General features: G+C 69.5%; 63 protein-coding genes and 1 tRNA gene (2 of these 64 running past the window's edge). 34 read left to right on the top strand and 30 right to left on the bottom strand.

The window, feature by feature from the left end:
• Positions 1-639: the 5' portion of an MFS transporter gene (locus tag ABD235_RS31545; RefSeq protein ID WP_344180803.1), read on the bottom strand. Its footprint begins 573 nt before the window's first position; 639 of the gene's 1,212 nt are visible here — the first part of the coding sequence; the start codon lies at positions 637-639; the stop codon falls past the left edge of the window.
• Between the two features lie 176 nt (positions 640-815).
• Here ABD235_RS31545 and ABD235_RS31540 point away from each other — a divergent pair, with 176 nt between their 5' ends.
• Positions 816-1,655 carry an HAD family acid phosphatase gene (locus tag ABD235_RS31540; protein WP_344180801.1) on the top strand — a complete coding sequence of 280 codons (840 nt, stop codon included), beginning with the start codon at positions 816-818 and terminating at the stop codon, positions 1,653-1,655.
• On the opposite strand, the gene ABD235_RS31535 is transcribed toward ABD235_RS31540, so the two are convergent.
• On the bottom strand, positions 1,621-2,310 hold the full coding sequence (locus ABD235_RS31535) for a TetR/AcrR family transcriptional regulator (protein WP_344180800.1): 690 nt from the start codon (positions 2,308-2,310) through the stop codon (positions 1,621-1,623). The two genes, ABD235_RS31540 and ABD235_RS31535, sit on opposite strands and share 35 nt — an antisense overlap.
• A 94-nt stretch (positions 2,311-2,404) precedes the next feature.
• Here ABD235_RS31535 and ABD235_RS31530 point away from each other — a divergent pair, with 94 nt between their 5' ends.
• On the top strand, positions 2,405-3,331 hold the full coding sequence (locus tag ABD235_RS31530; RefSeq protein ID WP_344180798.1) for an SDR family oxidoreductase: 927 nt from the start codon (positions 2,405-2,407) through the stop codon (positions 3,329-3,331).
• Positions 3,332-3,347: 16 nt separating this feature from the next.
• Positions 3,348-4,112: a class I SAM-dependent methyltransferase gene (locus ABD235_RS31525; RefSeq protein WP_344180796.1), complete on the top strand. Its 765-nt coding sequence runs from the start codon at positions 3,348-3,350 to the stop codon at positions 4,110-4,112.
• Here ABD235_RS31525 and ABD235_RS31520 read toward each other — a convergent pair.
• The gene (locus ABD235_RS31520) at positions 4,102-4,632 is read right to left on the bottom strand and encodes a GNAT family N-acetyltransferase (RefSeq protein ID WP_344180794.1); all 531 of its coding nucleotides are present in this window, start codon (positions 4,630-4,632) and stop codon (positions 4,102-4,104) included. The genes ABD235_RS31525 and ABD235_RS31520 overlap by 11 nt on opposite strands.
• 72 nt (positions 4,633-4,704) lie before the next feature.
• On the opposite strand from ABD235_RS31520, the gene ABD235_RS31515 reads away from it, so the two are divergent.
• The 3 genes from ABD235_RS31515 to ABD235_RS31505 all read left to right on the top strand — a co-directional run bounded on the left by ABD235_RS31515 (position 4,705) and on the right by ABD235_RS31505 (position 6,755).
• Positions 4,705-4,998 carry a YciI family protein gene (locus ABD235_RS31515; RefSeq protein ID WP_344180792.1) on the top strand — a complete coding sequence of 98 codons (294 nt, stop codon included), beginning with the start codon at positions 4,705-4,707 and terminating at the stop codon, positions 4,996-4,998.
• A gap of 96 nt (positions 4,999-5,094) precedes the next feature.
• Positions 5,095-5,688, top strand: coding sequence for an AMIN-like domain-containing (lipo)protein (locus ABD235_RS31510; RefSeq protein WP_344180791.1), 594 nt, complete (start codon positions 5,095-5,097; stop codon positions 5,686-5,688).
• A gap of 104 nt (positions 5,689-5,792) precedes the next feature.
• Entirely contained in the window at positions 5,793-6,755 is a 963-nt protein-coding gene (locus ABD235_RS31505; RefSeq protein ID WP_344180790.1) for a GNAT family N-acetyltransferase, read from the top strand.
• On the opposite strand, the gene ABD235_RS31500 is transcribed toward ABD235_RS31505, so the two are convergent.
• Positions 6,748-7,278 carry a dihydrofolate reductase family protein gene (locus tag ABD235_RS31500; RefSeq protein WP_344180788.1) on the bottom strand — a complete coding sequence of 177 codons (531 nt, stop codon included), beginning with the start codon at positions 7,276-7,278 and terminating at the stop codon, positions 6,748-6,750. The genes ABD235_RS31505 and ABD235_RS31500 overlap by 8 nt on opposite strands.
• Before the next feature lie 65 nt (positions 7,279-7,343).
• Positions 7,344-8,771: a polysaccharide lyase 6 family protein gene (locus tag ABD235_RS31495; RefSeq protein WP_344180787.1), complete on the bottom strand. Its 1,428-nt coding sequence runs from the start codon at positions 8,769-8,771 to the stop codon at positions 7,344-7,346.
• A 289-nt stretch (positions 8,772-9,060) separates the two neighbouring features.
• Here ABD235_RS31495 and ABD235_RS31490 point away from each other — a divergent pair, with 289 nt between their 5' ends.
• Positions 9,061-9,849 (top strand): SAM-dependent methyltransferase, encoded by a 789-nt coding sequence (locus tag ABD235_RS31490; RefSeq protein WP_344180785.1) that lies wholly within the window; start codon positions 9,061-9,063, stop codon positions 9,847-9,849.
• Between the two features lie 262 nt (positions 9,850-10,111).
• A complete protein-coding gene (locus ABD235_RS31485; protein WP_344180784.1) occupies positions 10,112-13,765 on the top strand; it encodes a CARDB domain-containing protein in 3,654 nt (1,217 codons plus the stop codon).
• Between the two features lie 224 nt (positions 13,766-13,989).
• On the opposite strand, the gene ABD235_RS31480 is transcribed toward ABD235_RS31485, so the two are convergent.
• Positions 13,990-14,667 carry a GAF and ANTAR domain-containing protein gene (locus tag ABD235_RS31480; RefSeq protein WP_344180782.1) on the bottom strand — a complete coding sequence of 226 codons (678 nt, stop codon included), beginning with the start codon at positions 14,665-14,667 and terminating at the stop codon, positions 13,990-13,992.
• 38 nt (positions 14,668-14,705) lie between these two features.
• Positions 14,706-15,683 carry a GlxA family transcriptional regulator gene (locus tag ABD235_RS31475; RefSeq protein ID WP_344180780.1) on the bottom strand — a complete coding sequence of 326 codons (978 nt, stop codon included), beginning with the start codon at positions 15,681-15,683 and terminating at the stop codon, positions 14,706-14,708.
• 141 nt (positions 15,684-15,824) lie between these two features.
• Here ABD235_RS31475 and ABD235_RS31470 point away from each other — a divergent pair, with 141 nt between their 5' ends.
• The 3 genes from ABD235_RS31470 (at position 15,825) to ABD235_RS31460 (ending at position 16,893) form a co-directional block, all read left to right on the top strand.
• Entirely contained in the window at positions 15,825-16,271 is a 447-nt protein-coding gene (locus tag ABD235_RS31470; RefSeq protein ID WP_344180778.1) for a hypothetical protein, read from the top strand.
• Between the two features lie 2 nt (positions 16,272-16,273).
• On the top strand, positions 16,274-16,534 hold the full coding sequence (locus tag ABD235_RS31465; protein WP_344180777.1) for a DUF3817 domain-containing protein: 261 nt from the start codon (positions 16,274-16,276) through the stop codon (positions 16,532-16,534).
• Positions 16,535-16,614: 80 nt separating this feature from the next.
• Positions 16,615-16,893 (top strand): hypothetical protein, encoded by a 279-nt coding sequence (locus ABD235_RS31460; protein ID WP_344180775.1) that lies wholly within the window; start codon positions 16,615-16,617, stop codon positions 16,891-16,893.
• Between the two features lie 12 nt (positions 16,894-16,905).
• On the opposite strand, the gene ABD235_RS31455 is transcribed toward ABD235_RS31460, so the two are convergent.
• On the bottom strand, positions 16,906-17,643 hold the full coding sequence (locus tag ABD235_RS31455; RefSeq protein WP_344180773.1) for an LmeA family phospholipid-binding protein: 738 nt from the start codon (positions 17,641-17,643) through the stop codon (positions 16,906-16,908).
• A gap of 56 nt (positions 17,644-17,699) precedes the next feature.
• Here ABD235_RS31455 and ABD235_RS31450 point away from each other — a divergent pair, with 56 nt between their 5' ends.
• On the top strand, positions 17,700-18,089 hold the full coding sequence (locus tag ABD235_RS31450) for a VOC family protein (RefSeq protein ID WP_344180771.1): 390 nt from the start codon (positions 17,700-17,702) through the stop codon (positions 18,087-18,089).
• Here the strand turns inward: ABD235_RS31450 and ABD235_RS31445 are convergent, their stop codons facing one another.
• Together ABD235_RS31445 and ABD235_RS31440 are read right to left on the bottom strand one after the other, a co-directional pair.
• Positions 18,090-18,569, bottom strand: coding sequence for a DUF1707 SHOCT-like domain-containing protein (locus ABD235_RS31445; RefSeq protein WP_344180769.1), 480 nt, complete (start codon positions 18,567-18,569; stop codon positions 18,090-18,092). It lies immediately after the preceding gene.
• Positions 18,569-19,258, bottom strand: coding sequence for a PadR family transcriptional regulator (locus ABD235_RS31440; RefSeq protein WP_344180767.1), 690 nt, complete (start codon positions 19,256-19,258; stop codon positions 18,569-18,571). Before ABD235_RS31440 ends, ABD235_RS31445 begins: the two co-directional genes overlap by 1 nt.
• A 152-nt stretch (positions 19,259-19,410) precedes the next feature.
• Here ABD235_RS31440 and ABD235_RS31435 point away from each other — a divergent pair, with 152 nt between their 5' ends.
• The 3 genes from ABD235_RS31435 to ABD235_RS31425 all read left to right on the top strand — a co-directional run bounded on the left by ABD235_RS31435 (position 19,411) and on the right by ABD235_RS31425 (position 20,437).
• Entirely contained in the window at positions 19,411-19,629 is a 219-nt protein-coding gene (locus ABD235_RS31435) for a hypothetical protein (protein WP_344180765.1), read from the top strand.
• An 86-nt stretch (positions 19,630-19,715) separates the two neighbouring features.
• Positions 19,716-20,039 carry a hypothetical protein gene (locus ABD235_RS31430; protein WP_344180763.1) on the top strand — a complete coding sequence of 108 codons (324 nt, stop codon included), beginning with the start codon at positions 19,716-19,718 and terminating at the stop codon, positions 20,037-20,039.
• Between the two features lie 23 nt (positions 20,040-20,062).
• Positions 20,063-20,437, top strand: coding sequence for a YchJ family protein (locus ABD235_RS31425; protein ID WP_344180762.1), 375 nt, complete (start codon positions 20,063-20,065; stop codon positions 20,435-20,437).
• Here ABD235_RS31425 and ABD235_RS31420 read toward each other — a convergent pair.
• The 4 genes from ABD235_RS31420 to ABD235_RS31405 form a co-directional block, all read right to left on the bottom strand.
• Complete coding sequence (locus ABD235_RS31420) at positions 20,434-21,258, bottom strand: alpha/beta fold hydrolase (RefSeq protein WP_344180760.1); 825 nt, start codon at positions 21,256-21,258, stop codon at positions 20,434-20,436. The two genes, ABD235_RS31425 and ABD235_RS31420, sit on opposite strands and share 4 nt — an antisense overlap.
• A 92-nt stretch (positions 21,259-21,350) precedes the next feature.
• Complete coding sequence (locus ABD235_RS31415; protein WP_344180758.1) at positions 21,351-21,638, bottom strand: YiaA/YiaB family inner membrane protein; 288 nt, start codon at positions 21,636-21,638, stop codon at positions 21,351-21,353.
• Positions 21,639-21,733: 95 nt separating this feature from the next.
• Entirely contained in the window at positions 21,734-21,943 is a 210-nt protein-coding gene (locus ABD235_RS31410; protein ID WP_344180756.1) for a hypothetical protein, read from the bottom strand.
• 73 nt (positions 21,944-22,016) lie between these two features.
• Positions 22,017-23,519, bottom strand: a complete 1,503-nt coding sequence (locus ABD235_RS31405) for a serine/threonine-protein kinase (RefSeq protein ID WP_344180755.1) — start codon at positions 23,517-23,519, stop codon at positions 22,017-22,019.
• A 261-nt stretch (positions 23,520-23,780) separates the two neighbouring features.
• Between ABD235_RS31405 and ABD235_RS31400 the strand changes: the two genes are divergently transcribed.
• The 4 genes from ABD235_RS31400 to ABD235_RS31385 all read left to right on the top strand — a co-directional run bounded on the left by ABD235_RS31400 (position 23,781) and on the right by ABD235_RS31385 (position 26,355).
• Positions 23,781-24,050 carry a phytanoyl-CoA dioxygenase family protein gene (locus tag ABD235_RS31400; protein WP_344180753.1) on the top strand — a complete coding sequence of 90 codons (270 nt, stop codon included), beginning with the start codon at positions 23,781-23,783 and terminating at the stop codon, positions 24,048-24,050.
• Positions 24,047-24,988, top strand: coding sequence for a GNAT family N-acetyltransferase (locus ABD235_RS31395; RefSeq protein WP_344180751.1), 942 nt, complete (start codon positions 24,047-24,049; stop codon positions 24,986-24,988). The genes ABD235_RS31400 and ABD235_RS31395 overlap by 4 nt, the downstream gene beginning before the upstream one ends.
• Before the next feature lie 102 nt (positions 24,989-25,090).
• Positions 25,091-25,723 carry a phosphatase PAP2 family protein gene (locus ABD235_RS31390; RefSeq protein ID WP_344181352.1) on the top strand — a complete coding sequence of 211 codons (633 nt, stop codon included), beginning with the start codon at positions 25,091-25,093 and terminating at the stop codon, positions 25,721-25,723.
• Positions 25,660-26,355: a phosphatase PAP2 family protein gene (locus ABD235_RS31385; protein WP_344180749.1), complete on the top strand. Its 696-nt coding sequence runs from the start codon at positions 25,660-25,662 to the stop codon at positions 26,353-26,355. The genes ABD235_RS31390 and ABD235_RS31385 overlap by 64 nt, the downstream gene beginning before the upstream one ends.
• A gap of 295 nt (positions 26,356-26,650) precedes the next feature.
• Here ABD235_RS31385 and ABD235_RS31380 read toward each other — a convergent pair whose 3' ends face one another.
• Genes ABD235_RS31380 through ABD235_RS31370 form a run of 3 tightly spaced genes read right to left on the bottom strand, consistent with a single transcriptional unit; the run spans position 26,651 to position 28,583 of the window.
• On the bottom strand, positions 26,651-27,319 hold the full coding sequence (locus ABD235_RS31380) for a hypothetical protein (RefSeq protein WP_344180747.1): 669 nt from the start codon (positions 27,317-27,319) through the stop codon (positions 26,651-26,653).
• Complete coding sequence (locus tag ABD235_RS31375) at positions 27,312-27,830, bottom strand: hypothetical protein (RefSeq protein WP_344180745.1); 519 nt, start codon at positions 27,828-27,830, stop codon at positions 27,312-27,314. The genes ABD235_RS31380 and ABD235_RS31375 overlap by 8 nt, the downstream gene beginning before the upstream one ends.
• Before the next feature lie 48 nt (positions 27,831-27,878).
• A complete protein-coding gene (locus ABD235_RS31370; RefSeq protein WP_344180743.1) occupies positions 27,879-28,583 on the bottom strand; it encodes an NUDIX hydrolase in 705 nt (234 codons plus the stop codon).
• Between the two features lie 105 nt (positions 28,584-28,688).
• Between ABD235_RS31370 and nadC the strand changes: the two genes are divergently transcribed.
• The 4 genes from nadC to ABD235_RS31350 all read left to right on the top strand — a co-directional run bounded on the left by nadC (position 28,689) and on the right by ABD235_RS31350 (position 33,191).
• A complete protein-coding gene (gene nadC / locus ABD235_RS31365; RefSeq protein WP_344180741.1) occupies positions 28,689-29,561 on the top strand; it encodes a carboxylating nicotinate-nucleotide diphosphorylase in 873 nt (290 codons plus the stop codon).
• 78 nt (positions 29,562-29,639) lie between these two features.
• On the top strand, positions 29,640-30,614 hold the full coding sequence (gene nadA, locus ABD235_RS31360; RefSeq protein WP_344180739.1) for a quinolinate synthase NadA: 975 nt from the start codon (positions 29,640-29,642) through the stop codon (positions 30,612-30,614).
• A complete protein-coding gene (gene nadB, locus ABD235_RS31355; RefSeq protein ID WP_344180737.1) occupies positions 30,611-32,119 on the top strand; it encodes an L-aspartate oxidase in 1,509 nt (502 codons plus the stop codon). Before nadA ends, nadB begins: the two co-directional genes overlap by 4 nt.
• Entirely contained in the window at positions 32,100-33,191 is a 1,092-nt protein-coding gene (locus ABD235_RS31350) for a hypothetical protein (RefSeq protein WP_344180735.1), read from the top strand. The genes nadB and ABD235_RS31350 overlap by 20 nt, the downstream gene beginning before the upstream one ends.
• Positions 33,192-33,270: 79 nt before the next feature.
• Here ABD235_RS31350 and ABD235_RS31345 read toward each other — a convergent pair.
• Positions 33,271-33,343, bottom strand: a tRNA-Arg gene (locus tag ABD235_RS31345).
• Positions 33,344-33,373: 30 nt separating this feature from the next.
• Between ABD235_RS31345 and ABD235_RS39960 the strand changes: the two genes are divergently transcribed.
• On the top strand, positions 33,374-33,970 hold the full coding sequence (locus ABD235_RS39960) for a putative immunity protein (RefSeq protein ID WP_425553202.1): 597 nt from the start codon (positions 33,374-33,376) through the stop codon (positions 33,968-33,970).
• Positions 33,971-33,975: 5 nt separating this feature from the next.
• Here the strand turns inward: ABD235_RS39960 and ABD235_RS31340 are convergent, their stop codons facing one another.
• From ABD235_RS31340 to ABD235_RS31310, 7 genes are all read right to left on the bottom strand, one after another.
• Positions 33,976-34,368 carry a hypothetical protein gene (locus ABD235_RS31340; RefSeq protein ID WP_344180733.1) on the bottom strand — a complete coding sequence of 131 codons (393 nt, stop codon included), beginning with the start codon at positions 34,366-34,368 and terminating at the stop codon, positions 33,976-33,978.
• Positions 34,369-34,473: 105 nt separating this feature from the next.
• A complete protein-coding gene (locus ABD235_RS31335; protein WP_344180731.1) occupies positions 34,474-35,739 on the bottom strand; it encodes a S1 family peptidase in 1,266 nt (421 codons plus the stop codon).
• A gap of 135 nt (positions 35,740-35,874) precedes the next feature.
• Complete coding sequence (locus ABD235_RS31330; protein ID WP_344180729.1) at positions 35,875-36,480, bottom strand: META domain-containing protein; 606 nt, start codon at positions 36,478-36,480, stop codon at positions 35,875-35,877.
• Positions 36,477-36,743 (bottom strand): hypothetical protein, encoded by a 267-nt coding sequence (locus ABD235_RS31325; RefSeq protein WP_344180727.1) that lies wholly within the window; start codon positions 36,741-36,743, stop codon positions 36,477-36,479. The genes ABD235_RS31330 and ABD235_RS31325 overlap by 4 nt, the downstream gene beginning before the upstream one ends.
• Positions 36,740-37,234 (bottom strand): SigE family RNA polymerase sigma factor, encoded by a 495-nt coding sequence (locus ABD235_RS31320; protein WP_344180725.1) that lies wholly within the window; start codon positions 37,232-37,234, stop codon positions 36,740-36,742. The genes ABD235_RS31325 and ABD235_RS31320 overlap by 4 nt, the downstream gene beginning before the upstream one ends.
• A 105-nt stretch (positions 37,235-37,339) precedes the next feature.
• Positions 37,340-38,701: an alpha/beta hydrolase gene (locus tag ABD235_RS31315; protein ID WP_344180723.1), complete on the bottom strand. Its 1,362-nt coding sequence runs from the start codon at positions 38,699-38,701 to the stop codon at positions 37,340-37,342.
• A gap of 158 nt (positions 38,702-38,859) precedes the next feature.
• Complete coding sequence (locus ABD235_RS31310) at positions 38,860-39,336, bottom strand: hypothetical protein (protein WP_344180721.1); 477 nt, start codon at positions 39,334-39,336, stop codon at positions 38,860-38,862.
• A 340-nt stretch (positions 39,337-39,676) separates the two neighbouring features.
• Here ABD235_RS31310 and ABD235_RS31305 point away from each other — a divergent pair, with 340 nt between their 5' ends.
• From ABD235_RS31305 to ABD235_RS31295, 3 genes are all read left to right on the top strand, one after another.
• Positions 39,677-40,357 carry a hypothetical protein gene (locus ABD235_RS31305; protein ID WP_344180719.1) on the top strand — a complete coding sequence of 227 codons (681 nt, stop codon included), beginning with the start codon at positions 39,677-39,679 and terminating at the stop codon, positions 40,355-40,357.
• A gap of 195 nt (positions 40,358-40,552) precedes the next feature.
• Positions 40,553-41,203, top strand: coding sequence for an alpha/beta fold hydrolase (locus ABD235_RS31300; RefSeq protein ID WP_344180717.1), 651 nt, complete (start codon positions 40,553-40,555; stop codon positions 41,201-41,203).
• A gap of 67 nt (positions 41,204-41,270) precedes the next feature.
• Complete coding sequence (locus ABD235_RS31295; RefSeq protein WP_344180715.1) at positions 41,271-41,756, top strand: GNAT family N-acetyltransferase; 486 nt, start codon at positions 41,271-41,273, stop codon at positions 41,754-41,756.
• A gap of 327 nt (positions 41,757-42,083) precedes the next feature.
• On the opposite strand, the gene ABD235_RS31290 is transcribed toward ABD235_RS31295, so the two are convergent.
• The 3 genes from ABD235_RS31290 to ABD235_RS31280 form a co-directional block, all read right to left on the bottom strand.
• The gene (locus ABD235_RS31290; RefSeq protein ID WP_425553201.1) at positions 42,084-42,470 is read right to left on the bottom strand and encodes an MscL family protein; all 387 of its coding nucleotides are present in this window, start codon (positions 42,468-42,470) and stop codon (positions 42,084-42,086) included.
• A gap of 176 nt (positions 42,471-42,646) precedes the next feature.
• Positions 42,647-43,258, bottom strand: coding sequence for a Flp pilus assembly protein CpaB (cpaB, locus tag ABD235_RS31285; protein WP_344180712.1), 612 nt, complete (start codon positions 43,256-43,258; stop codon positions 42,647-42,649).
• 71 nt (positions 43,259-43,329) lie between these two features.
• Complete coding sequence (locus ABD235_RS31280) at positions 43,330-43,683, bottom strand: FmdB family zinc ribbon protein (protein WP_344181350.1); 354 nt, start codon at positions 43,681-43,683, stop codon at positions 43,330-43,332.
• 193 nt (positions 43,684-43,876) lie between these two features.
• Here ABD235_RS31280 and ABD235_RS31275 point away from each other — a divergent pair, with 193 nt between their 5' ends.
• Positions 43,877-46,159, top strand: coding sequence for a hypothetical protein (locus tag ABD235_RS31275; RefSeq protein ID WP_344180711.1), 2,283 nt, complete (start codon positions 43,877-43,879; stop codon positions 46,157-46,159).
• On the opposite strand, the gene ABD235_RS31270 is transcribed toward ABD235_RS31275, so the two are convergent.
• A complete protein-coding gene (locus ABD235_RS31270) occupies positions 46,119-46,580 on the bottom strand; it encodes a DUF1203 domain-containing protein (RefSeq protein ID WP_344180709.1) in 462 nt (153 codons plus the stop codon). The genes ABD235_RS31275 and ABD235_RS31270 overlap by 41 nt on opposite strands.
• A 99-nt stretch (positions 46,581-46,679) precedes the next feature.
• Here ABD235_RS31270 and ABD235_RS31265 point away from each other — a divergent pair, with 99 nt between their 5' ends.
• Positions 46,680-49,211 (top strand): penicillin acylase family protein, encoded by a 2,532-nt coding sequence (locus ABD235_RS31265; protein ID WP_344180707.1) that lies wholly within the window; start codon positions 46,680-46,682, stop codon positions 49,209-49,211.
• Positions 49,212-49,221: 10 nt separating this feature from the next.
• Here ABD235_RS31265 and ABD235_RS31260 read toward each other — a convergent pair whose 3' ends face one another.
• Entirely contained in the window at positions 49,222-49,773 is a 552-nt protein-coding gene (locus ABD235_RS31260) for a 5-formyltetrahydrofolate cyclo-ligase (RefSeq protein ID WP_344180705.1), read from the bottom strand.
• 66 nt (positions 49,774-49,839) lie between these two features.
• Between ABD235_RS31260 and ABD235_RS31255 the strand changes: the two genes are divergently transcribed.
• The 5 genes in view from ABD235_RS31255 to ABD235_RS31235 are tightly spaced (at most 4 nt apart) and all read left to right on the top strand, a layout consistent with a single transcriptional unit that may run on beyond the window.
• Positions 49,840-51,228 carry a UTP--glucose-1-phosphate uridylyltransferase gene (locus tag ABD235_RS31255; RefSeq protein WP_344180703.1) on the top strand — a complete coding sequence of 463 codons (1,389 nt, stop codon included), beginning with the start codon at positions 49,840-49,842 and terminating at the stop codon, positions 51,226-51,228.
• Between the two features lie 4 nt (positions 51,229-51,232).
• Positions 51,233-51,715, top strand: a complete 483-nt coding sequence (locus ABD235_RS31250) for a GNAT family N-acetyltransferase (protein WP_344180702.1) — start codon at positions 51,233-51,235, stop codon at positions 51,713-51,715.
• Entirely contained in the window at positions 51,712-52,938 is a 1,227-nt protein-coding gene (glp, locus tag ABD235_RS31245; protein ID WP_344180700.1) for a molybdotransferase-like divisome protein Glp, read from the top strand. Before ABD235_RS31250 ends, glp begins: the two co-directional genes overlap by 4 nt.
• Complete coding sequence (gene moaC / locus ABD235_RS31240) at positions 52,935-53,444, top strand: cyclic pyranopterin monophosphate synthase MoaC (RefSeq protein WP_344180698.1); 510 nt, start codon at positions 52,935-52,937, stop codon at positions 53,442-53,444. The genes glp and moaC overlap by 4 nt, the downstream gene beginning before the upstream one ends.
• On the top strand, positions 53,441-53,874 hold the 5' portion of the coding sequence (locus tag ABD235_RS31235; protein WP_344180696.1) for a MogA/MoaB family molybdenum cofactor biosynthesis protein. It continues 55 nt past the right edge of the window; only the first 434 of its 489 coding nucleotides appear in the window; the start codon lies at positions 53,441-53,443; its stop codon lies off the right edge, out of view. Before moaC ends, ABD235_RS31235 begins: the two co-directional genes overlap by 4 nt.

Here is a 53,874-nt window from a genome sequence, read left to right as displayed (position 1 = left end):
GCCCTCGACCAGCTCCGTGACGAAGGATGCGCCGCCAGCGGCCTTCGCCGTGTCCAGCTTCAGGCCCAGCAGACACAGACCGCTGACGGCGTACGTCGCCGCGTAGATCGCGAAGACGACCGCGGGCCCCGAAACGCTCACCAGCACACCGGCCAGGGCCGGGCCGAGCACGCCGGCCATCGACTCCGCGATCCGCAGCGTCCCGTTGGCCTTCTGCACGTCGTTGGCGACCTGCGGCACCATGCTCGCCACACCCGGCTGGAACATCGCGGTCGCCGCTCCGCTGAGGAACTGCAGCACCACGATCAGCACCAGCGACGGCGAACCGGCCAGGAACGCGACGGCGGTGATCGCCTGCAGCGCGAACCGCGCGAAGTCGGCCAGCACCATCATCCGCCGGGCGGTGAACCGGTCGGCCAGCACGCCGCCGAACAGCATGCACAACGCCACCGCCGCCAGCCAGGCGCCGAGCGCGTAGCCGACGCCGGTCGCGCCGTACCCCGCGTCCAGGACGCCGACCGACAACGCGACGGGGATCATCGCGTCCCCCAGCAAGGAGGTCGTCCGCGCCGCGAAGTACAACCGGAAGTTGGCCGGCCGCAGGGCCCGCGCCGGAGCCACCTCAGCAACGCACGTCATCAGCCATCCTTAAGAAGACTCCTGTCGGAAGCTGAAATCTAAACCAGTTCGCCGCCGGCCGTCCGGGTGTCTCACCTGCCGGATCGCGTGCGGGTTTACCCCACATCCTTCGCCGGACCCGCGCCGGCGGGGTTAGTTTGCATTGGCAGGCAATCCATTCCTGGAAGAGGGTCATCATGTTCAAGCGTTCCTGGCGCCGGCCGATGCTGGTCGGTGCCGCGGCTGTTGCGATCGCGTCCGTCGCGGGAGGGGTCGCCTACTCGGCCGGCGTCGCCGCGCAGCAGCCGGCGATCCAGACGTCGACACCGCGGACCGAGAAGCAGGTCACCAACATCGACGTCCTGCGGCAGCAGCTGCGCAACTACTACGGCGACCCGCTCGGTACCGGCACGTTCGCGGCGGACAGCAACTACGCCAAGGAGGCCCGCGGGGTCGCTGCCGACGGCAAGCGCTGGATTTCGACGCGGCACCACACCCGCGGGACGAAGGCGATCCTGCTCGACGTCGACGACACCGCGCTGGCCACCTGGAACTACGAGCTGGCCAGCAACTGGGCGTTCAACCCGACCACCAACGGGCAGTTCGTGACCGAGCAGAAGTTCCCCGCCGTACCGGGCATGGTGGATCTGGTGAAGACGGCCGAGCGTGAGGGCTACGCCGTGTTCTTCCTGACCGGTCGCGGTGCGGCGCAGGAGCAGGCGACGCTCGGCAACCTGACCGCGGACGGCGTCGGCGTCGACGCGGGCTACCCGAAGCCGACCACGCTGCGCGGCGGCGAGGACGGCCTGTTCACCAAGCCGGCCGTCGCCGACTACCCGGCGTACCTGAAGACGGCCTGCGCGGCCGACCCGAACGGCTCCTGCACGACGATCCACTACAAGTCGGCGACCCGCGCGCACATCGAGTCGCTCGGCTACGACATCGTCGCGAACTTCGGCGACCAGTTCAGCGACCTCAAGGGCGGGTACGCCGACCGCACGTTCAAGCTTCCGAACCCGAACTACTACTTGCCCTAGGCAACAGTCCGAACAGCAGGCCGTCCAGGGTGCTCCGCAGTGCGGGCTCGAACTCGACCCGCAGTGCGGAGAGCTCCGGCGCGGCCTCGTACGCCGCCAAGATGGCCGCCGACGGCCGGGAGTGCGTCCAGATCGCCCCGGCCAGCAGCACGGCGGCCGCGATGAAACGCGCTGCGCCCTCCGCGCCGAGCTCCGGTACGGCGACCGAGATCATCGCGACCATCCGCCGGTATCCCGCGATGGTCGACCGCTTGTAGTTCAGCGCGATCTCGGTCGAGACGTTGTGCTCCAGGACGGCGGCCTGTGCGCTGTTGAGCTCGCACAGCATCGGCCGCGCGGTCATCGTCGCCACCACCGCCTGGGCCAGTGCCTCTGCGCGGTCGGCCACCGGGAGGTCCGGGTCGACTGCGCCGAGCGCGGCTTCCAGATCGTTCAACCAGGCTGCCGTCTCGGTGTTCATCAGCTCGAGCAGCACGGCCTCGCGCGACTCGAAGTAGTTCAGCACGTTCGACTTCGCGAGGCCGACGCGGCGGGCCAGCTCGTTGAGCGTGAGCTGGGCGACCGGCTGCTCGGCCAGCATCGCGGTCGCGGTCGCCAGGATCGCCCGCCGGCGTTCGGCCCGCTGCTCGTCGCTGCGCGCTCGCTGGAAAGTCATGCTCACAGTCTACAGACCACCGGTCTGTTGTCATCAGACCGATGGTCTGTTAACGTCGAAGACAACAGACCGGCAGTCTCTTAAGGAGCGCACCATGTACGACGTCCCCGATCAGACCGGCAAGTACGCCGTCGTCACCGGCGCCAACAGCGGGACCGGCAAGGAGACCGCTCGGCGGCTGGCCGCGGCCGGTGCCCACGTGGTGATGGCCGTTCGCACGGTCGCCAAGGGCGAGGCGGCCCGGGCCGAGATCCTGGCCGAGCATCCCGGCGCGCTGCTCGACGTACGGCGGGTGGATCTGGCCGACCTCGCGTCGGTGCGGGAGTTCGCCGACGGGCTGATCGCGGACGGCGTACCGCTGGATCTGCTGGTCAACAACGCCGGCGTGATGGTGCCGCCGCAGCGGATGACGACGGCCGACGGGTTCGAGCTGCAGCTCGGCAGCAACTTCCTGGGTCCGTTCGCGCTGACCGTGCGGCTCCTGCCGCTGCTGCTGAAGGCTCCGGCGCCGCGGGTCGCGACGATGAGCAGCGGGGTGGCGACCCGCGGGAAGATCAACTTCGACGACCTGAACTGGGAGCGGCGGTACCGTCCGGCGGCGGCGTACGCGCAGTCGAAGCTGGCCGACCTGATGATGGGCCGGCACCTCGCGACGATCGCTGCCGAGCGTGGCTGGCCGTTGCTGAGCACGATCGCCCACCCCGGCTACACCCGTACCAACCTGCAGACCGCCGGCGCGAGTCTCGGCCGGGAGCGGCCCTCGTTGGTGAACCGGCTCCTTTTCAAGCTGCCGCTTCCTTCGCAGGGCGTTGAGCAGGGTGCGGAGCCGTTGCTGGTCGCGGCGGTGAGCCCGGACGCCAAGCCACGCGAGTACTACGGACCGTCGGACTGGTTCGGTCTGGTCGGTCCGGCCGAGCTCGCCAAGACACCGCGGAGTGCGCTGGACGACGAGGTCGCGGCCCGGCTGTGGAAGACCGCCGAGCAGCTGACCGGCGTAACGCTTCCCACTGTTGCTGCTTGAGCTCTAGCCTGCGGGGATGGAGCGATGGGCCAGTGGGGAGCAGTACGAGCCGTACGTCGGGCGCTGGAGCCGGCTGGTCGCGACGGAGTTCGTGGACTGGCTGGACCAGCCCGCCGAGCGTCGGTGGCTCGATGTCGGGTGCGGAACGGGAGCGTTGACCAGCACGATCGTGCGGGACGCTTCGCCGGCGTACGTGCTGGGGGTTGATCGTTCGGAAGGGTTTCTCGAGTACGCGCGGCGGACGGTGCCGGAGGCGTCGTTCGAGGTGCGGGACGCTTCCGACCTTCCCGATGGTTCGTTCGATGTCGTGGTGTCGGGGCTGGTGCTCAACTTCGTGGCGGACCGCGACGCGTTGCTGCGAAGGCTCGGGGAGCTCGGTGGCGTGGTCGCGGCGTACGTGTGGGACTACGCCGAGGGCATGCAGCTGATGAAGTACTTCTGGGAGGTCGCGGGGGAGGTCGATCCGTCGCGGCGCGATCTGGACGAGGGGACGCGGTTCCCGTTCTGCAACCCGGCCGGCCTGGAGGAGATGTTCGCGGCGGCCGGGCTCGCGGACGTCGCGAGCCGCGGGATCGTCGTACCGACGGTGTTCACGTCGTTCGAGGACTACTGGACGCCGTTCCTCGGCGGGCAGGGCGCGGCGCCGGCGTACCTGAGCACGGTCGACGACACCACCCGCGACCGGATCCGGGACGCCTTGCGGGAAAGGCTTCCGGCCGAGCCCGACGGCACGATCGCGTTGACCGCGCGGGCGTGGGCCGTGCGGGGGACTAGGGCTTAGGCCAGGCCGGGTGCAGGCGGCCGAAGAGCAGGTCGTCGGTCCACTCGCCCTTCCACCAGCTCGCGGCGCGGCGCAGTCCTTCGCGCTCGAAGCCGAGCCGCTCGAGCAGTCGCGCGGAGGGTTCGTTGCGCGCGTCGCACTCGGCCGAGACGCGGTGCAGGTTCCGTTCGAGGAACAGGTGGTCGAGCAACGCGCCGACCGCCTCGGCGGCGTACCCCTGACCTTGGTACGCCGGCGCGAGCGTGAACCCGACGTCGGCCTGCCGGAGGTTGTCGGCGAGGTTGAGGCCGATGTCGCCGATCAGTACGCCGTCCAGGTCGATCGCGTACTGGAACCAGCCGGCCCGCTCGGGATCGCCGTCGGCGAACGATCGGACGGCCTCGGTCGCCTGCTCCAGCGAGTACGGCGCGTCCCACGACTGGTACCGCGCGACCTCCGGCACGGACCGGTACGCCGACAACGCCGCGGCGTCATCGTCCGAGAACCTGCGGAGCGTCAGCCGTTCGGTCGACAAGATCATGGGGTGATGATGTCAAAATCCGCGGTCCGGCACCGTCTGGTGAGTGACACCACCTGACGATCGGAGCCGCTTGTGAAGTACCTGGTGATCCTGCATGCCGCCGACCAGCTCCAGCCGTTGGACCACGCACGCTTTCGCCGTACGGCGGAGGAGGCGGGCGAACTGGTCGACGGGCAACTCCTCGCCGACCCTTCGCTCGGCACGCGGCTCGGGACTTGTGGTGCTCCGATCCACGCCTACTACCTGCTCGACGTCGAGTCCTCGGCGCGCGCCGTCGAGCTCGCGCGACTGCTGCCCGAGGCGACGCAGGAGGGTGCCGGTGTCGACGTCCGGCCGGTGATGTTCGCGGCTGCCGCCGACTACTGACCGATCGCCTGCTGTGCACCTGAAGTCATCGCCGCGGACGGTCAACTTCGGCGCCGGGCACAGCATCTAACAGGTGTCTCTAAGGGGGGACACATCATGAGTGGTATCCGTATTCGAACCAACCGAACCAACCGTCCGTCGATCCGCACGCTCGTCGCGATCATGGCCGTCGCCGCAGTTCCGGTGGGCGCGGTCGCTGTACCGGCGGTCGCCGGAACGTCCACCAGCGCTGCCTGCTCCACCGCGTGGGGATCGTTGCCCGAGGCAAGCAGCTTCCGCGGCACCGGTACCCTGACCAACGTCCGGACCGGCCGGCACGACTGCTTCGACCGCGTCGTCTTCGACGTCAAGGGTGCGCCGTCGTGGTTCCGCGTGGAGTACGTGAAGTCGATCGGCACGGTGGGCCAGGGCCTGCCCGTGCCGCTGCGCGGGGGCGCCAAGCTGCAGATCGTGCTCTCGGTCCCGTCGTACGACGACGAAGGCCACAGCACGTACAACCCCGCGAACCCCAAGGAACTGTCCAACGTGACCGGCTACCGGACCTTCCGGCAGCTCGCCACCGCCGGCAGCTTCGAAGGCGAGACCACGATCGGCCTCGGCGTCCGCGCCCGCCTCCCGTTCCGCGTCTTCACCGTGGCCGGCCCCGGCACGACCAACCGCATCGTCGTCGACGTCGCCCACACCTGGTAGACCGCAACTTCGGTGCCCCCCGACGCATCTAGCAAGTGTCCTAAGGGGGGCATCGTGAATCTCGTTCACACCAACAGTCCAGCCGACCTCCACCTACCGACTTCATGACCACGCTCGTCGCACTGCCGGACGGTTGTACCGTTCGCTCGCCGGAACCTGGGGATGCCGAAGCGCTGTTCGCGATGCGGGCGGCGTTGACCACGGAGCTGATCGGCTGCCGTGACGAGACGATGGCCGACGTGGCCGAGGAGATCGTCGAACCGGGCTTCGACCGCCGTAGGGACGGGTTCCTCGTCGTCGGCGACGGGAACCGGCCGGTGGGCTACGGGATCACGTTCGGCAAGGGCGATCGCCAGGTCGTCGGCATCGAGGTGCGGTCCCGCGCACCTGAGGTCGCGACCTGGCTCCTCGAGCGGACGATGCACCGTGCCCGGGAGATGGGTCGGGAGTGCGGCCATGCCGAGATCACCGTCGACACCGACATCTACCGCGCCGACGAGGCGCAGCGCGCGCTGCTGGCCGAGTACGGCTTCAGGATCGGCACGACGTACCACCAGATGCGGATCGACCACAGCGGACCGGTCCCGATGCCGAAGACGCCGCCGGGCGTCGTGGTCCGGCGGGGTGCGTTGGACGACGCCGCCCGGTGGACCGCGCACGAGACCATCCTCGCGTGCTTCCGCGACCAGTTCGGCTTCGTCCCGCGGCCGCACGAGGAGTGGGTCGAGTACCGCAGTTCGTCGGCCACCTTCGACTGGTCACAGATGACGTTGCTCGAAGTCGACGGGCAGGCGGTGGCCCTGCGTGAGTGCACCGACGGGCACCTCGAGACCGACGACTGCGGATACGTCGCGACGCTGTGCGTGCTCGAGGCGTTCCGTGGCCGTGGGTTGGCGAAGTACCTGCTGCACGACGCGTTCGCGCTCGATGCGGCGGCGGGGCGGTCCGGCACGATTCTCAACGTCGACACCAACAACCCGACGCCCGCCCTCGCTCTCTACGAGTCGGTCGGCATGCGGCCGACGCTCGTCTCCGAGGGCTGGCGGCGCGTCGTACCGGTCACTTGAGCACCTTGAACCACAAGTTGTTCGCCTGCGGTACGGCGCTGTGGTGGATGCGTTCGAGCTGAACGGTCCGGCCGCGGAACAGGGGAGTGCCGTCGCCGAGCAGGACTGGCACCACGATGGTGAGGATCTCATCGAGGCGGCCGGCTTCGAGGGCCTGGCGGGCGATGTCCGCGCCCATGATGTTGACGTACTTGTCGCCGGCAGCGGCCTCGGCCTGGTCGAGACCCGTGAGCACGTCGGGGACGAAGAACAGGTTGTCGGCGGGGGTGCCCGGGTGGTGCGTGACGACGTACTGCGGGCCCTCCCAGCCGCCGCCGAACGCCTGGCCGGCGCCCTCGTCGTTCTTGTGCGGGTCGTCGCCGCCGTACGTCGTGGCGCCGACCAGGAGGGCGCCGATGTCGCCGAGCAGCTCACCGACCAGCGGGTTCGGGCCCAGGTGGTCGGTGAGCCAGGACATGTCGCCGCCGGGGCCGGCGATGAAGCCGTCGAGCGACATGGAGACGGAGTAGAGGGTCTTGGCCATGGGTGAGTTCCTTCCGGGGTTGCTGATCTGTTGTTGAGACGAGCGACCCCGGAGAAACTCATCGGTCAGGGTGCGGACGGGCCCACGTCGGCCGGCGTGAGCGGCCGGTTGCGCGGTACGGCGGTGCTGTACTCGTCGGCGCCGACGTCGGCCCGGGCCGCGCGCGGCTGACCGTCGAGGTCGCGGGTCACCGACGGGTAGGACCGGCTGGCCGCGTCGATCGCGGGGCTGCCCGCGGTCAGCCGCCGTACGCCGGACGTCGTGAGCTTGGGATCGACCCGACGGAATCCGCCCGCCGGGATGTTGCCGTTGCCGGCCGCGCCCCAGAGCAGGTTGCCCGACCACGTGATGCCCTGCTGGTACGGCATCGCGACGAGGTCCCCGGCGTCACCCACCAGAAGGTTGTCCGAGATCGTGCAACCCAACGGAGGCAGGGTCCGCTGGCTCTCGCCGCTGATCGCCGAGCCGGACGACAGCACGGTGTTCAGCGCGATCGTCACCCGGTCCGGTGCGTCGTTGCCGCGCCGGCTCTCCGGCGAGTCGGTCGCCAGGTGGTCGCGGACCGAACCGCTGCCCAGCACGATCCCCGCGCCGGCCACCCGCTCGACGTAGTTGTTCACGATCAGGTGGTCGTTGCCGTAGATCCGGATTCCGTTGCTTCCGGCAAGGATGAAGTTGCCCTCGACCCGCGATCGGTTGCCGTGCCGCAGCACGATCCCGCCCAGGCTGTCGCGGATCGTGTTGTCCCGGATCGTGTTCCCGCTGGACTTGACCGAGATCGCCTCCGGGTCGCCGTTCGCGCGCTCGAACAGGTTCTGCTCGACCAGCGCGCCGGCGTCGGCCAGCGACCGGCCGCTGAGCCCGAGCCGGATCGGTTCGCCGCCGTTGTCGCCGGTGAAGGTGTGGTCGGAGAAGTAGTTCCGCAGGATGTGCAGCCCGCGCGCCATCCCGTCGCCGCCCGGTCCCTCCACGCCGACGAACACCCCGAGGGTCGCCTTGCCGTGGAAGTGGTTCCGGTCCAGCTTGGTGTGGTCGGCCTTGACCAGCAGCCAGTTCAGCCCGTCCGAGTCGGTCAGCTGGACGTCGTTCCGGGTCAGTCGCAGGTGGTGGCAGCTGAGCGGCAGCTCGAGCGTCGAGCGCTGCTTGAAGACGAACCCGTTCACAGTCACGTACGACGAGTCGGCGAAGGTGAAGCCGCGCTGGCCGGTCAACACCGCTTTGCCGCGGTGTTCGGCCGCGATGGTGATCGGCGCGCCCGCCGTACCGCGCCGGCCGTTGACGGCGAGCGGACGGTCGGCCGGTACGTCGTACGTGCCGTCGGCGAGCGTGATGTACGCGCCCGGGCCGGCCGAGGCGATCTGGCTGCGAAGCTCGTCGAGCGTGCGGGCCCTGGTCGCGCGGGCCCTGGTCGTGGTCGAGCTGTGGGCCGGGCCGGCGGTCAGGCCCGCGACGGCCAGTGCGGCGGTCGAGGTCAGGAAGGTACGGCGGTGCATGGGCGGTCCTCCGGTACGTCGGGGCGGTTCCGGAACCGTGTTCCACGGACCCGGGGTGGCGCTCAGTCTGAGTCCCGCGCCGACGCCTGGCAAGCGCTTGCCGAGGAAGTGGTGGATGATTTCTGTGCACCGGAACGATCACATCCGGTCGTTCCGTCGGGCAGGAGGATGTTGGCCGCCATCGACCTGCGATAGCCTCGCCGACAATCCGGGTTTTCGGATTCCTTCGGTGCGGGTGGGGTGAGCGCGAGTGGTGGTGGACGGCAGCGGACGCTCCTTCCTGCCGGACGTGGGCACCAGCAGCCCGAACGCGGCCCGCCTCTACGACCTGCTGCTCGGCGGCAAGAACAGCTTCGAGGTCGACCGGCAGTTGCACGCCGAGCTGCTCAAGGTCGCGCCCGAGATCCCGAACCTGGTCCGCGAGAACCGCCGCTGGCTGGGCCGGATGATCGAGACGATGGTCCGCGACGCCGGCATCGACCAGTTCCTGGATCTCGGCTGCGGCCTGCCGACCACGGACAACACGCACGAGATCGTCCAGCGGCTCAACCCCCAGGCGACCGTGGTGTACGTCGACAACGACCCGACCGTCGTCACGCACGGGCTCGCCCTGCTCGCCGACGAGCGCACGGTCCACTTCGTCGACGCCGACCTGACCGACCCGGCCACTGTCCTGGCCGATCCGGTGGTCGCGAAGGTGCTCGACCTGAGCCGGCCGGTCGGCGTACTGCAGGGCCTGGTGCTGCACCACATCCCTGGGCAGGCCCGCGCGCGGAAAGCGGTCGACGGGTACCTATCGGCGATGGCGCCGGGGTCCCATCTCGCGATGACGCATCCGATCAATCCACGCGACGGCGGCCGGCTCGCGGAGTTCGCGACCGCGGTCGAGGACGCCCTGCGACCGGCGGTCTCGCCGATCGCCTTCCGGACGCCGGCCGAGGTGGCCGCGCTGGCCGAGGGGCTGGAGCTGCTGCCGCCCGGCCTGACCACGATCGCGGACTCGTGCCCCACGGGCGACCAGTCCGCCAAGCCCACCGGCGTCACCCGCCTGGTGATGGCAGTCCTCGCCCGCAAGTAACTGGTCCCCCCGGCAAGTAGTCACCCGGATCGGGCTTTCCCCAGCAAATAGTCGCCCCGCCGGGCGCAGGTCCAATCCCCCTCCGCCACCCCAGTCGCGGCTTTCCTTCCCTTGCACTCCCCACTTGCACCAGCGAGTGACGAACCGTTGACGAACAGGTGCACCACCTGCAAGCTTTGGCTACTACGGCGCAAGAAGTTAGCAACACAGCGCAAGTTACGTAGCTCAGACTGCAGTCCCCCGCCCAGACCTGAGGACGTCCATGAAACGGAGCCAGCCCCGCAGGCGGCTGATCAGCGGTCTGCTCTCCGCAGCCCTGATCCTCGCCGGTGCCACACCGGCCATCGCCTCCGCGACCGTCACCGCCCCGACCGCCCCGACCGCAGCCGCCGCCCCCGCGGCTGTGCTCCCGAAGACCCTGTCCGCGAGCAGCCAGCTGGGGGAGTACCCGGCGACCAACGCCGGCGACGGCAACCAGAACTCGTACTGGGAGAGCAACAACAGCCAGTTTCCGCAGTGGCTGCGGGCCGATCTCGGCGCCGCCAAGAGCGTCGACCGGGTCGTGCTCAAGCTGCCGGCGGCCTGGGGTGCGCGCACCCAGACACTGTCCGTCCAGGGCAGCACCGACGGCACGTCGTACAGCGACATCGTGACCAGCACCGGCTACAACTTCACACCGGCCAGTGCGAACACGGTGACGATCACCTTCCCGGCGCGAAGCGTGCGGTACGTCCGGCTGAACCTCACCGCGAACACGGGCTGGCCGGCCGGTCAGCTGTCCGAGTTCGAGGTGCACGGCCCGGACACCGGCGGCGACACCCAGGCCCCGACCGCGCCCGGCAACCTGACGCTGACCGAGCCCGGCACCGGCCAGATCCGGCTCGCCTGGTCGGCCGCGACGGACAACGTCGGCGTCACCGGGTACGTCGTGTACCGCAACAACACCGTGGTCACCACGGTGGCCGGCAACGTCCTCACCTACACCGACAACCAGCCGGCCTCCGCGACGGTCGAGTACTACGTCCACGCCCGCGACGCCGCCGGGAACGAGTCCGGTGACAGCAACCGGGTCCGCCGGGCGGGTCAGGGCGGCGGGACGAACCTCGCCACCGGCAAGCCGATCGAGGCGTCGTCCACGATCCACAGCTTCGTCGCCGCCAACGCCAACGACAACAACGTCACGACGTACTGGGAGTCCAACGGCTTCCCGGCCACGCTGACCGTCAAGCTCGGCTCGAACGCCGACGTCAGCTCGGTCGTCGTCAAGCTCAACCCGGACCAGGCGTGGGGCACCCGCACGCAGAACTTCGAGGTGCTCGGCCGCGAGCAGAACGCGACCGCCTTCACCTCGCTGGCCGGCCGCGCGGACCGCGTCTTCAACCCGTCCGCGCAGAACACCGTCGAGATCCCGGTCAGTGGCCGGATCGCCGACCTGCGGCTGCAGTTCTTCAGCAACACCGGAGCCCCCGGCGGCCAGGTCGCCGAGCTCCAGGTGATCGGTACGGCGGCGCCCAACCCGGACCTCGTCGTCAACGCGCTGTCCTGGACCCCGGCCGCACCGAGTGAGACCAGCCCGGTCACGCTGTCCGGCACCGTGCAGAACATCGGCTCGGCCGCGGCGCCCGCGACCACGGTCAACTTCACCCTCGGCGGCACCGTCGTCGGCAGCTCCCCGGTCGGTGCACTCGCCGCCGGCGCCTCGACCACCGTCACCTTCGCCGCGGGAACCCGCGCGCAGGGCTCGTACGCCGTCGGCGCGGTCGTCGACCCGACCAACACGGTCGTCGAGCAGAACAACGACAACAACGCCTTCACGGCGCCGACGCAACTGGTGATTGCGCAGGCGCCCGGCCCGGACCTCCAGGTCACCGGCGTGACGACCAACCCGGCCAACCCGGCGGTCGGTCAGGCGGTCGGCTTCACCGTTGCCGTCAACAACCGTGGCACTTCGGCGTCGGCCGCTTCGGTGACGCGTGTGGTCGTCGGCGGTACGACGCTGAACGGCGCCACCCCTGCCATCGCGGCCGGTGCCACCGGCAACGTTGCGATCAGCGGGACCTGGACGGCCACCAACGGTGGCGCGACGATCACGGCCACAGCCGACGCGACCGGAGTCGTTGCCGAGACCAACGAGACGAACAACGCGTTCACCCGGGCGATCGTGGTCGGCCGCGGCGCCGCCGTACCGTACACGTCGTACGAGGCGGAAGCCGCCAACTACACCGGTCAGCTGCTGGTCGCGGACCCGTTGCGCACCTTCGGCCACACCAACTTCGCCACCGAGTCATCGGGGAGAAGCTCGGTGCGGCTGAACAGCCAGGGCCAGTTCGTCGAGTTCACCTCGACCAACCCGTCGAACTCGATCGTGGTCCGCAACTCGATCCCCGACTCCGCCAACGGACAGGGGCTTGAGGCAACGATCAGCCTGTACGTGAACGGCACCTTCAGCCGCAAGCTGACGCTGTCGTCGCGGCACAGCTGGCTGTACGGGAACACCGACCAGCCGGAAGGGCTGACGAACACGCCGGGCGGTGACGCCCGCCGGCTGTTCGACGAGTCGAGCGCGCTGCTCGGTACGTCGTACCCGGCCGGAACGAAATTCAAGCTGCAGCGCGACGCCGGCGACACCGCGTCGTTCTACATCATCGACACGATCGACCTCGAGCAGGTCGCTCCCGCCGCGAGCCAGCCCGCCGGCTGTACGTCGATCACGCAGTACGGCGCCGTACCGAACGACGGGATCGACGACGCCGACGCGATCCAGCGCGCCGTCACCGACGACCAGAACGGCGTGATCTCCTGCGTCTGGATCCCGGCCGGCCAGTGGCGGCAGGAGAAGAAGATCCTCACCGACGACCCGTTGAACCGGGGTCAGTACAACCAGGTCGGGATCAGCAACGTCACCATTCGCGGTGCGGGGATGTGGTACTCGCAGCTGTACTCGACGATCGAGCCGCAGAACGCGGGCGGGATCAACCACCCGCACGAGGGCAACTTCGGGTTCGACATCGACAAGAACACCCAGATCTCGGACATCGCGATCTTCGGGTCGGGCCGGATCCGCGGTGGCGACGGCAACGCCGAGGGCGGCGTCGGCCTGAACGGCCGGTTCGGCGTCGGGACCAAGATCACCAATGTGTGGATCGAGCACGCCAACGTCGGGGTGTGGGTCGGCCGCGACTACGACAACATCCAGGAGCTGTGGGGCCCCGCCGACGGGCTGGAGTTCAGCGGCATGCGGATCCGGAACACCTACGCCGACGGGATCAACTTCAGCAACGGCACCCGGAACTCGAAGGTGTTCAACTCGTCGTTCCGCACCACCGGCGACGACGCGCTCGCGGTCTGGGCGAACAAGTACGTGAAGGACCAGTCGGTCGACATCGGTCACACCAACTCGTTCACCAACAACACCGTCCAGCTGCCCTGGCGCGCGAACGGCATCGCGATCTACGGCGGCTACGACAACAAGATCGAGAACAACGTGATCTATGACACGATGAACTACCCCGGCATCATGCTGGCCACCGACCACGACCCGCTGCCGTTCTCGGGTCAGACGCTGATCGCGAACAACGGCCTGTACCGCTGCGGCGGCGTGTTCTGGAACGAGGACCAGGAGTTCGGCGCGATCACGCTGTTCCCGCAGAACCTCCCGATCCCCGGCGTCACCATCCGCGACACCGAGATCCTGGATTCGACGTACGACGGCATCCAGTTCAAGACCGGCGGCGGCCTGATGCCGAACGTCGCCATCACGAACGTCCGCATCGACAAGTCGAACAACGGCTCCGGCATCCTCGCGATGGGCGGCGCCCGAGGAAACGCCACCCTCACCAGCACCACCATCACCAACTCCCGCGACGGCAACGTCCTGATCGAACCAGGCTCACAGTTCACCATCGCGGGCCAGTAGGCCCCACCTGAAAACCCTCGGGCCCGGCGCCACAGCGCCGGGCCCGAGGGACTTTTCGGAGCCGGACTCGCCGCTGTCGAGTTGCCCCGGTGTGGAGGTGGGGAGCCGGACGTGCACGCAGCCGGCGCGGCCTTGGGCGCCGACGGCGATCGGGCCCGGCAGGCGCGAAGCGCCTAGCCGTCGGGGGCGGCCGGCCTTACCTCTACCCCACCCACCTCTACCCGTCAGCTGCGCTGGTCGAGGTCGTTGACGATTTCTTCGGCGACGCGGCGGAGTTTGATGTTGTGGTCCTGGGACAGACGGGTCAGGAAGGCGAAGGCGCGTTCGTCGTTCAGCGTGTAACGCTCCATCACGATGCCGACGGCCTGACCGATCGTGCCGCGGGTGTGGATGGCCTGCTGGAGGTCGTTGATCTCCTGGGCGTAGGCGATCGCCGTCGCGGCCTGGTGGGTGAACAGGGCGCTGAGGGTCTCGAAGTCCTTGAAGGCGCCGACCGTCGTCGAGTAGAGGTTCAGCGCGCCCTGGGACTTCGGGGCGTCGAACAGGCGGATACCGGCCTGCGCGTTGATCCCCACCGACATCGCGACCCCGGCGTACCGGGGGAACCGCTCGTCGTTGGCCAGGTCCGACGAAACGACGTGGACAGTCTCGGTGGCAGCCTCGTAGCACGGGCCCTCGTGCATCTCGTACTGCGCGGCGTCGACCGTCAGCAGCACGTCGTCGGTGGGAGCCGCGGTCCCGAGCTTGCCGTCGCTGTGCAGGACCGTGATGCTCGCGAAGTCGACCATCGGCAGGACCTCCACCGCTGCCGTCGTGATCTGCCGCAGCGTGTGGTCGAGGTCACCTGGGGTGAGTGCCTTCGACAGCAACTGCGCGGTCTCGATCAAACGCGACTCTGTCATGCCATGCGCGGTACCCATATCAGGCCTGCGTGAACCCGTCAGCCGGCCCGCTCGACCTGGTGCGGAACGCGTTCGGAGCGGCGAAAGGCGGCCCGGTAGGCGTGCGGATTGGTGCCGACGACGCGCTTGAAGCGTTCGCGGAACGCGGTGGGGGAGCCGAAGCCGACCCGTCCGGCGATCCGGTCGACCGGCTGGCTGGTCGCCTCGAGCAGCGCCTGGGCGCGGCGGATCCTGGTGCGCAGCAACCATTGCAAGGGAGTCGTCCCGGTCTGCTCGCGGAAGCGGCGGTTGAGCGTACGGGTGCTCATGCCGGCCTGCGTGGCGATCGCGTCCAGGCTCAGGTCGCGGGCGCAGTGCTCCTCCATCCAGCGCAGCAGCGGCTCGAGCTCGGAGCCGCGCGGAGTCGGTGGCTGGTCGTGCACGATGAACTGCGCCTGACCGCCTTCCCGCTCCAGCGGCATCACCGCCGTCCGGGCGGCGTCGGCGGCGACGGCCGAGCCGTAGTCGCGGCGTACGACGTACAGGCAGAGATCCAGTCCCGCGGCCGCGCCGGCCGAGGTGAGGAACTGGCCGTTGTCGACGTACAGCACGTTCGGGTCGACCTCGATCGCCGGATGACGCTCGGCGAGCAGGTCGGCGGCGTACCAGTGCGTCGTCGCCCGGTGCCCGTCGAGCAGCCCGGTCGCGGCGAACACGAACGCGCCGACGCAGATCGACGCGATCCGTGTGCCCTGAGCGGCGGCCTCGCGGAGCGCGTCGACCACCGGCGCCGGAATCGGCCGGTCGAGATCGCGGCAGCCCGGCAGCACGATCGTGTCCGCCGCGGCGAGCGCCTCCAGCCCGTACGGCGGTTGCAGCGCGAACACGCCGGCCGAGACCGACAGCGCCGGACCGCAGACCTTCACCTCGTACGCCGCCCGGCCGTCGGGCAGCCGCGCCCAGCTGAACACCTCGATCGGCGTCGCCAGGTCGAACGGGATCACGTCGTCGAGAGCGAGCACGGCCACGGTGTGCATGGCTGGATCGTAGTTGCCCCGCCAGTTCCCGCCAACGCTTGCTGTCGACAAATCGCCTCTTGAAGCGGTTGGCCAGAATCCGTTGCTCTCTGGCTTTCCAGCCAGTTCCCGAGGCGTGGCGATGCCCACTACCGTCCACCCGTGACCAAGCTGCTGCTCTCGATCCACGTCATCGCGGCGATCATCGCCATCGGCCCCGTGGCAGTAGCCGCCAGCCGCTTCCCCGCGGCCACCCGCCGGCTGCTCGCGGACGGAGCCGAACGCGACGTCGCCGAGCTCCGGACGCTGCACAGGATCTGCAAGGCGTACGCCGTCGTCGGCATCGTCGTACCGGCGTTCGGTCTCGCGACCGCTCAGAGCCTCGGCGTGCTCGGGGACCCCTGGCTGATCATCTCGATCACGCTCACCGCCGTCGCGGCCGCCGTACTGGTCCTGCTCGTTCTCCCCGGTCAGGAACGCGTCCTGACCACCACGCCCGATACGAAGACTCCCGGTCGCCTGGCGATGCACGCCGGCTTGTTCAACCTGCTCTGGGCCACCGTCACCATCCTGATGATCACCCGCCCCGGCTCGACGACAGGAGCCTGACCATGAACCCCCTCAAAGCCGCCGCCACCGCCGAGGTCGTCTCTCTGGTGATCCTCTTCACCAACCTCTTCACCGTGCACTGGCCCGCCGTCTCGTCCCTGATCGGCCCGACCCACGGCTGCTGCTACCTGCTGGTCGTCATCCTCACCGCCCGCACGACGCAGGCGTCAACGAACACGAAGCTCTTGGCCCTCATCCCGGCAATCGGCGGCCTGCTCGCGCTCCGCCGCCTCGGCCCAGTTGCCGCAGGCAACGATCAGTAGCTGCCGGCCGGGGATGGCCTGGCGGCCCGCCGTACGACGGGCAAGCTCGTACTGCGCCCGTAGGGATCTAACCTGGCCGCATGGTGACGTGTGAGGGGTGTGCGGCGGAGATCGATCCTCGGGACCGGATCTACCAGCGCAACGTGCGGGAGGCTCGCGGTGCGATCTGTACGACGTGCTCGCTGCGGCTGTTTCCCGAGTGGCGGAAGGCCGGTGGGCAGACCGTCGGCAAGAGCTGCAGCGCGTGCGGGGCTCCGTCGGGTCTCGGCTGGCTGGCCCGCCGGCGGATCCGCCGGCTGGGCGGTCGCCAGCTGTGCGAGACCTGCGCCGACCGGGAGCAGCGCGCCCGGAGGCCGTGAGCGCCGTACGGGTCAGGAACCGGAGAGCTTCACGTCCGTGGCGGTTGCGGTGACCAGTAGCGACTGATCCTGCACGTCCACGCCGGTCACCCGCGCGCCGAACGGCAGGTCCGGGATCCGTACGCCGCGGGCGAGCAGGGCGGTGATGACCGTCCGGACCTGCGACGGCACGCCCTCCGGCAGGTTCTCGACGATCAACCCGATCCGCCCGTTGCGCACCTCCGGCCGCACGGTCGCCGTTGCGTCGAACCCGCGAACGGTCAGCTTGGCCTGCAGCTTCTCGCCGACCGCCGATAGGTTCAGCCCTTCGATCCCGCTCGCCGCCGACGTCAGCTTGGTCAGCGCGGCGGGCGACATCTTCAGGTGGACGTCGGCCCGGCTGACCGTCACGGTCGCGCTGGTGTCGCCGGTCAGCAGCTCGCGGGGGATCTGGATGTCCTTCATCACCATGGTGAGTTCCTCGGCGGACACCTTCGAGACGCTCGGCTGGTCCATCGTCACGGTGATCTCGGAGAACTCGCCCTTCACCAGTTGCGGCAGGAACCCGAACCCGCCGATCTCCGCCTTCGTGCTCGCCGCGGTCACGTCGTACTGTGCCGCCTCGTTGACCGCCTCGGTCGCCAGCCGCTTCTCGGCCACCGACTCCGCGACCCGGTCGCCGACCACCAGGATGATCAGCACGATCACCAGAAAGATGAGGAACCCACGTCCCCGGCGGCGCGGCTTCGGTCCGTCTGCACGAGTACTCACGGGCGGGAGCCTAGCGACCTTCGGTCCCACCGTCCGCATCGTCTAGCGTGAGCCGGGTGGACCGCATCGGCTACGTCATCCTCTACGTGTCCGACCTGGACGCCTCGATCGCCTTCTACCGCGATGTTCTGGGCCTTCCGCACCGGTTCACCGACGCCGGGTACGCAGAGTTCGGCACCGAGGCGCCGCGCTTCGCGCTGTACGAACGGCGCCGCGCCGAGTGGCTCACCGGCGGCCCGGTCGCGCCCGGGCCGGCCGCCGAGATCGTGCTGCTCGTCAACGACGTCGACGCGGAGGCCGCGCGGTTGACGGCGTACGGCGTACGGGTTCTCACCGGTCCGGCCGATCGGCCGTGGGGTCACCGCACGGTCCACCTCGCCGACCCCGACGGGTTCGTCGTCGAACTGGCGCAGGAGATCCCGCGGACGCGAACCCGCGGGACCTGATCAGCGCCGCTGCGTGTGACGGTGCCGGCGGTGGTGCATCGGGCCGCCGAACAAGGCGATCCAGAAGAACACCCACAGCACCCAGGGCGCGGCGAACGAGACGCTCGCGATGACGAGCCCGACCATCAGGAACGGCAGCACGAACAGGAACGCCGGCGGGCGGCCCTGCTGCACCCAGGACGGCGGCCTGCCGCGACCGGCGGCCCAGGCGGGCTGTCGTCCGGCGACCTGTACCACCGCGGTCTCGTCCGGCAGGTCGGCGAACAGCGGCGCGAGCTCGTCGTCGTACCGGGCCCTGGTCGCCTGCTCGCTGCGCTCCTCGAACTCGTCCTGCGTCAGCCGGCCCGCGACGAAGTGGTCGCCCAGTGCCGCGACGGCCTGGTCGCGCTCGGCGTCGCCGATCCTCAGTGAACCAACGCGTTCAGACCCGACTCGCTCGGGCCCGAGCCGTTCGGGGCCGAGCCGTTCAGAGAAGGTCATCATCGATCCTGCTCGTCGTCGCCGAGAATCCCGTACAGCGTGCGCCGCAACTCGATCAACGCCTTGCGTGCCTTGGCCTGCTGCTCCGGAGTCCCGGTCGCGAGCACCTGCCACAACGCCCCGCCGACCTGGCCGAGCAACGGCTTCAGCCCGTTCTCGTCGTCGTCCGCGCCCGCGCTCATCGCCTCCCACGGCGCTGAGACCTCGTCGGCGTGCTCGGCGACGTATGCGCGTCCCTCGTCGGTCAGCGAGAACGTCCGCCGCCCGGTCGCCGCGTCGGCGGTCACCAGGCCCTCGTCCTCGAGCTGCTGCAGCGTCGGGTAAATCGAACCAGGGCTGGGCTTCCAGGCCCCGCCACTGCGTTCGGCCACGACCTGGATGATCTGGTAGCCGTTCATCGACTCCTCGGCCAGTACGGCGAGGATCGCGGCCCGGACATCACCGCGCCGTGCCTTCGACTGCCGCCAGCCGCGCGGACCCGGACCGCCGGCCCACGGCGGCCCGCCGAACATCGGGCCCCACATGCCACCGAAGGCCTGGTGGTGCCCGCCGTGCCGCTGCCGGCCGGTCATCGCGGCCAGCAGCTCTTCCTTGATCTCCTCGAACGACGAACAGCCGCGGCCGAACTGTCCCTGCCCGAACTGCCCGCGCCCGAACGGCCAACCCGCCGCGTACGCCGATCCACCCATCTCCGACCACCGTCTCTCTCGCCCAGAGGTTGCTTGCCCAGAGGTTGCGATAGTTCGACGATATATCGCGAACGGTCGTCACCCAAGGGGTGGTCCGAGGTGGTGTGCGGTCGGGTACCTGAGGTGTTCAATGCCTTAGGAGGGATGTGCCGATGACGAATCCCAGCAACCGTTACGAGAACCTGACGCCGACCCGGTTCGAGAAGACCCACCGGGTCACCGACTCCGAGATCAACGAGGCGCTCGAGCACGACGGCACGGTGGAGGACACCGGGCTGACCGACCGCGAGGTGACGCACGACGACGGCGCGCCGCCGTACGCCGACCGCAACGACACCCCGCAGCCGCCGACCCGGGAGAGCGGCGACTGACGACGTTGAGCGTTCAGTTGAACGCGGTCTGTAGGTTGGTGAGTTCCAGCTCGTCCCCAACCCTCCAGACCTCGAAGGATTTCGCGATGAGCATTTTCGACAAGTTCAAGGACAAGGCGACCGAGATGCTGCAGGGCGCCGGTGACAAGGTCACCGAGGCCACCGGCATCGACGTCAGCGGCGTCACCGACCACCTCGGCGGGGCCGCCGAAGGGGTCACCGACCAGGCCCAGGGCCACGTGGACGGCCTGGCCGACCAGGCCCAGGGCCACGTCGACAACGCGCAAGGCGCCGCGGACCAGTTCACCGAAGCCACCGGTGTGGACGTCCCCGTCGACCAGGCCACCGAAGCGGCCCAGGGCCACGTCGACAACGCCACCGACCACATCGACCCGACGCAGCAGCGCTAGCGCCGTAGGCGACAATCGTCGCCATGGCGAAACGACGTGCGGCGGTCTTCTGCCCGTGCGGCTCGAGTACGACGTACGAGTCCTGTTGCGGGCTGCTCCACCGAGGCGAGAAGACCGCCGCGACCGCGGAGCAGCTGATGCGTTCGCGCTACTCCGCGTTCGTGGTGGGTGACGTCGCCTACCTGCTGCGCACCTGGTCGGCCAGGACCCGGCCGCCGTCGCTCGAGCTCGACGCCACCGACTGGACCGGCCTCGAGATCATCGGCACGACGGCCGGCACCGCCTTCCACAGCGAGGGAACGGTCGAGTTCCGCGCGTCGTACGCCGGCGGCGCGCAGCAGGAGAACAGCCGGTTCATCCGCGAGAACGGCGACTGGGTCTACGTCGAGGCCCGTTAGGACTTGAAGAACTCCAGCAGGTCGGCGTTGATCACGTCGGCGTGCGTGGTCGGCATGCCGTGCGGGAAGTCGGTGTAGATCTTCAGCGTGCCGTTGGCCAGCAGCTCGGCCGACTTCGGGCCGGAGGCGACGTAAGGGACGATCTGGTCGTCCTCGCTGTGCATCACCAGGACCGGGATGCTGATCTTCTTCAGGTCCTCGGTGAAGTCGGTCTGCGAGAACGCCACGATCCCGTCGTAGTGCGCCTTCGCGCCGCCCATCATCCCTTGCCGCCACCAGTTCGCGATGACCGCTTCGGACGGCGTCGCGCCGGGCCGGTTGTAGCCGTAGAACGGTCCCTCGGGCAGCGCCCGGTAGAACTGCGACCGGCTCGCGGCGAGCTGGTTCTGCAGGTCGTCGAAGACCTCCTTCGGCAGACCCTCGGGGTTCGCGTCGGTCTTGACCATCAACGGCGGTACGGCGCACAGGATCGCCGCCTTCGACGCCCGCCCGTCACCGTGACGTCCGAGGTAGTGCACGACCTCGCCGCCACCGGTCGAGTGCCCGACGTGGATCGCGTCCTGCAGGTCCAGGTGATCGACGACGGCCTTGAGGTCGTCGGCGTAGTGATCCATGTCGTGCCCGTCGCCGGTCTGCGTCGAGCGCCCATGCCCACGCCGGTCGTGCGCGACGACGCGGTACCCCTGCTGGAGGAAGAACAGCAGTTGCGCGTCCCAGTCGTCACTGGACAACGGCCAGCCGTGACTGAAGACGATCGGTTGCCCGCTGCCCCAGTCCTTGTAGAAGATCTCCGTACCGTCGCTTGTCGTGACCGTGCCCATGTGTCCGCCCCAATCGCTCGCCCGAGAAGATGACGCGCCCCCAGCACCAGGCCACGGTAACCCTCGCCGGGCGGCCGATCCAGCGACTGCGCTCAGACCTCCACCTTGAACGGGTCGTGCTCGCTCAGCAGTTTGTCCAAGCGGGCCTGGTCGACCCGGTTCGTCACGCCGGCCAGCTCCTGGCGGTCGCGGACCACCTTGCACAGCACGACTGTCGACGTCACGACGTACAGGAGTCCGAGGGCGAGGAACCCCCGCACCCAGGGCTCGGCGGGTAGGTAGACCAGCCCGATCCCCATCGCCGTCACCGAGATCCCGAAGGATGCCACCGCCTGCGCGTAGAACGCCCCCGTCTGGGAGGGCTGAACTGGTTTCGTCATGCCCAGATCCTCGGGCTGCCGGGCGATCGGCGCATGAGCAGAAACACTCAACTCGGGCGCCGAAGCCGGCGGTGGTCGGTGAAGCTTGGCGTGCGTCAGCGACCGATCACGTTGGACCACGGGTGCCCGGCGAGCACGCTGTCGCCGGGCGCGTTGTGCCACGGGTGCCCGGCGAGGACGCCGTCGCCGGAGACGCCGTGCCAGGGGTTGCCCGCGGACGCGGCGCCGGCGGCCGAGGTGCCGATCAGCGCCGCACCAGCCAGTACGGCGAGCAGCGCGCCGACCGACCTCAGGGTGTTCTTCATGTCCGATCTCCGTTCGTCGTCGTTACGACGAAAGAGTGGGGGAGCACCCTGAGAGGTTGGCTGCGCGGCGGAATCAGTCCGGCTGCGGGGTCGCGCTGTTGCGCTCGTCCGGCGTGGTTGGTGGGTTGGCCGGTGTGCTCGGCGGCGGGGTGTCGGGCGGCGGGGTGCTCGACGGGGTGGTGGTCGTCGGCGTCTGCGTGGGCTGCGTCGGAGTGGTGGGCGTCGTACTGGGTTGGACGGTCGGCGACGTCGTGGGCGTCGGCGTACCGGACGGGGTGGTGGTCGGGGTCGGGGTGCTCGACGGCGTCTGGGTGGGCTGGCTGGACGTCGCCGGACCCGTTGGGCCGGTCCGCGTGGGGTCGTTCGTCGTGCTCGGCTCCGTCGTACCGGTGTCGGTGCCCGGCGTACTCGGCGTGACGTTCGGCCGGAGGTCCGTCGTCGGCGGCTGGGTCGGCTCGTTGCCGTAGAGCACGATGCCGGTGATCGCCGCTGCGGCAGCAACCAGTACGCCGACGGCGCTGATCAGCATCACCTTCGTGCGCGACTGGCCGGCTCCGCCCGTCGTACCGGCAGCTGGTACGACGCCGCCCGGTGGTACGGCGGCTGTCGGGTCTGCCAAGCCCTGGCTGAGGGTCGAGCCGTCGCCGGCCGGGACCCCGGCAGCGGCGACAGTCGGCGCGTCCGGACCAGCAGCGGCCACACCGGCTGCGCCTGCGAGCCCTGCCGCGCCTGCGCCAGCTGCGCCCGCCGCAAGCCCCTGCCAGTCGCTGCCGACCGGACGAGCCCGCAACGCCCCGCCCGCGATCTCCGCAGCCGTCGGCCGCGCTGCCGGGTCCTTGGCGAGCATCTGCAGCAACACCTGTTCGAACGCCCCCGCCAGCTCCGGCCGCTCCGTGCTCGGCGGCACCGGATCAGCATCGACGTGCTGGTACAGGATCGCGGTCGGGTTGTCCGCGGTGAACGGCGGCTGACCAGTCACCAGCTGATAGAGCACACACCCCAGCGCGTACACGTCCGACGGCTGACCGGCCCGCCCGCCCCGCGCCCGCTCCGGCGCGAGGTACCGCGAGCTGCCGATGATCTGGCCGGTCTTGGTCAGCGTGGTCGCGCCCCCGGGCACCGAAGCGATCCCGAAGTCGGCGACCTTGACCGTGCCGTCCGCGGCCACGAGCAGGTTGCCGGGCTTCACGTCACGATGGACGACGTCCACCCGGTGCGCGGCGGCGAGGCCCCGCGCGGCCTGCTCGACGATGTCGATCGCGCGGTCCTTGGCCAGGGGTCCCTCGTCCTCGAGCTCCCGGGAGACGTCGCGGCCCTCGACCAGTTCCATCACCAGGAAGAATCCGTCGCCGTGCTGGCCGAAGTCGTACACGGACACCACGTGCGGATCGCTCAGCCGCGCGGCCGCGCGCGCCTCCCGCTGGAATCGTTCGGTCGCGTTGGTGTCGCGATCGGTCGGCAGCAGCAGCTTGACCGCGACCGGCCGTTCCAGCACCTCGTCGACGGCACGGAACACCTCGCCCATGCCCCCACGCCCGATCGACGGACCGAGCTTGTACCGCTTCGCTACGAGCATTCGGCCCCCGTACCCATCACCACTGCGCCCCAACCTTCCCGCCCTGAACCGTCGTGCTCGACCAGCCTAGTTCGCCCGATGCCCGAACCGTTCTCCTCCCGGACCAGGAGCACCTGATGGACACGGCGACCGCGCTGCGCGATCTCGGTGTGACCGGCAGCGAACTCACCGAGGCCGAGTTGGACCAGCTCGACCGCGACGGATTCCTTCCCCTGGAAGACGTTCTCACCCCCGAGGAGGTGGACGCTTTCAACGAAACGGATGGCCGAGCTCGCCGCCGCCGAGGGCGACCGGGCCGGCCTGGAGGTGCACCAGGAACAAGGCGCCGACCGGCTGGCCGACCTGATCACCAAGGATCCCATGGTCGAGGCCTGCTTCAGTAATCCGCGCGTCCTCACCGCGATCCGGCACGTTCTCGGCACCGAGACCTACGCCCGCCTGAGCTCCGATCAACGCTCCCTGCTCGACGTCACCGATCCCGGGGAAAACGGGTCGACGGGGTGGTGGGGTCCTGCGACAGTGCGGCTATGACGGACTCGGTGAGTGATGCGGACATTCCGCTGATGCAAGGCCTGGCGCAGCGGGTGACCGGCCTGCGGCCCGAGCTGATCAGCGCGGGAGCGTCGTACGGCGAGCTGGCCTGGATCTGGGGGAAGGGGCACGCCGCGGACGGTGCGAGCTGGCGGCGCCGGCTGTGGTTCGCCGGTGACGAACTCGTGGCGTGGGGCTGGGCGTTCTTGCCGCGGCAGGTCAGGCGCATCGACGGGTCGGTCAGGAACGTCACCGGCGCTTCGCTGGCGTACCAGATTCACCCGGATCACCTCGAACTCGTCGACGAGGTGATCGGCTGGTACGACGGCGTGGCGGCCGGCCTGGAGCGCTCGGCGTGTCCGACGACTGCCGAGGAGCTCGCCCTCGAGCGCTGGGCGGCGTACGGCTACAAGCCCGACCTGGAGGCGCTCGGCGACACCGGCGACTGGACCCAGCTCAACCGGCGGGACCTCGCCGAGATCGAGGAGCCGGTGCTGCCGGCCGGGTTCCTGTTCCGCACGGCCGACGAGGTCGGGCCGGAGGCCGTTGTCCAGGCACACGTCGACGCCTGGGCTCCCTCGGCGTACACCCTTCGAAGCTACGAAGGCGTCCGCCGGACGGCGGCGTACCGCGCTGACCTGCACGTACTGGTCGAAGCGCCGGACGGGACGATGGCGTGCTCGACGATCATGTGGTTCGACGAGGTGAACCGGAGCGTCGAGTTCGAGCCGGTCGGAACGCATCCGGACTACCGGCGACTCGGCCTGGCGAGCGCGATGATGCTGCACGCGATGCGGCTGGCGCGAGACGCCGGAGCGACTCAGGCGACGGTCGTCTGCCTCGGAGCGCCGGGGCATCCGCGGGCGCGCGGGCTGTACTACGGCCTCGGGTTCCGCGAGCTCTCCCGCGACGCGCCGCTGATCAGGCCCGCGAGCTAAGTCGCGCTCGATGGGTACAGGACGCTCATGAACACTCGGCGGGCCAGCGCCAGAACGGTCGTCCGGACGCGAAGGCGGCCGTTGCTGCGAGGCGTCGTGGCGATGCTGGTGTTCGCGCTGCCGGTCGTGATCCTCGCGCTGGCGGTGCGGCAGCAGTTCGACCCGCTGATCAGGGCCGACCAGGCCGCGATCCGGGAGGCCACGGGGTTCAGCCTGCGGCACGGGTTGATCCCGGCGCTGACCGTGATCCAGGTCGTCAGCCTGCCGATCTTCGTGTACGCCGCGGCGACCGGCGTCGTGATCTGGACCTGGCGGTCCAAGCAGCTCAAGGGGCGGGCGCTGTGGGCGTTCGTCACGATGATGGTCGGCTGGGGGATCGGGGGTCTCGCCAAGCCCATCGCGCAGCGTGCGCGGCCGGTCGTCGACGACGGCGTGCCGCACGCGAGCGGCTACTCGTTCCCGTCCGGGCACACGCTGAACATCACGTTGGCGACCGGCGTGATGGTGTTCCTGCTGTGGCCGCTGCTGTCGGCGACCCAGCGCCGCGTCGCCGTCGTACTGGCGATCGTGGTGTCGGTGGTGGTCGGTCTGGACCGGCTTTTCATCGGTGCGCACTTCCCGTCCGACATCTTCGCCGGGCACGTACTCGGTCTGGGCATTATGTTCGCCTCATGGATCGGATTCATCGGCAGGACGGCGTCGACCTCCTCACCAGGACCGTCGCACCCGGCGTAGCCCTCGGCGGCGTGATCATCGGCCTCGGCTTCGCACTCATGGGACCACTCGTCGGGCTCTCTCACGCCGAGGAATCGGTCAACAAGGACCTTGCGGCCGACCGCAACGGCAGTTGGGACACGATCACCGCGATCTGGTCGCAGATCGGCAACACGATCGGGGTGATCGCGGTCTGCATCGTCGTCGCGTCCCTGATCCTGTGGCGGACCCGCGACCTCCGGCTGGCTCTCGTGGCGCCCATCGCGATCGCCATGCAGGGACTGATCTTCCTGATCGCCGCCAAGGTCGTCGACCGCGACCGCCCCGAGGTCAACAAGCTCGACGCCTCCCCACCCACCGCCAGCTATCCCAGCGGCCACGTCGGCGCCTCCACCGGCCTGTACGTCGCCTTCGCCCTCCTCGCCGCCCGCATCGAACGCCCCTGGCTCCGCTGGACCACCGTCATCGTCTGCCTGGCGATGCCGCTGCTCGTCGGGTTCTCCCGCCTCTACCGAGGAATGCACCACGTCACCGACGTCACCGCAGGCGTCCTCAACGGCGCCATCTGCGCGCTGCTCGCCTACGCCTGGTACCGCCACTGCAGCACCCGCCGCGCCACCCGAAAGCCTCTGGCTCGCCCGAGCCGACGCTGAGCCTTTGCTGCAAGGGCTTTCCGCATTCGTCGTACTGGCGCGCCTCGCCGTCCACCCCGCTGACGCCGGTGAGTTAACGCTAGTATTCCTTCTGTGACAGAGGGAACAGGCGCTCACGCGCAAGGCGCGCGAACCTGCGGCGCAACCGCCGAGATGACACTGCAGGGCGTCAGCGCCCACGACCACCACATCTGCCGCCGCCCAGCCGACCACGGCCCCGAACACCGCTGCTCAGTCTGCCCCCACGTCTGGCAAGCCAAGTAGTCCAGGGCTAGTCGGCGGCGCGGTTCAGGACCTACTGCCTGCGCTGAGGGTCGGACTGACCGCCGACCTGCTGGCCGGCCTGTCTTGCGGTGCCGCTCGAAGCAGCCCGGCTTCCGAACCCGGCCTCGCGGAGCGGCCGCGACCCTGACAACGGCGTCTGACCGTCGAAGGCGTGCGCAATCGCCCGGTTGGCATCCAGGACTGGATGGCGCTGGTGCGCCTTCCCTCCGCTGCCGACCTGCGCTTCCCCGAACCGATCCAGCTGCGGCAGCCTCTCGTCGGTCGACCGCCCGAGCCGCATCGCCGTCTGCTCGTAGACGTTGTGCTCTCCGCCGTGCCGAGCACCGATCGCGATCACGTCGCGCGCATCGGTCCCGCCCGCGTTCCGGCCGGGGATCTCCCGAAACGTCAGCCGATGGCTGGGCTTCCCGGTGCCGTCGCCGATCTTGGACACCACGATGTCCCGTCCGTCACCGATCCCGCGGTGCGCACCGAGCACATGGTGCCCCTTCGAGGCCCCGCTCTCGAGATCCTGCAGCTCACGCAGCACGTTCTTGAAGAGCGTCCGCTGCGCAGTGTGTGCCGCCGACTTGTCGTCGGGATACTGCTTGGCCTCCGCAGCCGCCGCATCCCGCAGCCGTTCCAGATCCTGTACGGCGCCCTCGCCGAGCAAGACCTGGTACGACCGGCCCTCAGCCATCCGCCGATCCGCGTTCCTGCCGGATCTCGTCGAGCATCTGCTGGGTGAACGGATCGTCCTTCGCCCACTCGTCCACGCTGAACGGCTTGCTGCCCGGCGTCGGCGCCGAGTCGTAACTGCGCACAGTCGGGTCATCGAGCACGCCTGGCGGAGGCTCGTCGTCCCCACGCAACCTGCGGTACTGCTGCGTCGACATCAGCACCAGTACCGGCTCGCCGTCGGCGCCCACCATCACTGGAGGCCCGAACATCCCGCGCCGGATGGCCTCCACCAACTCCGGCAGCTGCCGTCCGAGCACCTCAGGAGCAACCACGGTCTTGTCTCGACCGAGCCTCTCCTCGCCGCGCAGTTCGTCGTACTGGTCGAAACTCGCGACGACCGCCTCGGGCACCCCACGATCCCCGAACGCGAACGCGTGCGTTTCGCCTCGCCGGAACCGCTCGACCACGCCGGCGACGTCCCCAGCGATCTCAGCAACAGACGGCAACTCGGCGTACGGCGAAACGGACATGCCGCCAGGTTAGATGTCCGCTGGGCCGCGACGGCCCGGCGCGGCTGGTCAGCGTGGTGGGCGGAGTACTGCGAACGGGTCCGTGACGGTCAGCTCGCGGGTCACGAAGGTGTAGACGGTCGCGGGACGGCCGCCGCTCTGGCCGGGGCTGGCTCGCCGCTCGGTCGGGTTGATCACGTGCCGCCGGGTCAGGACGCGGGTGAGATTGGTGGCGCCGAGCTCGTAGCCCAGTGCGGCGCCGAACAGATCCCGCAGCTCGGCAATGGTGAACTCCAGGGGAGCCAGCGCGAACCCGATGTTCGTGTACGACAGTTTCGCGCGCAGACGCGCGACCGCGGCCTCGATGAAATAGTGATGGTCGAACGCGGTGTGCGGCAGGTCGTCGATCGGGTGCCAGAGCGTGTCGGACGGAAGCTGGGGCCGTACGTCGGACGGAACCAGGCCGAGATAGCCCGTGGCCAGCACACGGGCCCGCGGATCACGATCGATCGCGCTGTGGGTGGCCAGCTGTTCCAGGTGCGCGACGTCGCGGACGTCGACCTTCGTCGCGAGGTGCTTGGTGATGGCGTCCCGGAGCCGCTCCGCAGGCTCGACCCCGCCGCCGGGGAGCGCCCAGCGGCCACGGTGCGGACTCCGTGCCCGTTTCCAGAGCAGGACGCACAACCTGCCGTCGCGGACGGACAGCACCACGGAGAGCACTTCGTGCGGATAACTGGGGAAGTTAACCGGATCACCTTTCTTGGCTGCGGGCACGGCGACGATGGTAGCGTGCGTCTAGTTATCGACTGTCAGGCGAAAACATCCGGGTAGCTGCGGTCCCCACAGCTCCACCCCACAGACAGAAGGCCGGAACAACACATGCAACTGACGATGGAGACGGTCCGGACCGCGGTGCTGGCCGCCCTGGCCGAGGATCGGTCGGCAGACGACGTCACCACGCGGTGGAGCGTCCCAGCGGATCTACATGTCGAGGCGACGATGATCGCCAAGCAGCCGGGACGCGTGTCCGGTCTGCCTGCTGTGCAAAGCGTCTACGCCGCCATCGATCCCACCGTCCAGGTGCGGCCGGCTGTTGCCGATGGCGATGCGGTCGTCCCCGGGCAGCCGCTGGCGTGGATCAGTGGCGCGGCGCACTCGATCATCACCGGCGAGCGGGTGGCGCTGAACTTCGTCCAGCGGATGTCGGGCATCGCAACCCTCACGTCGGCCTTCGTGGCGGCGATCGGCGCGCGCCCGGTCCGGCTGCTCGACACCCGTAAGACCGCGCCCGGTCTCCGGGCCATGGACAAGTACGCCGTCAGTTGCGGCGGCGGTACGAACCACAGGCTCGACCTGGCCGCCATGGTGCTGCTCAAGGAGAACCATCTCGCCGCGGCCGGCGGCGTCCGGCCGGCCGTTCGCCGGGTCCGGGACGGCATGACCGCGGAAGGCAGAGACCTGGCGATCGAGGTTGAGGTCACCACTGCGGAGGAAGTCCGCGAAGCGCTGGACTGCCAGGTCGAGTGGATCCTGCTGGACAACATGTCCGCCGAGGAAATGGCCGCGGTGGTCGAACGGCGCAACGCCTCCGGCTCGACGTCTCAGCTCGAGGCCTCCGGCACGATCACCTTGGACACTGTCGCCGCCGTCGCCGCCACCGGTGTCGATGCCGTCTCGGTCGGCGCCCTCACCCATTCTCCTGCCGCACTCGACATCAGCCTGCTGGTCACTCGCGACCGCGAACTCAACTGAGCTCCGGCACGGCGCCGGCGGGATTGTCATCCCCAGTTATCGCCTATCAAGCGAAATCTCCCGAAAGAAGGACCCGTTGTGACCGTTGGGACAGCAATCAGCTGGCAGGACGAGGTACGCCGCCTGGCCCGGGAGCGGGACGCGGTGGTGCTCGCCCACAACTACCAGGAACCGGCGATCCAGGACGTCGCCGACCACGTCGGCGACTCGCTCGCGTTGTCGCGGATCGCGGCCAGTACCGACGCGTCCACGATCGTGTTCTGTGGCGTGCACTTCATGGCGGAGACCGCCAAACTGCTCAGCCCTGACAAGGCCGTACTGATCCCCACAGCCCGGGCCGGCTGCTCCTTGGCGGACACCATCACCGCTGACCAGTTGCGTGCCTGGAAGGCCGAGCACCCCGGTGCCGCGGTTGTTGCCTACGTCAACACCAGCGCGGCCGTGAAGGCCGAGGCCGACGTCTGCTGTACGTCGTCCAACGCGGTGGAGGTGGTGAACTCGATCCCGGCGGATCAGCCGATCCTGTTTCTGCCCGACCAGTTCCTCGGGAACCACGTCAGGAGGCAGACCGGTCGGGACAACATCGAGGTGTGGATGGGCGAGTGCCACGTGCACGCCGGCATCAGCGCGGCCGATCTGCGCGCTCAGGTGGCGGCCGACCCCGCGGCCGAGGTTCTGGTCCATCCCGAGTGTGGCTGCGCGTCGTCGGCGGTCTGGCTCGCCGGTGTGGGCGATCTGCCGGCCGACCGGACCCACATCCTCTCCACCGCCGGCATGCTGGACGCCGCGCGCGACATGACCGCGAAGACCGCCCTGGTCGCGACGGAGATCGGCATGCTCCATCAACTGCGCAAGGTGAACCAGCAGACGACCTTCGTGCCGGTGAACCCGAAGGCCTCGTGCCGCTTCATGAAGATGATCACCCCGGACCTGCTGCTGCGGTGCCTGCGTGAGGGACGCGACGAGATCCAGCTGCCGCCCGACGTCGTCGAGCGGGCCCGGCAGTCGGTCGAGCGGATGGTTGCCATCGGCAAACCTGCAGGTGCTCGATGACGCGCACCGTCGACGTCGTCGTCATCGGCGCCGGTGTGGCAGGCCTGTCCACCGCGCTCGGTCTCGCGGCGACCCGCGACGTGCTCCTGCTCAGCGCCGGCGACGGCAGCACACCGTGGGCCCAAGGTGGGGTCGCCGCAGCCTACGGCGACGACGATCCGCTCGACCACGCGCGGGACACCGACATCGCCGGCGCAGGATTCTGCGATCCTCGCAACGTCCGGGCGCTGGTCGAGGAAGGGCCGCAGCGACTGGCCGAACTCATCGCCCAGGGGGCCCGCTTCGACCGTGACGACGACGGATCGCTGTCGAGAACTCTCGAAGGAGGCCACGGTCGTTGCCGGGTGGTGCACGCAGGCGGTGACGCCACCGGCGCGGAGGTTCATCGCGCGCTCCGGAGCGCGCTGCGGCTCACGGGCGTGCAGACGATGGACGGACGGACCGTCGGCTTGGTCAAGTCGGACTCCGGCCGCATCGTCGGCGTGCTCGTCGAAAGCGGCCCGGAGACCATCCGGATCGACGCGCGCGCCGTCGTACTGGCCACCGGCGGAGTCGGCAACGCCTACCTGGCGAGCACCAATCCGCCGTCGGTGCGCGGTGACGGCATCGCTCTGGCCCTGCGGGCCGGCGCCTCGGTGGTGGACATGGAGTTCGTCCAGTTCCACCCGACCGCGCTCTTCACCGGTGAAACCGGCGGTCAGTTGCCGCTGGTCACCGAAGCCGTGCGCGGTGAAGGCGCCGTACTGCGGGACCTGCACGGTCGCAGAATCATGGCCGGCCGGCACCCGCGAGCCGATCTGGCCCCTCGGGACGTCGTCGCCCGGGAGGTCGAGGCGGCGATGCGCCGCGACGGGTCCGACCACGTCTGGCTGGACGCCACGTCCATCGCGCCCGCCGTACTCCGACGGCGATTCCCGACCGTACTGGCCTCCTGCGCACGGATCGGCGTTGACCTGCTGTCCGAGCAGATCCCGGTCGCACCCGCCGAACACTTCCTGTGCGGCGGCGTCCGAACCGACCGCAACGGCGCAACCGACGTACCAGGCCTGTACGCCGTCGGCGAGGTCGCCGCAACCGGCGTGCACGGGGCCAACCGGCTCGCCTCCAACAGCCTCCTGGAGGGACTGGTCTTCGGTCGGCGCGTCGCGACCGCCCTGACCCTCGACCTCCCCGCACCGGACCACGGCCACTCGGACGAACTGGTGCTGGAACCTGATCCCGAACCGCAACGGATTCGCGCGATCCTGACCAAGTACGCCGGTATCCGTCGTGACGGCGCAGGCCTGAACGCCGCCGCCGGTGAACTCGAGCCCCTAGGCGCTGGACCGCTCGCAACGGTGGCGCGATCGATCGTCGCGGCAGCGACCGCACGACAAGACAGCCGCGGCTGCCACTGGCGTTCGGACCACCCGCACTCCGACGAGCGCTGGGACGAGCACATCGTCGTACGGCTCGACGAAGACGGCCGTCCGACCACCCGGCCGCGTGATCTTCTCACCTGTTGACGCGGATGAATTTCCCTCTCGAGGGGGAAGGCCGTCCATCGCGCGAGGGAAGCGATCGACGGCCGGCCCGACCAGACTGGAGTGCGTGAAGATTCCAACGAGCCATGCGGTCGGTTACGTGACAGTCGCCGCGATGGTGCCGTACCTCTCCATCAAGACAGCTTGGCTTCTCGGCAGCGACATCGGCGTCGTCGACCGCGGCCTGATGCGTACCGCGCCCTTCGTCGTGGGCAACCTGATCACCGCTGCGATGGAGATCGCCGGCGCCGCCCTGGCCTTGGCGCTCGTCCACCAATGGGGACGACGACTGCCGGTCTGGCTGGTGTTGTTCCCGCTGTGGGTCGCCACCGGTCTGCTCGCGCCGGTGATGCTCGCGGCGCCGCTCGGATTCCTCGCCGGCACCACCGCCGCTCCTGCGGCAGACACTCCCGTCGACGGTCTGGAGGGCTGGGTGTACGGCGTCGTCTACGCGGGCTTCATCCTGCAGGGAATCGGCCTGGGGGCTGCCTTCGTCCTGCATGTCCGCGCTCGCTGGGGGCACATCTTCCGCAGCCAGATAGGTGCTCGGATCGCGACCGACGACGACGCTCATCTCGACGCCACGGCGTTGCCCGGCTCGAGCCGAGTCCGGGCGACCGCTGTCCTCGTCGCGCTGGTCCTGATGGTTGTCGCAGTCCGCCTGCTCTGGGCCTTCGGCGGACCCACGGGACTGGCCAGCGAAGAGCCAAACGGCCGGAGCGCCGCTCAACGCGCGCTCGACGCCTCAACGGCAAGCCTCGCGCTCGCCGGCCTGATCGGCGTGGTCATCCTCGTCGCCCGCCGACCAGAAGCCATCCGAGCGTGGCTGCCACTGACGGCCGCCTGGCTGGGAACCGGCGCGATGTCCTGCTCGGGCGGCTACCAACTCACACTGCTGCTCGCGCCCAACACACCATTCGACACGACGGGCGCTGGAGGGTTCGGCCTGCTCATCGCGACCCAGGTGATCGCCGGCCTACTGGGCGCGTCGATCCTGCGCGAAACTCTTCCCTCGCCGTCGCAGATGCCGCGACCTTCAGTACTCGTCCATTGACCTGTCGGCCTACCGACGGATCCGCCCCCGCGCGGCTTGAGATCCGGAATCGCTGGATATGAGATGCATGTTCACGTTGTGCCCCCGGCAGGATTCGAACCTGCGACGCACGGTTTAGGAAACCGACGCTCTATCCCCTGAGCTACGGGGGCGCACGATGGGACAGCCTAGCGGAATCGGGTGTGGGCGTGGGCGGAGGATTGGGGAAGTCTCCACGAGCAGCTTCAAAGATAGGGTTGAAGTTTGTGGAGATTGGGGATCGGCGGGTGCTGGCGGGATGGGCTGCTGAGTGTGCTGAGCGGGTGTTGCACTTGTACGAGGTGCGGGCCCCGGGGGATTTGAGGGCTCGGGAGGCGATTGCGGAGACGCGGGCGTTCGCCGAAGGTGGGCCGCGGACGAAGGGGATTCGGACGGCGGCTTGGGCGGCGCTGAAGGCTGCGCGGGAGGTTGGGGATCCGGTGGGGGTGGCGGCTGCGCGGGCCGCGGGGTATGCGGCGGGGACGCCGTACATTCACGATCTGGTGAGTCCGCATCAGGTGAAGCACGTTCATGGGCCGGCGGTGCAGATGGCGCTGGCCGAGGAACTGGCGGCGTTGGAGCAACTCCCGGCACGGCGGGCGGGAGGTGGTGCGGAGGTTGGAGACGCGGCGATTCGCTGGGCGGTTGAGCGGGCGCCGGAGGGGGTGCGGGGGATCGTGCGGTGGTTGCCGGAGACAACCTTTGGGGCGAGTCGCGTGGCGGTGCTCAGTCGGCAGTTGGACGAGGGGCTGCGGAGCTGATCCGGTTACCGCTTGATGATGGCCTCGGCGACCGTCTTGTCCTGGTCCGGAAGGTTGTAGTGGAAGTAGATGCCGATCGAGCTCGGTCCACCCGGCTGGTCGAGTTCGATGGTGAACGAGTACTCGTGCGTGCCGTTGCAGGTGTTGTCGGTGGTGATGCTGCCGCCTTCGGGGTTCGCCCAGAAGGTGGTGTAGCGGCAGCCGCTGATGTCGGCTCGGACCGCCCGCTGTACGCCGACGATCTTGGCCGACCGGTTGTAGAACGTGATGGTGCCCTTGGTGTAGGTGGCGCCGTACTTCAGGTCGAAGGACCTGACCGTGCTGGCTTGAGCCGAGGGAGCCAGGCCCGCGACGCTTGCCACGAGGACCACCAGTCCGACCGAGAACCATCGACGCATGAAGAACCCCTTGCCTGTCCGTGGAGAGCGGGGCGATCGCCTCGCTCAGCGGTCAGTCTGCGGGCTCGGAGTCTCGGAGTGGAACTCCGTTGCACCTAGTTGCAGTCAGCCGGTGAGGGCTCGGACGCCCAGATGACCGGCGATCGAGTTGTAGCGCTCGGCGTACAGGGTGGTGCAGCGGGAGGCGTTGCAGCCGGAGCCGGCGAAGGCCAGGCCTCGGATGGTGGCGCTGGTGGCGGTGGGGCGGGAGTAGACGGGGCCGCCGGAGTCGCCGCCGATGATGGCGATCTGGTTGTTGCGAGTGGCTCGGATGACGTACGTCGTGCAGCCGTCGGAGTCGCAGTACTTGGCGCTGAGGGAGCGGACGGTGATTCCGCACAGGGACGTGCTGAAGGAGCCGGACTGGCAGACCGACGCGCCGACCGCAGGGTCGTCGCCGCCCTTGACGGTGCGGGTGTCGGCGGAGTCGCCGGGGCCGTCGGTCCAGATCTTGGCGCCGTACGCGCTGCCGGTGATCAGGGCCTGGTCGTAGTCGGGGTAGTTCGAGCGGACCGACGTGGTGCCGTAGTAGTTCGAGCCGCTGCGCCAGATCGTCCCGGGGCCGCCGCAGTGGCCGGCGGTGACGGAGGCGCGGGTGTTGGTGGACTTGCGGACGACGGAGAAGCCGGCCGTGCAGTTCTTCAGTGCCGAGGTGATTCGGGCGCCGCCCCAGTGGCCGCCCTTGGGGGTGTCGTTGAAGCGGCTCATCCGGGCGACGCCGGTCGGGATCGCCTCGACGCCGTCGAGGTTGTCGAGCGCTTCGGCGCCGGCCGGCGAGGTGGTCGCGCCGTCGTACTCGACGACGACGTTCTCGCTGGCCGGGTCGAGGTCGGCGGTGAACGTGGTCTTCGGGGCGTCGGCGGACCAGGCGCGGCCTCCGACGGCCTTCCACGCGGCGGCGACCGAGCGCGCCGGTCGGCAGCTGCGCTCGACCGTGAGCATCGGCCGGCCGGCTGCCGGGACGTTCTGCTGTACGGCGGCCTGGTACCGCTTCTCGTCGACGACCGAATCGTCCAGGACCACCTTGTAGCCGGTCTCCTGCGTGCCCAGTACGCCGATGATGCCGGCGCTCAGCCCGTACGGCAGGCCGGACTTCGGGCGGCCGGTCGCGTCGAGCGGCTCGATCGAGCGAACCGCGGCGGCGACTCCTTCACCGAGGGCCTGGCCGAGCGGGCGGGAGTCCTTGGCGCTGGTCGGCTGGGACAGTCGCTTCGAGTGTTCGGCGGTGGTGATCGGGTCGTTGTGGTTGCAGACAGCGACCGACGCCGGTGAGGCGGCGGCGGTCGGGATCGGAGCGGAGCCGGCCGGGACGGCGACTGCGACGAGTGACATCGAACCGAGAGCGAGCAGCGGGACGGTTGCTGAGAGTCGCACTAGGCTCCCCTTGTCGATGGACGGGCCGCCTAGATCCTTCCCGCAACAACTCCGGATAGTCAAGAGCTGACTACGTTCCGCGAGCAGATCCCGCTACCGTGCGCGAGCGTAGATCGCAACCTCACGCCCGTCGCCGGCGTAGAACTTCAGCGTCGTGTGGTCGGTCGAGACCCGCTTGGCCGCCTGCAAGACCGCGGTGTGCGGCACGTTCGCGCACTCGATCAGCCGCTGGTTGCCGGCCGTGCCGGTGAACTCGCCGCGCTGACCGATGGTGAAGGTGCCGCTGATCCCGTTGCAGCCGTCGGAGCCCGTCCAGGTGCCGTCGGTGTTGAAGGTGAGGGTCGGGTTGTCCGGGCGGGCCGTCTTGAGCGTGCCGAAGCCGTCCATCTTGAGCGGACGCCAGGTGCCCGCGAGCTCGGTCGCGGCGACGACCGGTTTCGCGCTGGAGACCGCGGGTGTCGGGTTGGGAGCGGCGGGCTGTGGGTCCGTCGATCCGCCCAGACTGCCGCCGAGTGCGAAGCCCGCGGCCGCGATCACGGCGACGGCGGCCACGGCCGCGCCGGCGGCGACGTACGTACGGCGCTGGGCCTGGTGCGCGCCGTCGGTCGCCCGTGACACCAGGTCGGGTGCGGGCGGAACGGAAGCGGCGGCGCGGTCGAACGTCGCGCGCAGGTCTTCCTCGAGCTCGGTGGTGCTCACGGCAACCTCTCAACGAGATGGTGGGTGCTGGCGCCCGGGGCGCGGTGGGTGCTGACGGCGGCGGAGCCGTAGGTGCTCGCGTCGACGACGTGGTGGGTGGAGCCGGAGATGCTTGTGCCGGCGACGTGGGTGGAGCCGTGAAGGCTCGTGCCGGTGATGGGATGGGTGCCGGTGGCGAAGCCGTGGATGCTCGTGCTGGCGACGGCATGGGTGCCGGTGACGAAGCCGTCGATACTCGTGCCGGCGACCGGATGGGTGCTCATGGCAACCGCTCGTCGACTCGGTGGGACTGCCTCGCCTTGCGCAGCGTGCCGAGCGCTCGGCTGGCGATGCTGCGGACCGAGGACGGCTTGATACCGAGCAGGTCGGCGATCGTCCGGTCGTCCAGGTCCTGGTAGTAGCGCAGCACCAGGACGACCCGCTCGCGGGCCGACAGCGTGGCCAGCGTGCGCCACAGGTCGTCGGAGGCCACGATGTCGTTGGCGGGGTCGGGCACCGTGCGGTCGGGGTCGAGGTCGGCCGCCGGGGCCTCGGTGAAGGAGCGCCGGCGCGTCATCGACAGGTAGGAGTTGACCAGGATCCGCCGCACGTAGGTGTGCGGGTCGTCGGCCCGCTGCACCTTGCGCCAGGACCGGAACGCCTGCATCAGCGCGATCTGGGCCAGATCCTCGGCGCGTTGGTAGTCGCCGCAGATGGTGAACCCGAGACGCACCAGCTCCTGCCCGCGCGCGGACGCGTACTCCTCGAACTCCACCGGCAACTCCCCAACTGGGCGTACAACACCTCACGACTATTAGACGCATCGAGCTGCTCAAGGTGCTGCAGACAACGGCGCTCAGTTCCGTCTCAGACCGGTGTGTCAGCCCAGCAAGAAGGCTCTGACCTGCGCCTTTCCGGTCTGGTCCACCTGGCTCCGCTGGACGCCGTGACCACTGCCCGGTACGACGACGAGCTGGGCCTGGCGGGCGTGGTCCCGCTCCCACTCGGCCCACGAGATCGGGCAGAACAGGTCGTTGGTGCCATGCAGGATCAGGGTCCGCGGCAGCAGCTCCTGACCGGCCGGGTAGGTCGAGGCACGCGTCGCCGGCCAGCGCAGGCAGCCATCGACGACCAGCTGGTTGCGGGCGGTCCGGACGTCGTACGGGTGAAGCTGAGACGGGGTGAGCTTGCTGACGGCGGCGTTGAGCAGGCCGGGGCGAGCTGCCGCCGGGGTGTCGGGCTTCCAGGGGAAGCGCAGGTCCGAGCAGAGGGTGGCCAGGTGGAGGCCGGCCGACAGTTCGTCGTACGGCGTGTCGCGGCTGGTCGCGCGCTGGAACATTTCCTTCAGCGCGGCGGTGTCGCCGCTGCGTGCGTCGTGCAGGACCTTCGGGATGCCTTCGAAGGACGGGTTGACCGAGTTGAGGCTGAGGATCGACAGCGACTCGATCAGGCTCGTGCCGTTCACCGGTGCGCCGTCGAGCTCGCCGCGTTGCACCAGCCAGGCCAGGTCGGCCACCGGGTCCGTCGTACAGGCTGGGTCGGCTTTGCAGCTCGCTGCGAGGACCTTGCCGGTGTGAGCCATCAGGTCGGTGCCGAACGGGTCGAAGCCGCGGTGCGGGACGACCGAGTCGAGCACCAGCGAGCGGACGTGGTCCGGGTACTTCAGCCCGTACTGCGCTGCCGTGAAGCTGCCGTACGACGTGCCGTTGAGCGTGAGCTGGTCGCGGCCGAGTGAGCGGCGCAGGAGGTCGATGTCCTCGACCGTGTCGGATGTTCCGTAGAAGTTGATGCTCGGGCCGAGCTGGCGGGCACAGGCGTCGACGGCGTTGGCCGGTGGGGTGAGGAAGTCCGACCCGCCGACCGCGCGCTGCAGCTCCGGGCAGTCGATGCCCTTGGTGCCGGTGCCGCGCTGGTCGAACATGACGAGCTGGTACTCACGCAGTACGGCTGGGTCGAGGTACGAGCGGATACGGGGGAGGAGTGGGATTCCTGGCTGGCCGGGACCGCCGGTGAGCATTAGGAGGACGCCGCGGGGTGCGTCGACGTTGGTCGCGGCGGCGACTGCGAGCTCCAGCTTGGTGCCGGTCGGCTTGGAGTGGTCGAGCGGCACGCTCAGCGTCGTACAGGTGAAGCCGGCGAGGTTGTCGCACGGCTGCAGGGCGTCGGGGTCGGCGTCTTCGGGTGGATCCGAGCAGGCAGTGGAGGCCAGCAGTAGCGCGGCTACCAGCGCGACCAGCCGCATACGGCCTCCCTGATGGGCTCTTGCCGATCAGGGTGCAGCCAATGAGGTGCTGGGGCAAGGCTCTGCCACCCACCTTGCGGGTCGACCCGAGGGGGACCCGCAAGGCGGGCGGGATGACCCCGTTCCGGACGGCTTCGGGGGGCGCGTCCGGAGCAGGGTCAGCGCAGGCCGAGCGACTTCAGCAGCTCGGGTGTGGTGGACCGCGGCGCGGCGAGGTCACCAGGCTTGCCCTGGCCCTCGAACGAGGTCGCCACCAGCCGGTGACAGCCGAACGCCTCGGCGGTGTAGGAGAGGACGCCACGGTCGTTGTCGGTGAACCGCAGCACGTACGTCGGGCCGAGCTCCTTGGTGCAGAAGCCGGGCTTCTTGGGCTCCGGCTTGGCGGCGTTGACCAGGGCGAACAGGTCGGTCGCCTGCTTCATGGTCCGCTTGGTCATGACGGTCGCGTAGTCCTGCCCGGACGCCTGGGCGTCGTACTGGCAGATCGTCACGCTGACCGGCTGGAAGGCCGACTTCGCCGCACCCTTGCCCCAGATTGCGGCTTCGAGCGGTTTGCGGACCGCGGTGATCGTCTCCGGGCAGTCGATGCTCGGCGTTCCGCTGGGGGTGGGCGGGGTGGCGCTCGCAGTCGGCAAGGTAGGGGATGGGGTGGGCGTAGAGCTGGGCTGGGCGGCGGGTCCCGAGGAGCCGCTCTCGTCACCGCAGGCGGCGGTGACTCCGAGGACGGCTACCACTAACGACGCTCCGATCAGGCCCCGTGTCCTTGATGCACTCACGACTCGGTCCTTCCGGGTAGGCAAGGAGCACCATGATGGTCGACCGAGGTCTCGCAGACCGTGGCAGAAGTGTCACGGAGGCGCGTCTATCCGGTCACGGGTCGGATCGAGTGGCAAAAGCAGCAGAGCTGTAACAGGTGCGCGCTGTTCACCCCGGAGAAATGGGATGATGCCGGGTGCACCCGGAGGAAGGACGGACGTGGGCAAGAAGAAGGACTCGGCCGAACTCGCTCGTCGCGAGCAGGAGGAGTGGCAGCTCGGGCAGGACTGGGCGCGCTTCCTGCGGGACGGGGGAGTGCCGCAGGCGCTGCCGTTGTACGGGATCGTGCTCGAGCCCGGTGAGGTCGCGTACCTGCAGACTTCGGTGCACTATGCGCGGCTGTACGGCGGTGACGGCCGGTACAACAGCAGTGGTGGGTTCTTCTTCGGCAGCACCGGTTTCGTGCTCGGCATGATGGCGGCCAACGCGGCAGTGAACTCGAGCCGGAAGGCCGCGGCGCGGCGCGACATGCAGCTGTTGTGGCGCGATCTGCAGGAGGTGCAGCTGATCGCGACGAACTACCGGCTGATGACGCATCTGCAGCAGCGTGGGTGGTTGAGCTTCTACTACAACTCGGTGCAGGAGTTCTATCCGGACCCGGCGAACTGGACGGTGACGTTCGGCTTCCAGCAGGCCGAGCCGCTGCAGCTCGGCGGGCTGGCGACGCCGACACTGTCCATCCTCACCGCGTGGTCGGTGCTCGGTGCCGAGCGGTGGCAGAGCGAGCCGGGGATCGCGCCGTTGCTGCACGCGGCCAATGCGCAGGTCGCGCCTGGACAGGGTCAGGGGCAGATCGAGGGTGGGCAGCAGAACCTGCCGCGGATCCCGGGGCAGGACTGAGGCTGGTTCGGTGAGGCCCCGTAATCTGGGGGTATGAGTACGCCGTACGAGGATGATGAGCCGTTGTTTCCTGAGCAGACTCGGGACGATGATGCGCGCTCCTGGGGTGAGCGGGAGAGCGGTAGTGACGACGATGAGCGCATTCTGCGTGAGGTGCCGCCGCATCACGGGTCCTAGTCGCTGATGGTGGGCTTGGTGCTGCTGGTTCATGGTGGGTTGTGGGACGGGACCGATGCTGAGCTGTTCTGGTACCGGCCTGGGATTGTGGCGGGGCTTGAAGGGGCTGGGCTGAAGGTGGTGGCGCCTGATCGGGCGCGGCGGCCGGTGGACTGGGCTCAAGATGTTGTGTCGTTCGGTGGGTTGCTCAGCAGTGGGGTGCTCGGGGCTGAGCCGGTGACTGTGGTGGGGGCGTCGAACGGGTGCACCGTTGCGGCGCTGTTGGCGGTGGAGTTTCCGGAGGCGGTTGGGCGGTTGTTGCTTGCCTGGCCGGCGACCGGGGGTGATCCGGAGGTCAGTGCTCGGGCTCGGGTGGGTCTGCTCGAGCGTGGGGCTTCGGGGGTGGTGGCTGATGGGTTGCTGGCTGGGGAGACGCTGCGTGGGGTGACGGACGCGCACTTGGTTTCGCTGGGGGAGTACCGCGGGCCCTGGCGTCCGGGACTACCGGTCGGGGTGTTGCCTTCGGTGCCGGAAAACCCTTCGCACCAAAGGAAAACGGTCGACGCGTTGCTGCGGTTGATGCCGTCGGCGATCGAGCTGCCGGGGTGTCCCGAGCCGCCGCGGCCGGACTTCGGGCCGCATCGGGATCGGTTGGTCGCGACGCTCGCGGCGTTCGCCGGGGGCGGATAGGTCGGTGGGCGGACGAGCGGGCCGTTAAGGCGTGGATGTTCGGGGCGGATCGCGTGATGCTGTGCGCATGGAGCTGCGCGGGTTCGAGGTGGGGCAGGCTGCGATGGTTGCCGGGTGGGCGACCTCGGCGCAGGAGGTCTCCTTGTTGTCGGGGCGGACCGCGTTCCCGTTTCCGGCCGAGCTCGTGGGGAGCTGGCCGAAGGTCGCGGACGATGTGCGGTCCTACCTGTACTACGTGGGTGGGGAGCCGGTCGGGTACGGCGAGCTGTGGCTGGACGACGACGAGGACGAGGTCGAGCTGGCGCGGATCATCGTGCGGCCGGCGTCGCGGGGGCTGGGGATCGGGACGGCGTTCGTGAAGGCGTTGCTGGGGCCGGCGTTGGAGGCGGGGTACTCCGAGGTGTTCATCCGGGTACGGCCGGACAACGACGTGGCGATCCGGACGTATCGGCGGGTCGGGTTCGAGTACGTGGCGGCTGATCTGGCCGACGAGTGGAACAAGGACCAGCCGGTCGCTTACACGTGGATGCAGTACCCGACTGCCGTCGGCTGAGGCTGCTGCGGGCGGAGAGGAGTGTGGTGTGGGGCGGTGGTGGTTGGGGCGAGCTGGATTGTGGGTGCAGACGACCGGACTGCCGCTGGCTGAGGTTGGCCGCCGCTGTCATGCGGCCGGGCAGGTTGGTGGGGGCTGAGGTCGCTGCGGCCGGAAAAGAGTTTGGAGTGATGCTGGCGGGAGGGGAGGTGGGTGGCTGAGGGAGCTGGCTCCTTCGGCCGTTGAAGAGAGGACCCGCCGAGCGAGAGGTGCGCGACCTACCGGATTTGGGGGTTGTGTTCGGCCGCCCTGCCCCGGGTTGGGCAGGGCTTGGCTTGGCGGAGCTGGTTACTGCTGGCGGGACTTGAGGGCGTCTCGGATTTCGATGAGGAGTTGCTGGTCCATGGTGAGAGGTTCCGGCTCGGGCTCGGGCTCGCCCTTGGCGGCGGCTGCGGCGGCGCGGCGGTCCTGGATCTTCTTCATCGGGACGACGAGGACGAAGTACACGACGAGTGCGGTCAGGAAGAAGACGATGAACGCGTTGATGATCGCGGCGAAGTCGATGATGGACTTGGTGTTGCCGTCGACGATCTGCCAGCTGAGGCCGGAGACGTTGCTGCCGCCGAGCGACGCGACGAGTGGGTTGACCAGGTTGTCGACGACGGTCTTCACCACGGTGGCGAAGGCGGTGCCGATGACCACGGCGATGGCCAGGTCGAGGACGTTGCCTCGCATCAGGAATTCCTTGAAGCCCTTGAGCATCTCTTTCTGCCTCCACGAGAGGGTCCCGGTGGACCCGCGGTGATTTGTACCCGGCCAACGTAGGGGTCCGTCCGGGGGCTGGCGAGGGAGCACGCCGCAGGGCAGCGGATCGTGGTCGGAGATGTTCGCTCAGTGACCATGGACGGAGATCAGCTGGTGTCCCGGGTCAAGGCGACGGTTATGCGGGAGTTGGTGGTGGACTGCGCCAACCGGGCGGCGGTCGACGGAGAGGTGGCGAGGACCACCAGGGCGCCTCCGGACGAGCGGCTCGGCGCGGGCAGGGCCAGGACCCGGACCGCGGTCGCCAAGCGAGCGGCGGAAGGGTCTGCCGTGGCCGAGGCGGCGTACAGGTCGACGTGGTCGCCGGGGCGCAGGAGGGCGGCGATGTCGGGGTCGTCGAGCCGGAGCGGGTACGCGACCAGGCCGGGTGGGATCGCCGGTGGAGTGAGGAAGCGGGCGTCGGTGAGTGGTTCGCCGGCGCGCACGGCGGTCGCGAGGATGCGGTCGGACAGGTCGGTGTCCGGTCGGAGCACGCCGCTGGGGACGGTCGCCGGCGGGAGCCGCAGTACGCGGAGGTCGTCAGCCGATGGCGTGACGCCGCCGGGAAGATCGCGTGCGGCCGCCAGGACCGCGGTCGAGGCCGCGGCCGGCGGGGAGAAGGACGCGAGGCCGAAGTAGACGGCGGCCGCCGCGCACAGGCCGGCGAGGAGCCGGCGGTGCCAGCGGGCGGCGCGGATGAGGTCGTGCCAGAAGTTCGTCATGCCAGGGAAGGTACGAGTTTCCCCGGAACGGCCGATTCAGTTGTCCACAGGCCCCCGCGTCGAGCGCGGGATCAGGCGGCGCTGGTCTTGCTGGAGCCCGACGAGGAGGAGCTCGACGACGAGGAGGACTTCGACGAGTCCGACGAAGACGACGACGAGCCAGACTTCGAGGAGTCCGACGAGGACGACGAGGACGACGACGAGGAAGCCCCGGAGTCGGACTTCGCGCTGATCGTGCTCGTGCTCGACGAGCGGCTGTCGTTGCGGTAGAAGCCGGAGCCCTTGAACACCACACCCACCGCGTTGAACACCTTGCGCAGCGTGCCCTGGCAGTTCGGGCAGACCGTGAGGGCGTCGTCGGTGAAGCTCTGCCGGACCTCGAGCGCTTCGCCGCAGTCGGTGCACTGGTACTGGTACGTCGGCACGTTCTTCCCCTTCAGGACGTCTGGCACTCCTACTACTCGACTGCTAATAATGCGCCAGAGCGCCGAAGTATTCCAACTCCGACGGTCTGGACCGGTTCCGGTCACTTCCGGCAACCCTGCAACCGAACCGCCCTCGCCGAGCGTCTCCACAGGCGTGGGACCACTGGGGAGGGGTCAGGGGGACGTCAGGTCGGTGCTGCCCGGCGTCGTCGTCTGGATCGGCGCAGCGGTCGTGCTGGCGCACTACGGGACACCATGGAGCGCGATCCTGGCGTACAGCGCCTACCTGAGCCTCGGGATCATGCTGCCCGGCGTCCTGCTCTGGCGGCTGCTGCGGGGCAACCAGGACGGGTTCGCGGCCGATCTGGCCTTCGGGACCGGCTTCGGGTTCGCACTGTCGATCCTGACCTACCTGCCGGGCCGAGCAGTGGGCTTCCCCTACCTTCCCCTGGCAGTCCCACTGTTGACGCTCGTCGCCTTCACCGCGCTTAAGCCCCTCCGCCCGTACTGGCGCAGCAGGCGACCTCCGATGCCGGCCTGGTGGGCCTGGTTCGTCGCCGGGGCCGGGGCGCTCGGCCTGTGGGTGATCACCCGCGCCGGTCTCCAGATCGAGCCGATCGCGTTCCCCGACGCCGCCTTCCAGTACGGCGACCTGCCGTTCCAGCTGGCCCTGACCGCCGAGCTGAAACACCACCTGCCCGGTCAGATCCCGTACGTCGTCGGCCAGCAGCTCAACTACCACTGGTTCCTCCACGCCGAGCTGGCCGCGGCGAGCTGGCAGACCGGGATCGAACTGGACCTCCTGCTCCGCCGCCTGATGCCGGTGACGGCCGCCCTCGTCCCGGTCCTGTCCGTCGCCGCGCTGGCCACGAGGCTCGCGCGCAAGTCGTGGGCCGGCCCGCTGGCCGCCTGGCTCCTGCTGACGGTGACCAGCTTCGACGTCTACGGCTGGGGCGGCCGCGACCTGATCAGCCAGGCGGCGTACTCGAGTGCCGTGCTGATGTACAGCCTCACCCACGCCTTCGCCGTCGTACTCGCGTTCCCGGTCGTCTACTCGATCGTCTGCCTGCTCCGAAGAGACCGGCACCGCGGCAACTGGCTGCTGCTGGTCGTCGGACTGGCAGCGCTCGCCGGGGCCAAGGCGTCCTTCGTGCCGATGCTGGTGGTGGCAGTTGCTCTGGTCGTCGTGGTGAAGCTGGCGACCGACCGGAGGCTCGACCGGACGTCGGTGGGACTCGGTCTGGCCGTGCTGGCCGCGTTAAGTTTCGCCCAGTTCGTCCTGTTCGACGCCAGCTCCTCCGGCATCGCCTTCGGACCGGGCCAGGCCTTCCGCGCCCTGGCCGGTCGGGTCGGCTTCGAGAGCCGCTACAGCGACCACGCCGCAGCGGCCGTGGTCCTCGGTACGACGGGCGTCACGCTCCTCGTCTCGTGGGCGCTGGCGGGGCTCGGGATGCTGGGCTTCGCCCGCGAGCGCAAGTGGAAGGACCCGGCCGCGGTCTTCCTCACCGGATTCGTCCTAGCGGGCATCGCCGCCGCTGCTCTGCTCCGCCACCCAGGCTTCAGCCAGCTCTACTTCCTCCGGGCCGCCTTCCCGTTCGCCATCGCGGCCTCGGCCTGGGGACTGACACTCCTGCTGAGCGGACTCCGGCTCCGGCAGGTCGGTCCGCGGGTGCTGTTCGCGCTGGCAGGCGGGATGGTGCTGGCGCAGGTCGTGGCCTACTCGACCCCACACAGGCCGCGCAGCAGGCAAGGAGTAGCGGCGGTCAGCTTCCAGGTGATCTGGCCCTGGCTGGTCGTCCTCCTGGTCGCCGGACTCGCAGTACTGGTCCTCCGACAGACGCAGGAGCGCGCCGCAGCACTCGGTCTAGGCGTGCTGGTCGTCCTGGGCGTAGCCGCGGTCGACGTCCCGAAGACGATGGTCACCACCCTCACCGACCAGGTCTGCGTCGCCGGACCGGACCGGCCGGAGTGCCGGCAGACCAGACGGCAGGTCCCTGCCGGAGGCGCTGAGGCCGCCCGCTACATCCGTGACCACTCGGCTGTCGGCGACAAACTCGCCACCAACTCGCACTGCACCCCTGTCTACGCGGACCGGACCTGTGATGCCCGCAACTTCTGGCTCGCCGCGTACGCCGAGCGGCGGGTGCTCGTGGAGGGCTGGGCCTACACCCCGACCGCGCAGAGCCGGAAGGACGCCGACGCCGCCATCTACGGACCGTTCTGGAACCAGCCGTTGCTGCAGCTGAACGACCGCGCCTTCAAACGGCCGACCAAGCGCGTCCTCGACCAGCTGTGGACCCAGTACGGCGTCCGCTGGCTCGTGTTCGACACCAACCTCGACTGGCCCCCGGGCGAGCTCGAGGGCTTCGCAGACCTCCGCTACTCCGTCGGCGCGGTCGCGGTCTACGAGCTGACCGCGCCGACGGAGGACGCGGCTACGCCCGGCGTACCGAGAAGTTCCAGCAGCCCGCGATGACGTTCCGGACGTGGACCAGCGCCACGTCCGGGTCGTCGAAGAGCCGCTTCAGCTCGCCGGGCGCGGTACCGGGCTCAGCCAGTACGCCGTCGAGCATCTGCCCGGTCGCGTCGTACGGGCGCAGGACGGCGCGCCGCTCGCGGAAGTCGTCGGGGAAGTCCGCTCCGGCGTACCCGGAGCACTCCGACGCGTGGACGAAGACCGGGCCGACCTCGGCGTACGGACCGCCCAGCGGTGACGGCTGGTAGGCGATCAGGGCGATCTCCTCACCCTCGGTGGACATCCGCAGGCAGCACCGCAGCGGCGCTCCCTCGCCGGAGTCGAAGGCGACCAGCGGGTTGCCGTGGTCGTCGTGGCCGTTGCATCGGATCCGGTCCAGATCGGTGGCCGGAACGGGCAGGAACTCGAGCTCGCTGAACATGACCGTGGAACGCGCCAGGCCCCCGAGGTGTGAGTACGGAGCGTTAAGGACCGGTATCAGCATTTGGGGTGCGCGGCGGCATTCTCTACGGTTGGGTCCGTGCGTCGCCTGCTTCGGTTACTCGTCATCAGCGGAATTGCGCTGGCCACCCTGCTGCTCGTGGTGGCCGGGACCGGCATTTTCGTCGTCCGCCACTCCTTCCCCTCCTACGACGGCACGATCGAGCTGACCGGCCTGGACGCCGACGTCGAGGTGGTCCGCGACGCCAACGGCATCCCGCAGATCTACGCCGACAAGCCGGCCGACCTGTTCGCCGCCCAGGGCTACGTCGCGGCCCAGGACCGGTTCTTCGAGATGGACTTCCGCCGCCACGTCACCTCCGGCCGGCTGGCCGAGTTGTTCGGCCGGGACGCCCTGGAGACCGACAAGTTCGTCCGGACGCTCGGCTGGCGCCGGGTCGCCGAGAAGGAGCTGGGCCTGCTCAGCCCGGCCACCCGGCAGTACCTGGACGACTACGCCCGCGGCGTGAACTCCTACCTCGACCAGCACTCCGGCTCCGGGCTCAGCCTCGAGTACGCCGTACTGTCGCTCAAGGGCACCGACTACCGGCCCGAGCCGTGGACGGCGGCCGACTCGCTGGCCTGGCTGAAGGCGATGGCCTGGGACCTCGGCGGCAACATGGACGAGGAGATCACCCGGACCAAGCTGGCCGCGACGCTGCCGGCCAAGACGATCGACAGCCTCTACCCGGCGTACCCGTACGACCGCAACGAGCCGATCGTGGCCAACGGCGCGGTCGACGAGGACGGCAAGTTCACCACCGCGCCGGTGAACAGCCAGGCGCCGGCCCGGGCGATGTTCAGCAAGGGCCTGCTCAAGTCGCTGGACAGCGTGGACAAGGTGGCCAAGGGCCTGCCGCTGCTGCTCGGCCGCGGTGACGGCATCGGCTCCAACTCCTGGGTGGTCTCCGGCGAGCACACCACCACCGGCAAGCCGCTGCTGGCCAACGACCCACACCTGGGCGCGACCATGCCGGGCATCTGGATGCAGGTCGGGCTGCACTGCAACAAGTTCAGCCCGCAGTGCCCGTTCGACGTGTCCGGCTTCAGCTTCTCCGGTCTGCCCGGTGTGGTGATCGGCCACAACAGCGCGATCTCGTGGGGCTTCACCAACCTCGACCCCGACGTGATGGACCTGTACCTGGAGCGCCTCAGCGGCAACAGCGCGCTCTACAAGGGCCAGCTCCAGCCGCTGCAGCTGCGGACCGAGGAGTTCAAGATCGCCGGCCAGAAGGAGCCGGAGCGGATCGTGGTCCGGGAGAGCCGGCACGGTCCGCTGATCTCCGACATCGACGACGACGCCAAGCAGGCCGGCGAGCTGGCCGCCAAGGGCAAGAGCACCGAGCCGTACGGCATCGCGCTGCGCTGGACCGCGCTCACCCCGGGCCGGACCGCCGACGCGATCTTCGCGATGAACAAGGCGCAGAGCTGGTCGGCGTTCCGGACCGCCGCGACCTTGTTCGAGGTGCCCTCGCAGAACCTCGTGTACGCCGACCGCGAGGGCCACATCGGCTACCAGGCGCCGGGCAAGATCCCGCTGCGCCGGATCGGCACCGGCGACTGGCCGGTCCCCGGCTGGGACGCGCGCTACGACTGGACCGGCTACGTGCCGTTCGACGCGATGCCGACCGAGTTCGACCCGGCCGACGGCGTGATCGTCACCGCGAACCAGGCCGTCGTCCCGAAGTCGTACAAGTACCACCTGACCAACGACTGGGACTACGGCTACCGCTCCCAGCAGATCCTCGAGCGGATCCAGTCGGGCGGCAAGCTCGACGTCGCCGCGATGAGTTCGATCCAGCTCGACACCAAGAACCGCAACGCCGAGACGCTGGTCCCGTACCTGCTCCGGATCGGCATCTCCGACGAGTTCGACAAGCAGGGCCAGGACACGCTCAAGGACTGGGACTTCACCCAGCCGGCCGACTCCGCGCCGGCGGCGTACTTCAACATCGTCTGGCGCAACCTGCTCGCGCTGACCTTCCACGACCAGCTGCCGGAGTCGGCCTGGCCGGACGGCGGTTCGCGCTGGTTCGAGGTGATGCGCAACCTGCTCGTCCAGCCGAACAGCTCCTGGTGGGACGACCTGCGCACGCCGCAGCGGGAGAGCCGCGACGACATCCTGCGCGAGGCGCTCGAGCAGGGGCGGACCGAGATCACCACCAAGATGGCCCGCGACCCCGACAACTGGCAGTGGGGCCGGCTGCACAAGCTGACGCTGACCAACCAGACGCTGGGCAAGTCCGGCATCGGTGTGGTCGACAAGCTGTTCAACCGCGGCCCGTACGAGCTGGGCGGCGGCGCCTCGGTCGTCAACGCGACCGGCTGGGACGCCTCGAAGGGGTACGAGGTCACCGCCACCCCGTCGATGCGGATGGTCGTCGACCTGTCCGACTTCGACAAGTCGCGCTGGATCAACCTGACCGGTGTCTCCGGCCATGCCTTCAGCGGCAACTACACCGACCAGACCGAGCTGTGGGTCAAGGGCGAGACGCTGCCCTGGGCGTTCAGCAAGGGCGCGGTGGAGGCCAAGCGGGAGCACACGCTGACCTTCACCAAGCCCGAGCGCTAGCGGCGTACGGTCAGGTCAGCTGGACCAGTCCACCCGGCGTGAGCGCCGCGTGGACCGGCCGGTCGTGCGGGTCGCTCGGCAACTGGTCGAAGATCTCGTTGTCGTACACCGCCGCCCACACCGGTACGCCGGCAGGCACGCGGGTCAGCGCCCGGTCGTACGATCCGCCACCACGCCCCAGCCGTACGCCGGTCCGGTCGACCGCCAGCGCCGGGCAGATCACCAGGTCCGCCGTGGCGATCGCCTCCGAGCCGAGGTCCACGCGCGGCTCGGACAGACCGAGCCGGCCCGGCACCAGGTCGGCCGCACCGGGCGCCAGGCCCCAGCCGAGGTCGTTGTCGGCGTACAGGATGGGCAGGAGCACCTCGTGGTCCCCGGCCAGCAGCCAGTCGATCAGCGAACCGGTCTGCGGCTCCGGGCCCGTCGACACGTACAGCGCGACCCGCCGGGCCTGCTGGACCTGCTGGGTCGCCCGGGCAGCGTCCAGCACGCCCTGACAGGTGGCGAGCGAGCGACGGGCGTCCAGAAGTGACTGCCGCACGGCAGCCTTGGTGGAGATCACCCCTGGATTGTATGAACCGCGACACGCCGCCGGGCCTCTGCACACACCGTCCCCTAGGGTTGGCGCATGAGTGAGGCAGGGCTTCAGCAGGCACAGGACAAGATGCGGGCTGCCGGCGCGGCCGAGGTCGCGATCCGGGTCTTCTCGCACTACTACCGGCTGCTCGAGGCGGGGCAGCAGGGCACGATCCGCGAGGACGAGATCGACCCGGTCGGGGACCTGCCGCACCTGGAGCACCTGGACACCGACGCCGAGGCGATGCGCGCCGCGCTCGCCGAGACCGTCGTGATCAAGCTGAACGGCGGCCTGGGCACCTCGATGGGCGTCACCGGGCCGAAGTCCGCGCTGCCGGTCAAGGACGGCCTGAGCTTCCTCGACATCATCGCCCGGCAGATCCTCGCCACCCGCAAGGAGTACGGCGTACCGCTGCCGCTGATCCTGATGAACTCGTTCCGGACCAAGGACGAGTCGCTGGCGGTGCTCGGCAAGTACGACGACCTGCCGGTCGACGGGCTCCCGCTGGACTTCCAGCAGAACATGGAGCCCAAGCTCCTCGCCGACGACCTGACCCCGGCGGAGTGGCCGGCCGACCCCGAGCTGGCCTGGTGCCCGCCCGGGCACGGCGACCTGTTCACCGCGCTGGTCGCGTCCGGCACGCTCGACAAGCTGCGCGAGCGCGGCTTCCGGCACGCGTTCATCTCCAACGCCGACAACCTGGGCGCCACCCCGGACGGCCGGATCGCTGCCTGGATGGCCGAGCACGACGTGCCGTTCGGGATGGAGGTCTGCCGCCGGACCCGCTCGGACCGCAAGGGCGGGCACGTCGCGGTCCGCAAGTCCGACGGCCGGCTGATCCTGCGCGACAGCGCGCAGGTGCACCCCGACGACGTGGACTCCTTCCAGAACACCAAGCTGCACACGACGTTCAACACGAACAACCTGTGGATCGACCTGGACCGCCTGGCCGAGCTGATGGACGGCCACGACGGGGTGCTCGGGCTGCCGATCATCGTGAACCGCAAGACCGTCGACCCGGCCGACCCGAGCTCGCCGAAGGTGATCCAGCTGGAGACCGGGATGGGGACCGCGATCGAGACCTTCGAGGGGTCGCAGGCGGTGATCGTGGACCGCAGCCGGTTCAAGCCGGTGAAGACCACCAACGACCTGCTGGTGCTGCGCTCGGACGTCTACGACCTGGACGAGGCCGGCGACCTGACCACCACGCACGAGGGCGACGAGCCGTACGTCGACCTGGACAGCGACTACTTCAAGATCCTCGCCGACTTCGAGGCGCGGTTCCCGGCCGGGCCGCCGTCGCTGGTCCGGGCCGACCGGCTCGAGGTCCGCGGTGATGTTGCCTTCGGCAAGGACGTGGTGGTGGTCGGCGAGGTCGAGGTGAGCGCGCCCGAGGGCGAGCGGCTGGAGATCGCGGACGGCACCGAGCTCCGCGGCTGAGTCGATGCTGGAGGACCTGCTGATCCGGCCGCTGGAGCCGTGGGACACCGACGAGGCAGCCGCGGTGTGGTGGGCCGCTCGGCACGCCGACGGGTCGCAGCTTCCGCCGGCGATCCACACCGAGGCCAACGTCCGGGCGTGGTTCGGGAACGTACTGCTGCCGGACGGGCAGACCTGGGTCGCGGTGGACGACGGCCGGATCGTCGCCGTCCTGACGCTGGACGGTGACGACCTCGACCAGCTGTACGTCGAGCCGTCGGTCGCCGGGCAGGGCATCGGCTCCACGCTGGTCGACCTGGCCAAGGACCTGCGGCCGGGCGGGCTCGCGCTGTGGACCTTCCAGACCAACACCAGGGCGCAGGCCTTCTACAGCCGGCACGGCTTCACCGAGGTACGGCGTACCGACGGACAGGCCAACGAGGAGAAAGCGCCGGACGTGAGGATGGTCTGGGGCGCGCATCCCGAGCGACTAGAGTCGACGGTGTGAGACGCAGCGTTGACGAGCACCTGGACGTAGTACTCGGCAGGGTTCGGCCCCTGCCTCCCTTTGAGCAGCCGTTGATGGAGGCGCTCGGGCTGGTGCTCTGCGAGGACGTCGTGTCAGGTGTGAGCCTGCCGGGCTTCGACAACTCGGCCATGGACGGGTACGCCGTGCAGACGGCCGACCTGGCCGGCGCGTCGCAGGACGAGCCGATCACGCTGCCGGTGGTCGGTGAGATCGCGGCCGGAAGCAGCCAGCCAATCGTGGTGACCGCCGGGACCTGTGTGCGGATCATGACCGGCGCACCGATGCCCCGCGGCGCCGACAGCGTCGTACCGGTCGAGTGGACCGACGGGGGAGCGGCGCAGGTACGCATCGCTCAGCAGCCGGCGCTCGGTGCGTCGGTACGGCGGTTCGGCGAGGACCTGAAGGCCGGGGACAAGGTGCTGGACGCCGACACCGTGCTGGGCCCGCGGCAGGTCGCCGTACTGGCTGCTGTCGGCAGGGCCCGGGTGAAGGTGCGTCCGCGCCCCAGAGTGGTCGTGGTGTCGACAGGTGCCGAGCTGCGCGAACCCGGTACGAAGCTGGGCGACGGGCAGATCTACGACTCGAACAGCTACACCCTGGCGGCCGCCGCGCGGCAGGCCGGTGCGGTGGTCTACCGGGTCGGCATCGTCGACGACGACCCGAAGAAGATCATGGACACGCTCTCGGACCAGTTGGTCCGGGCCGACCTGGTGATCACCTCCGGCGGCGTCAGCAAGGGCGTGTACGACGTGGTCAAGGAGGTGCTGACCAAGCTCGGCACCATCGACTTCCCCGAGGTCGCCATGCAGCCGGGCAAGCCGCAGGGCTTCGGGGTGATGGGCGACGACGAGGTGCCGATCTTCACGCTGCCCGGCAACCCGGTGTCGGCGTACGTGTCGTTCGAGGTGTTCGTCCGGCCCGCGCTGCGCAAGCTGATGGGCCAGATGCCGTACCGGCGGACGCCGGTCCAGGGGATCAGCCTGGACGGCTTCAGCTCACCGGCCGGGCGGCGCCAGTTCGTCCGCGCTGCGGCCACCTCCGGCGACGAGGGCTGGATGGCCAGTACAGTCGGCGGCCACGGCTCACACCTGCTCGGCGGGCTGAGCCGCTCGAACGCCCTGATCGTGGTGCCCGAGGACGTCACCGCCGTCCGGGCCGGCGAGCAGGTCGAGCTCTGGCTGCTGGACGAGGAGACCGGATGACGCAGGACGCGGACCGCCTGAGCGCCGACGAGGGCGCCGGCGGTTTGACCCACGTGGACGCCACCGGCGCGGCCCGGATGGTGGACGTGTCGGACAAGACCGAGTCCGCCCGGCGAGCTGTTGCCTCCGGCAAGGTGTACGTGTCGGCCGAGGTGGTCGAGGCGTTGCGCGGCGACGGCGTACCGAAGGGCGACGCGCTGGCCGTCGCGCGGATCGCCGGGATCATGGGCGCGAAGCGGACGCCCGACCTGGTGCCGCTGTGCCACCCGATCGCGGTGACCGGCGTCAAGGTCGCGCTCGAGGTGGCCGACGACGCCGTACTGATCGAGGCCGTGGTGAAGACGACCGACCGGACCGGGGTGGAGATGGAGGCGCTGACCGCCGTCTGCGTCGCCGGGCTCGCGCTGATCGACATGGTGAAGGCGCTGGACCCGGCGGCCGTGCTGTCCGACGTACGGGTGGAGACCAAGGACGGCGGCAAGACCGGTCACTGGGAGCGCGCGTGAGAGCCCTTGTCGTCAGCATCTCCAACCGGGCCGCCGCGGGGATCTACACCGACACCACCGGGCCGCTGATCGCGGAGCGGCTGGCCGCGTGGGGGTTCAGCGTCGACGGGCCGCAGGTGGTGCCGGACGGCGCTCCTGTCGGTGAGGCGCTGCTGGCTGCGGTCGAGTCGGCGTACGCGGTGGTGGTGACTACTGGCGGGACTGGTATCTCTCCGACTGACGAGACACCCGAGCGGACTGCCGGAGTGATCGAGAAGGAGATCCCCGGCATCGCCGAGGCGATCAGGGCCTACGGCATCGCGCAGGGCGTGCCGACTGCCGCGCTGTCGCGTGGTGTGGCCGGTGTGGCCGGCAAGACCGTGATCGTGAACCTCCCTGGCTCCCGTGGCGGAGTCAAGGACGGCCTGACTGTGCTGGAGCCGCTGCTGCG

The organism is Kribbella lupini, from assembly GCF_039529595.1.
GTDB classification, from domain to species: domain Bacteria; phylum Actinomycetota; class Actinomycetes; order Propionibacteriales; family Kribbellaceae; genus Kribbella; species Kribbella lupini.
The sequence above is the reverse complement of the archived record's forward strand: the minus strand, read 5'-3'. Positions and strand labels throughout refer to the sequence as shown.

Coding starts and splice junctions, on each gene's coding strand:
- ABD235_RS31540 (WP_344180801.1), top strand. CDS start 816: ATGTTCAAGCGTTCCTGGCGCCGGCCGATGCTGGTCGGTGCCGCGGCT.
- ABD235_RS31535 (WP_344180800.1), bottom strand. CDS start 2,310: ATGACTTTCCAGCGAGCGCGCAGCGACGAGCAGCGGGCCGAACGCCGG.
- ABD235_RS31530 (WP_344180798.1), top strand. CDS start 2,405: ATGTACGACGTCCCCGATCAGACCGGCAAGTACGCCGTCGTCACCGGC.
- ABD235_RS31525 (WP_344180796.1), top strand. CDS start 3,348: ATGGAGCGATGGGCCAGTGGGGAGCAGTACGAGCCGTACGTCGGGCGC.
- ABD235_RS31520 (WP_344180794.1), bottom strand. CDS start 4,632: ATGATCTTGTCGACCGAACGGCTGACGCTCCGCAGGTTCTCGGACGAT.
- ABD235_RS31510 (WP_344180791.1), top strand. CDS start 5,095: ATGAGTGGTATCCGTATTCGAACCAACCGAACCAACCGTCCGTCGATC.
- ABD235_RS31505 (WP_344180790.1), top strand. CDS start 5,793: ATGACCACGCTCGTCGCACTGCCGGACGGTTGTACCGTTCGCTCGCCG.
- ABD235_RS31500 (WP_344180788.1), bottom strand. CDS start 7,278: ATGGCCAAGACCCTCTACTCCGTCTCCATGTCGCTCGACGGCTTCATC.
- ABD235_RS31495 (WP_344180787.1), bottom strand. CDS start 8,771: ATGCACCGCCGTACCTTCCTGACCTCGACCGCCGCACTGGCCGTCGCG.
- ABD235_RS31485 (WP_344180784.1), top strand. CDS start 10,112: ATGAAACGGAGCCAGCCCCGCAGGCGGCTGATCAGCGGTCTGCTCTCC.
- ABD235_RS31480 (WP_344180782.1), bottom strand. CDS start 14,667: ATGACAGAGTCGCGTTTGATCGAGACCGCGCAGTTGCTGTCGAAGGCA.
- ABD235_RS31475 (WP_344180780.1), bottom strand. CDS start 15,683: ATGCACACCGTGGCCGTGCTCGCTCTCGACGACGTGATCCCGTTCGAC.
- ABD235_RS31465 (WP_344180777.1), top strand. CDS start 16,274: ATGAACCCCCTCAAAGCCGCCGCCACCGCCGAGGTCGTCTCTCTGGTG.
- ABD235_RS31460 (WP_344180775.1), top strand. CDS start 16,615: ATGGTGACGTGTGAGGGGTGTGCGGCGGAGATCGATCCTCGGGACCGG.
- ABD235_RS31445 (WP_344180769.1), bottom strand. CDS start 18,569: ATGACCTTCTCTGAACGGCTCGGCCCCGAACGGCTCGGGCCCGAGCGA.
- ABD235_RS31440 (WP_344180767.1), bottom strand. CDS start 19,258: ATGGGTGGATCGGCGTACGCGGCGGGTTGGCCGTTCGGGCGCGGGCAG.
- ABD235_RS31435 (WP_344180765.1), top strand. CDS start 19,411: ATGACGAATCCCAGCAACCGTTACGAGAACCTGACGCCGACCCGGTTC.
- ABD235_RS31430 (WP_344180763.1), top strand. CDS start 19,716: ATGAGCATTTTCGACAAGTTCAAGGACAAGGCGACCGAGATGCTGCAG.
- ABD235_RS31425 (WP_344180762.1), top strand. CDS start 20,063: ATGGCGAAACGACGTGCGGCGGTCTTCTGCCCGTGCGGCTCGAGTACG.
- ABD235_RS31420 (WP_344180760.1), bottom strand. CDS start 21,258: ATGGGCACGGTCACGACAAGCGACGGTACGGAGATCTTCTACAAGGAC.
- ABD235_RS31415 (WP_344180758.1), bottom strand. CDS start 21,638: ATGACGAAACCAGTTCAGCCCTCCCAGACGGGGGCGTTCTACGCGCAG.
- ABD235_RS31410 (WP_344180756.1), bottom strand. CDS start 21,943: ATGAAGAACACCCTGAGGTCGGTCGGCGCGCTGCTCGCCGTACTGGCT.
- ABD235_RS31405 (WP_344180755.1), bottom strand. CDS start 23,519: ATGCTCGTAGCGAAGCGGTACAAGCTCGGTCCGTCGATCGGGCGTGGG.
- ABD235_RS31400 (WP_344180753.1), top strand. CDS start 23,781: ATGGCCGAGCTCGCCGCCGCCGAGGGCGACCGGGCCGGCCTGGAGGTG.
- ABD235_RS31395 (WP_344180751.1), top strand. CDS start 24,047: ATGACGGACTCGGTGAGTGATGCGGACATTCCGCTGATGCAAGGCCTG.
- ABD235_RS31390 (WP_344181352.1), top strand. CDS start 25,091: ATGCTGGTGTTCGCGCTGCCGGTCGTGATCCTCGCGCTGGCGGTGCGG.
- ABD235_RS31385 (WP_344180749.1), top strand. CDS start 25,660: ATGGATCGGATTCATCGGCAGGACGGCGTCGACCTCCTCACCAGGACC.
- ABD235_RS31380 (WP_344180747.1), bottom strand. CDS start 27,319: ATGGCTGAGGGCCGGTCGTACCAGGTCTTGCTCGGCGAGGGCGCCGTA.
- ABD235_RS31375 (WP_344180745.1), bottom strand. CDS start 27,830: ATGTCCGTTTCGCCGTACGCCGAGTTGCCGTCTGTTGCTGAGATCGCT.
- nadC (WP_344180741.1), top strand. CDS start 28,689: ATGCAACTGACGATGGAGACGGTCCGGACCGCGGTGCTGGCCGCCCTG.
- nadB (WP_344180737.1), top strand. CDS start 30,611: ATGACGCGCACCGTCGACGTCGTCGTCATCGGCGCCGGTGTGGCAGGC.
- ABD235_RS31340 (WP_344180733.1), bottom strand. CDS start 34,368: ATGCGTCGATGGTTCTCGGTCGGACTGGTGGTCCTCGTGGCAAGCGTC.
- ABD235_RS31335 (WP_344180731.1), bottom strand. CDS start 35,739: ATGTCACTCGTCGCAGTCGCCGTCCCGGCCGGCTCCGCTCCGATCCCG.
- ABD235_RS31325 (WP_344180727.1), bottom strand. CDS start 36,743: ATGAGCACCCATCCGGTCGCCGGCACGAGTATCGACGGCTTCGTCACC.
- ABD235_RS31315 (WP_344180723.1), bottom strand. CDS start 38,701: ATGCGGCTGGTCGCGCTGGTAGCCGCGCTACTGCTGGCCTCCACTGCC.
- ABD235_RS31295 (WP_344180715.1), top strand. CDS start 41,271: ATGGAGCTGCGCGGGTTCGAGGTGGGGCAGGCTGCGATGGTTGCCGGG.
- ABD235_RS31290 (WP_425553201.1), bottom strand. CDS start 42,470: ATGCGAGGCAACGTCCTCGACCTGGCCATCGCCGTGGTCATCGGCACC.
- cpaB (WP_344180712.1), bottom strand. CDS start 43,258: ATGACGAACTTCTGGCACGACCTCATCCGCGCCGCCCGCTGGCACCGC.
- ABD235_RS31270 (WP_344180709.1), bottom strand. CDS start 46,580: ATGTTCAGCGAGCTCGAGTTCCTGCCCGTTCCGGCCACCGATCTGGAC.
- ABD235_RS31255 (WP_344180703.1), top strand. CDS start 49,840: ATGAGTGAGGCAGGGCTTCAGCAGGCACAGGACAAGATGCGGGCTGCC.
- ABD235_RS31250 (WP_344180702.1), top strand. CDS start 51,233: ATGCTGGAGGACCTGCTGATCCGGCCGCTGGAGCCGTGGGACACCGAC.
- moaC (WP_344180698.1), top strand. CDS start 52,935: ATGACGCAGGACGCGGACCGCCTGAGCGCCGACGAGGGCGCCGGCGGT.